This window comes from Gracilimonas mengyeensis (genome assembly GCF_900182705.1).
GTDB lineage: Bacteria > Bacteroidota > Rhodothermia > Balneolales > Balneolaceae > Gracilimonas > Gracilimonas mengyeensis.
This window is the reverse complement of the sequence record NZ_FXTP01000006.1, coordinates 1-57,671: the sequence shown is the minus strand read 5'-3', so window position 1 is coordinate 57,671 and position 57,671 is coordinate 1. Positions and strand designations below refer to the sequence as shown.

The following is a 57,671-nucleotide window of genomic DNA, read 5'->3' as shown; positions in this document are numbered from 1 at the left end:
ATTGCCTTCAAAACCATCTCTCAGCATTTCGGGGGCATGTCCGGATAGCCATCTCCCAAAATCCTTTTCTTCCAAAATGACGGGCATGGATTGATGCAAAGGTTCAACCAAAGCGTTAGCGGGCATGGTTATGACAGCAAAGGAGCGTGTGGTTTTCCCATTTTCATCTTTTGTGATGGTGCACAGACCTGCAAAGCTCATTACATCTTGTTTAATCACCCGGAGCAGAAAAGGAAGCGGATCTTTCACACTTTTCTTCCATTTATAAAATCCGCTGGCAGGAATAATACACGGCGAAACAGAAACCAATTTTTTCAGTTCGTCATCCTTCAAAACCTCTTCCTGTGCAACCGATTGCAAATCGTCTCCTGATTGCCTTTTTAAACCCCATATGGCGCTTACTACTTTTCGCTCTTCTTCATCTTTTATCACAATGGGCATAGGAGATCCGCCAATCACATTATAATTGGCTTCAAATAAACTCTCCGATTCGGATGAGGCTTCAAATGTTTCTTCAATCACTGTTTTTTCTGCTTCCAAAACATATCTTTCCATAATAAATCACTCCTTTTTGGGATAATTATTGACTGACCGATAGCACATCAACAACAAGATTAACTATAAATTATTATACATTTAGCTGTTTCTTGCCAAAAATCACTATTAAAACAAACAAGCCATCATGATCAATCCAATTTATAACGGCAAAGAGCAACGCCTGCGTGCCCTATTCCGGATCCTGCTGTTCATCTTTGCGTTTATTGCCTCTATGGGCGTTTCAACGCTTATACCTTTTGTATGGCTAAGTTACCTGGTACGTTCCCTGCTAATTTTGGGATTGTTTTATGTGATGTTTCGTTTTGGCGATCGCCGTCCCTGGCACTATGCCGGTTTGTCCATCAACCGCCGCTGGATTAACGAATGCCTGGCAGGAGTTCTGATTGCCGGAGGAGTGATGGGGCTGATTTTTATCACAGAGTGGCTTACTGGTGGACTTGAAATAAACCGCTTTGCCTGGCAGCGTGGCAGCGAATCCCTTTGGTTGATTCCCATCATCGTATTTTTTGTACAGATGGCATCGGTAGGCTTTTACGAGGAAGTATTATCCCGGGGATACTGGCTTCCAAATATGACTGAAGGCTTTACTTTGGGAAGTATCAGTCCGCAAAAAGCATCTATTATTGCCATTGTGTTGAGCTCGGCCATTTTTGGCGTGGCTCATGGCAGCAACCCCAATGCTTCAATGACTGCGGTTGTCAATATTATGCTGGCCGGGGTGATGTTAGCGATTCCATTCATCATCACCGGAAGGTTGGCACTTTCCATTGGAATTCATTTCTCCTGGAATTTTTTCCAGGGCGGTATTTTCGGATTCCGGGTGAGTGGGATGGAAGTAAACGGCTCTCTTATTGAAATACGTCAGCTGGGACCAGAGTGGTGGACCGGCGGCTCATTTGGTCCCGAAGCGGGTTTGATCGGAATCTTCGGAATCTTGCTTATTCTTGGAATAACCCTGCTTTATCTTAAAATGACCGACGTGCCTCTCACCTATGCTGAATTGTTCTCCAAACCTTTTGAGGAGTTGAAGGATCACGAGAACACTGAGATTGTTTGATGGAGGCTTTTAAGATCTCAACATCTCAGTGTTGCATCAAGGCTGAGATATCGGTAGATAGCAACATGGAAATAAATTATAAACCACCTAAACTTTGGCCCGCTCCATCACCCGGCTCTAATGATGAAAACATTGCCTGCCAGTTCCGGCTGAGCCGAAGGATGGAGTGTTCTTTTTCATCATTCTGCAGAACCTATCCAGCTAATTTCCTCAACCACTCTTTCCAGTGACTCTTAGAGTGCTAACTTTGGCTTGTTGGTAATCATTTTCTGGCTAAGGTTCTTCAGCAGTAGCTTCATAATGATCTCTTAGTAACTCATCAGATTAGATCCACAGGGAAAACCATATGCCTTATCCCCTTATTTCCTCTTTCCCCTAAACCAACTTCATACGCTGTACTACTTGCAACATAATCACATCGTAAACGGCGTGGGCGGTCATGGCGGCAATTAGTCCAGCTTCGGAGAATATCACCCCAAGAAAAAAGCTGAGGCCGAACATCATCACTCCAAATAGCCAGTGACCCAGTGATGTAAAACGAAAGTAGCCATGAATACCTACAAATATGATGGAGGTGACAGTATTGCCCAATAAAGGTTGGATAGCTCCCCGAAACAGAATTTCTTCCCCAGCCCCTGCAAAAAAAGAAAGGTGCAGATGGTCAGTCAGGCTGAAGTTGGATTGTGAAAGCACGCGGATGATATAAAAATCGGAAAGTACGTCCGATACCGGTGGACGTTGCATGATAAAGATAATTACCGCTGCGGCAGCCCCTCCTGCTATCACCCCCACTAAAAGCTGAACCGGTAATGAAAAGCCAGAGGCAAATATTTGACCAAAGGATTCATCCCTCCAAAAATAGAAAATGCCCAAGGCCACTGATATGTACAAGAAGGCTGAGACAACCGAAAGTAACAACAAGCGTCCACTGGAAATGGATTCATCTCCGGAATAATCTGTCTCTGAATGTTCAGTTCTATGCTCTTTCAATTGAAAAGGAATTTTAATGCGGTAATTAATCTCAAAATTATGAAATTAGTGTGTAACATATTTTTTACATCACGTAAAGAACTTTTGACTATCAACTAATTCTTAATTCTTATGTCAAAACAAGAAATACTTTCGTGGACTTCCATCGGTTTCTCCTTTTCCGTGGTGTTTTTTTATGTACTGTTCGTTTTTGGCTGGCCGGATTTTTTGCCCGACTATTCAGACCATTTCACCAAAATATTCTTCAACGTGTTTTGGATTGCCATGGCCGTTGAACTCATTATTGGCCTTACCGAAAGTAAAAACCGTCCCAATAAAGATGAACGGGATGATAAAATTGAAGCATACGGCCACAAGTATGCCTATTCGTTTTTGATGGTAGCCATTGTTTTTATGCTCGCCCAAATATTTCTCTCCAGGATTTTTGGACATGAGGGCAGCCAGTATGTACTATTTGGCCAACCCAATATGATTTTTCATGCCTTGTTTTTGATCTTGTTTACGTCCAGCATCATCAAACGGGGCACGATGCTTTATCACTACCGAAAGAGCTTTTAACATGGAAGAAGGAAGCATACATAATCAAATCCGGAAACTACGTTTTATGCACGGAGAGATGACCCAACAAGAGCTGGCCGATAAAGTGGGCGTTACCCGCCAGACCATTAACGCTATTGAAGCTGCCAAGTATTCCCCTTCGCTAGAGCTGGCCTTTAAAATTGCCCATGCTTTTGATAAGCCACTGGAAGAGGTTTTTACTTATGAAATTTAGTGTGATGATTTAAAAAATATGATGCAAGATCCCGGATATCTCTCCTTCATAGTCGATTACCGTTATTTGAATCATGATTTAAAGGATTTTGAGGATCACCATGATTTTAATGGGAGGCCTAAAATACCCGGGTTCTCATATCCTGGGCTTGGGCGGTTGAATCTATTTGTACCTCAAAATTGATAATACCGAGCACCAGCTCATCATCGGTAATTACATCTACTTCCCATTTACCTTCCATCATATTGGTTTTGTAGGTGTAACCGCGATAGCCGCCATCTCGTCCGCCGGTTATTTCGTACCCGATTTCATCTATCACTTCCCATTGGTTGGTATGCGGGCTATACCATTTCCACCGGTGCAACACTGATTCTTTTAATTCGGAGGGAGCAAAAATTGAGGTAAATACATAAACCCGCGTTCCCGGAGTGTGATGAAAATCTTTGTCGTTATCTCTCCATATTTTGTACCAGGGATTTTGCTCGTAGGTAACAACATATTCGTTGTTCTCAGTGTTTTTTTCAACGTTGTGTGCCACCAGTCCAACATCAAGGGCAAGAGGTACGGGGGGTATCAGGTTAAAATAGTAAAAACTGTTGATGAGCAGGTAAATACCCAGTATCAATCCCGACATTTTACCCATGTGAATTTCTTGCCGGGTTGAGGGGCTTACATTGTAGATGTAAATGATCAGTGCCAGGGTGAGACCTAAACTTATGGCCCCGGAGACCATAAAGATGAAGGTGTTCATGCTTTTCACCAACATAGGAATGAAAAAAGTGAAGAAGGTGAAATTCACAAAAAAGTAGGCACTGAACTGCAGGTACTTATTGGAAATCCTTTTTTTAAGCAGCTCATTGGCAAACAGTAACAGCACCAGGATGAGGAAAAAGAAAAAAGTTTTTGAAAAGGATACACTGCGGGAAAAATAGATTACATAGGCGCTACACAATCCCCCTAAGAAAAACTGAATAGCCAGCGGCAGATAATCCTGATACTTTTCTAAAAATGTTTCCGTCCATTTTCCATCATCAGCAAGATTATACAGGTACAGGCTGATGCTGAGTGAGGTTAGGTAGGTGCATAAAATAATCTGATCATAGAGGCGATCAATACGTCCAAGCGTGAGTGAATCCCACAAAAAACCACACATAAAAAAGACCACCGGCAAATACCGCTGGTTGGCGCGCACATAAGCCCTGAACCTATTTATCATGGATAACGACCTGCATCAACTAATTGGAATGGAATCAAAATAAGCCCTTCGAAGATAGCACAGGAGGAGCAGATTTAGAAATGGGATCAATCGAAAGCACAAGATTAAATGTCGTATTACAAACCTACGTTACAATACCTATTTTTAAATTTTGAAGTAACTCAAATCTCAAGATTCAAAACCAAAAGCTAAACCACACTTCCCACCTCTATAACCTCTTCCCCCAATTCCTCTGCTTTTTTCTTTACAGCTTCAGCTTCATTTTCAGAAACCACGGCAATCAATCCAACACCCAGGTTAAAAGTTGCCTGCATGTCTTCTTCGGGTACGTTTCCTATTTCCTGCATCAAATTATAAACCGGTGGACGTTTCCATCCTTCCCAATCGATATCCAGTTTCAGTCCTTCGGGTAAAATACGTTTGGTGTTGCCTACAATACCACCGCCGGTGATGTGAGAGAAGCCATGAACACCATCCATATCTTTCAACTCAGTGATCAGGGATAAATAGGATTTGTGCACTTTTAACAGTTCATCCCCTACGGTACTTCCCAGCTCCTCTACGTAATTTTCTACATTATATTTGCTGAAAAGCACTTTCCGGGCCAGAGAATATCCGTTGGTATGGAGGCCTGAACTTTTGAATCCAAGCAAAACATCTCCTTTTTGGATGTCGGATCCATTAATCACTTTTTTCTGATCTACTATCCCTACGATGGTGCCCGCCAAATCAAACTCTCCTTCATCGTAAATGTCGGGCATCTCGGCAGTTTCACCTCCAATCAGGGCAACGCCATTTTCTTTACAAGCTTTGGCAAATCCTTTTACCACATCTACCCCAACATGCTGCTCCAGTTTACCGGTTGAAAAGTAATCCAGGAAAAACAGGGGCTTGGCACCGCATACGGCAATATCATTTACGCAATGATTTACTAAATCCTGTCCAACGGTATCATATTTACCGGCTTTAAAAGCTACAATCAGTTTGGTGCCAACGCCATCAACGGAGCTCACAAACACTGGATTTTCAAAGGAACCCAGATCGGGTTTAAAAAATCCTCCGAAGCCACCGATGTTCGTCAGTACTTCGGGTCCATGGGTATCTTGTACCACGCCTTTGATGGATTCCACCATTTCTTCTCCGGCTTTGATGTCTACGCCAGAGTCTTTGTAGGTCATTGGTTTCTTGTCACTCATTCGATCGTTGATTTCGTTGATTGCACTGATTGTTGGTTAAAGACTTGTTCCCAACGTCTTCGTTGGGAATACATGTGGGAAGCACACGGTTCCTGTTTTTTTGAATGAATTTAGTTTAAGTAATACAATTTAAACTTTGGTGTCATTTACCCACCCCTTAATCCCCTCCAAGGAGGGGAAACTCCTTTAAAAAATTGATACTAAATTTAACATTAGCTACTCGATGACTTTCCATCTGTTACTAGCCTAATATGCGCCAAGTGATGATTGGAATGCCAGGCGTATAGGGCTGCAACTTCATCTATGGTATATGATTTTTCAGATTCAGGATGATAAAAAGTACGTTGCCACTGATCTTCATCCAGACTTTCGAAAATACGAACCATATACTCATGAATGTATTCCAGGAATTCGAGGGTGAATTCTAATGGAAGTCCAATTTTTCCTGTAGCAACTGCCCAAGCTGACTGGTCATAAGGTCTAATAGTTGGATGATCTTCAGCTAAAGCTGACTTCAAACGAATAACCGTATTCATATGGCTATCGGCTAAATGTTCAATCACTTCTCTTACGGTCCAGCCATCTTTACGGTAAGGAGTTAAAAGAATATCATCTGAACAGCCTTCAATTTCATCCCGGATACGTCCTGGAAGTAAGGCTATATCATCAATCCACTGTTCACGGTCTTCCGGAGAATGGTCTGGTGAGTATGAAAGTTTGCCTATGGGAAATTGTTTATTCATAACACTCAAATATAGAAGGTTTAAAAGAGTGTTTTGAGAAATTTTTCTCCGGGTTTTCCACAGGTAGTATTCGAACAGTATGAGATTTATAAGTTTTAGTTGTAGTAGTAGAGACTGTGGATAAGTGGATAACTTTTTTATCCCAAGGGATATGGAAAACTATCTAAGGAATGTGAATAAAATTGTGGAATATTTGATGATAAAAATCAGTGGTTTATAAATATTCTTAAAAAGTTATACACAGCTTTATATATTTTGAACATAAATTCAAGCAAAGGGTGATTAACATCAAAAGTTATTCTTTTGAAATGTTGATAGACCAAAATAATTGTTGAAACCTGTGTACAACTTTTGGGCTTTTAAGTTATCCAATAGTTTTAGGCAGGTAATCCACATAGTAATCCACATATTCACATTGTATGAAAGCAGTAGTTCAGCGCGTAGAATCTTCTTCCGTAACCATCGATAATGAAGTAACAGGAGCCATTGAAAAGGGGCTTTTGGTGCTTATTGGTATTCATCAGGATGATACCAAAGAGCAGATGGAATGGATCTGTAATAAGATAGCTAAACTCCGCATTTTTGAAGATGAAGAAGGCAAAATGAATAACTCGGTGCAGGATGTTGGCGGGGGAATTCTTCTCGTTTCACAATTCACCTTGTATGCCAATGCGGATAAAGGGACCCGCCCCAGTTTCATAGAAGCCGCCCGTCCTGAAAAAGCCGAGCCCATGTATGACGAAATGGTGGAATGGTTTAAAGCCAATACGGATTTACATATCCAAACCGGAGAGTTCGGTGCCATGATGAGCGTGGAACTGGTCAATGATGGACCAGTGACGATCATCCTGGAAAAATAGTCCTAACAAAAAATGAAAGTATTTGAGGCGAAGTCATCTCGCGGCGTATGCCCGAAATCTAACTATTGTACAGGATTATTACGTTTTATTACTGACAACATTTAGATCCCTGCCTGCGCAGGGATGACCATAAGAGAAACTGATCTTAAATGATTCAAAATAAACCAACCACCTGATAATGGCTGTAATCTTCATTTTTATTGATGGCGTTGGCCTTGGGCAGTCTGCACCTGAAAATCCCTTCTCGCAAAACCGTTATTCCTCTTTTGAAGTTTTGACGGATGGTTTTTTTAATCAGGAAGCCAAAGCAATTGCAAATAGCGATCAATTGTTTAAACCCATTGATGCCAACTTGGGCGTGGAAGGCCTTCCCCAAAGCGGAACCGGACAAACGGCGCTCTTTACCGGGAGAAATGCTTCTAAAGAAATTGGCAAGCACTTCGGGCCGTTTCCCCATTCGGGCATCAAACCTTTTCTAAAGAAAGAGAGCATTTTTCATGCAGCGCAGGAGGCTGGGAAAAGGCCGTACTTCATGAATGCGTATCCGCCGGTGTTTTTCAATCACGCCAAAAAAAGAAACCGCTGGAGCTGCACCACGCTTATGACCAAAAGTGCCAGCATGAAACTGAATTCTACCGAAGATGTACTGGATGAAACGGCCCTAACCGCAGAGATTGTCCAAAATGCGTGGCGGGAAAAGTTAGGAATCGACATCCCAAAAATTACTCCCACCGATGCCGGTCTGCGACTTTTAGATGTGGCTGAGGATTATGATCTGCTGCTTTATGAATATTATCTGACGGATAAAGCCGGTCATAGCCAGAAAAAAGATCAGGCCGAACGGGTATTAAAACCATTGGATGAGTTCCTGATGCACATCATCAAACACAAAAAAAGCAGCGATACCCTAGTGATTACCAGTGATCACGGAAACCTCGAAGATCTATCCACCAAAACCCATACTCGTAATAAAGTTCCTTTATTTGTATTGGGCGAATCAGCCCAGAAATTTCAGCAGGTAGAAAGCCTGACCGATGTAAAAGACGGGATAATGGGAGTTTTATAGGCTTTTGAGAATACAGAATCGTCAGACCACTGAGGCAGGGAAAATCAAGTGTAGACATTTATATTGAGTGGTCGGACGATAACGATAATTCATCCGACGACTAAAGTTCGTCTGATGAATAGCATCACATCACAAAAGCCCTTCTCTTTCCGCCAGCTCAAACATGGTTTGATGCAGGTTGTTTTTATCCAGCTCTCCGCGGCGGACCAGTTCATCCACCTCTATCCCATTTAGCATTAGGATACAACCCATTTCGGTAAGCACGGCATCGAAATTTCGTGGATCGGCGGCACTTAGCTTTTTAATGTCAATGCCGTCGGGACTAATTTTTTTGTTTACCAGGATGTAGAACAAGTCGCCCCGTTCGTCTCCAAATGAATATTCTTCCAGTCCGGTCTCTTTCTTTTTAAGCATGGCGTTCTAAAAAATCTCTGGCTTTTACAATTTCGGTGATTTCGTTGGTTTCGCGATCCACAATGCGCACCTGGAACAAACTGATAATAGCTTGTTCATTCAGCGTTTCAATGACCTCGGAAATGGTTTCACATTCTTCGGTTTCACTTACCAAGTCGTTGATCCCCTGCACAATATAGCGGTAATCTTCCTTACTTTTCTTTTTTTTGGGTGATGAGGTTTCCTCGGTGGGTTCATCAAAATATTCCCGGATAGCCTCTTCGGTCACGTACCAACTCACACCGAGTTTGCGTCCACGCAACCGTCCTTCGCGGAGGTAGGTGCGCAGGGTCATTTTGGAAATTCCAAGGATATCATGCAGATCATCCACCGTATACAGCGTTAAATCTCCTATCTTCTTCGGCATCTTGATGAAATATGGTTATATCTTTATCTGAAATTAATGAGCCGTAAACTACAAATAAATTATGATTAGTTGCTATTAGTTATAGGTAATAAATTAGATTTGGTCGAGGCACCTGTTCTGCCGTATATTAGTGCCAGTTACTTAAAAATCAGCCCGGCAAAACTGTCAGGGCTTTTTATTTGGCCTCTCTTTTAGCAAGTAACTTTTCAGAATTTTAATTCCCGAATCTCCCCAATTCTGATATTTTAGATTGAATATTAATTCATCCCCACGCTATGCAATCTGCATCCGGACAGCCATCCATTGAGATTTTTGAACTCACCATCATGGAGCCGATGGTTACCTTCACGGATTTGTGGATTACCGCCGTCTGCCTGTATGCTTTTTATAAGCTGAAGAAGTTGAACAAAAAGGGAAAAGTGCATCAATATATGCGCTGGTACTTTTCCATAATGGCGGTAGCTACTTTTTTAGGCGGTGTGTTGGGACATGCTTTTCAATATGCGGTGGGACTGGAATGGAAACTGCCGGGCTGGCTCATAAGTATGCTTGCGGTGATGGCTGTGGAACGGGCTTCGATAATGCATGCGCAGCCAGTGATTAATGATAAATTTGGCAAGTTTCTGGAAGTAGCCAACGTGGTGGAACTGCTTACGTTTGCCGTCATCACGTTTACCACCCTCAATTTCTTTTTCATCCAGGTACACTCCGCCTATGGTTTAGGGTTGATTGTACTTCCGCTGCACTTCCTGGTGTACTGGCGAACCCGAAACGAGGGCAGCCGCATCTTTTTCTTAACAGTGATTTTTGCTACCCTGGCTGCTTTCTTCTATACCAGTGAAATAGGATTACACAAATGGTTCAACCACTTAGATCTGGCCCATACCGTAATGGCGATCAGCATGTATTGCTTCTACCGCGGAGCCCGACAGCTGGAAGTGCTAAAACCGGAGGACATCAAAGAAGACAAAGGCGCTTTTGGGGATGCAGTGAAGGAAGCGATTAAAGGAACGGCCTGGTGGAAAAAGCTGGTGGGGTAAGGAATATCGAATATTGAACAAGGAATATTGAATGTTGAAGTAATTGAGAATGATGAATTTTGAGTTGTCCTACAAACTTCTACTAAACCGGATAATACTGGAATAATTTTTTCAGGGAGTTCCCCGCTTGGGCGGGGATTAAGGGGTGGTAAATGGTGCCAAGGGATAGATGTTTACTTTTAGAGCTCGTATCCCACGTCCGCGATGGGAATGCCTGTCAGGACCTCCCGGTCCGAGAGCTTGTATTCACCGGATTTGCGATAGATCGATGGACCGAGATACGATTAGCGATTTTTGGTTTGTTACTACTTTGTTAGCCATTAAACCATTTTTCCGACCTCTTTTGTTTTCTCCTTCTCAAGGAGAAAAACTCCTAAAGGGCATAAAATCTTCAATCTGCAATTTGTAATCTTTAATCCTTCTTAAATCTCTCAAAATCTCACCCAAGCAAAAATCCTACTTCCGCCGGTTGCTTGAGCAGCCAGCCGGTGAGGCTGTAGCGAGGCACATTTGTGGTGAGCACTTCATGCTCAATCACATCACTTTTAAAAAGCAGTAGCCGTTTGGCAATGGGTTCAACTTTGATCTCCTGATCGTCTTTATAGATGACCAGCTCGCCTCCGTTTCCGGGTTTCCAGTTTTTGTTTAGATAGATAAGCACCGTGATTTGCCGGTTGGACCGTTCCTGGAACTGATCCAGATGCCGGTGATAATGCGAGCCGGCGGGATATTTGGCCAGGTGGAATTCGGAGCCGGGCAGGCTCAGGTAGCAAAAGCGTCGCAGACTTTGATTTAGCTCCTCCATCAACCCAAAAAAAGGAGCCATAGGTTGGTCTCGGGATTCATCCAGCCAGTAGATAAAATCACCGCGGATTTCTGCTTTTACCGTAAAATCCTGCTGTGCGCCAATGCCGGCTTTATTCAATTTATCGGCCTGTTCCAGTTCCGCAAAATATTGCATGATGGATTGGTACAGATCCTCGGAAATAAAATTATCCGCAATAACATAGTCGTTTTCAGCCAGCTCATCCATCCAGGAAAGCCACTGGTCATCCGAATAAAACATGGGGGGATTAAAAATTGGTTTAAGGAAAGCTTATCTCACCAAAGTGAAGCGGAAAAAGATATGGGGAAATATAATATGCCGGAATAGATGCTGAAAATATTTTAGGTCCAAAAGTTACTCGTTCCCAACCACCCGGTTGGGAATGCCTAAGCGGACCACCCGGTCCGAGATTCAATTAGCGATTTTTGTTTTGTTACTACTTTGTGAGTTCTGGCACCATTTTTTGACCTCATTTGTTTTCTCCTTGGCAAGGAGAAAGACTCCTAAAAGGCATATTATCGTTGTATAAGCATAGATTTTTTATAAACGGCAGAAAAAGTCTCTCCTTGCGAAGGAGAGATTTAGAGAGGTCGAAGTAAAGGACTCTAAGTAATTTACTAACTCTGTTCTGCTTTGAAATTTCTTTTCAACCTCCCGGTTCGAGTGCTTGTATTCACCGGATTTGCGATATATCGATAGACCGAAATGCGATTGGCGATTTTTATACAAAAAAGCGCCAGTAGAAAAATACCAGGGCAAAGGCCGTAAGAAACATCAACCCGAGCCAACTAAGTACCTGTAGCCAGACGGCCGGTTTGTGTTCATCGGGAAAGTATTTGGACATAATCAGCCGGTAATTAATGAATGCCAGTGCGGGAGCGGTGAGGAAAGAGAGCGAAGTAGCCAAATCAATAATATAGGTAAACTGGCTGCCGGTGAGATACAATACCAGCATCGAAATGATGGAGATAATAATCATGAGTCCACGATAGGAAAGGACTCCGGAGGTGCTGGCATTTGAATTCCTCAACACGGTAATAATTTCCTGACTTACCCTCGGGTATGAGTCGGTAACAGTAAGCGTGGTGCTGAACATGGTGGTAAAAGCACAGATAATGATAATCCAGTGGGCCCACTCGCCAAGCGTTTGGGTGTAGAGATCGATGAGCTGTTGAGCAAAGGCTGCTCCTGAAGAAGAAAAACTTACACCGGATCCAAACATCACCAAAGCACCCAATCCCAAAAACAAGAGCGCCAAAATGGTAGCGCCCACATAACCAATGTTGAAATCCAGCAAGCTGTCTTTGAGGGAGGCCTTATGTTGGGTCTGCTTTTCACGCTCCAGGGTCCAGAGGGAATTCCAGGCGGCAGCGTCAATAGGGATCGGCATCCATCCCATCAGCGCAATCAAAAAGGTGATACCGGCTACATCCCACACCGATGGAGCGGCTGGTAATTCCGGAGTGGAACCATCGAAGAAAGCCATCAGGAAAGCGGCTATGGTGGAAAGGCTTAGCACTACCATCACTACTTTTATCAGAGAATCAAGGGCGTTATAGCCTCCCCGGTAGAGCACTCCAATGCATAGCATCAGGATGATAATACTCCACACCAGCAAAGGCAGTTCAATGCCGGTAAGCTCCACAGCCAAGCTGGCAGTGACAATGGTGACGGCCGCCTGTATGGCAAACATGGTGCCCACGGTAAATATGATATAAATCCACAGGGCCCAGTTGCCCAGTTTTTTATAGCCGGCAATCAGACTTTCGCCGGTAGCCGCTGCGTAACGCGGACCGTATTCCAAGAAAGGATATTTCATGAGGCTGGCCAGCACCACGGCCCAAACCAGCGTAAATCCATAATCGGCCCCGGCGCGGGTTGATTGCACCAGATGGGATACTCCGATGGCTGCAGCGGCTAAAATGAGTCCGGGCCCAAAAGCATATTTAAAAGTTGAGGTAATTTTCTGTGACTCCATGTCCCCTAAGTAGTTTGATCAATTACGGCGGATTATACATAAAATTTTGCATCCTCTTGAACCAATCGCTGATTTCGATGATTATACTGATTGTTGGTTGCTGTCATTTTTCCTCGTACTCGTTCGTACTCGTTCCTACGCTCTGCGTTGGAACGCTATGTCTGGCACTCGTTACCAAGCTCCCCCGAGTGATTCGTGGATCAAGCAGTCCCGGAAGCTCCAGATTCCAGTAAAGATTATAGAGCAAATACAATTTCTCTCCCCTCCCTGTAAAATCACTGAAGTGATTTTTCTGTCCCTCCCAGCGGGACACAGGTTCTTTGGGTTGGTAGCTTTCTTGCCTAATTTCAGTAATACAGTCTGGTAGCAACCTCAATGTGTTCGCAGACCGGTCAGGTTTTGATTCTGTTTCAAATGTTCAACGCGCGTTTAAATAAAACCTGACAGGTCTTTACCCTTAATATGACACTAATGCTCGTTCCATCGCACTACTTGGTACTCGTTCCGGCTGCTCTGCCTCACTAAAAATCACCCCAAGAACTTTTTAAAAGCATTTTTCATTTTGAACTGCTACCATACCTGCCGTTATTGTTAGCGGTATAAACACTCAAATAAAAATGTACGTTAGTTATGAAAGTATTCTTTACGGCGCTCTTATCGTTGCTTTTTGGGATGATGAATATGACCCAAGCCCAGGTACAACCCGACCCCGTTCCCCTCAGTTATTATTTACCGGATGATGTCCGATACGATGCCGACATCCCCACACCCAAAGAAATTTTAGGAGCTGAGCTGGGTGAATGGCATGTTCGCCACGACCAGCTGGTGAACTACATGTACGCCGTAGCCGAAGCTTCAGACCGGGTGACCATCACCGAATACGCACGAACCTATGAAAACCGTCCGTTGCTGATGCTCACCATCACTTCTCCTAAAAATCATCGCAACATTGAGGAGATTAAAGAAGAGCATTTGAAGCTTACCGATGCCGAGGCTTCTGAGGATCTGGATCTTTCATCCATGCCGGTAGTAGTGACTATGAGTTACAGCGTACACGGCAACGAGCCCAGTGGTTCCAATGCCTCGCTGGCTGTGGTTTATTATTTGGCGGCTGCGCAAGGTTCAGAAATCAACGACATACTGGAGAATACAATCATCAATGTGGATCCAAGTATCAACCCGGATGGCTTGAACCGTTTTGCGCATTGGGCCAATACCAACCGAAGTAAAAACGTGCTGGTAACCGATCCCCAAAGCCGGGAGTTTGATGAAAACTGGCCGGGCGGACGTACCAATCACTATTGGTTTGACCTGAATCGCGACTGGCTGCTGATGCAGCATCCCGAGAGCAAGGGGCGCGTAGCTAAATTCCATGAGTGGGTACCGCAGATTCTTACCGATCATCATGAAATGGGAACCAACTCCACCTTTTTCTTTCAGCCGGGCATTCCGCAGCGAACCCATCCCCTTACCCCGCAGCGTAACCAGAATCTGACCGGCGCCATTGCCGAATATCACGCAGATGCTTTGGACGACATTCAATCACTGTACTACTCCCAGGAAAGCTTTGATGACTTTTATTACGGAAAAGGCTCTACCTACCCGGATGTAAATGGTTCTATTGGAATCTTGTTTGAGCAGGGTAGCTCGCGAGGTCATGCACAGGAGAGCATTCACGGCGTGTTGAAGTTTCCTTTCACCATTCGAAACCAATTTGCCACTTCGCTTTCTACCCTGAAAGCCGCCCAAGGCCTGCGAGAAGAACTGCTGGCCAACACCCGGGAGTTTTACCAGGAATCTGCTGAGGAGGCAAGTAATGCCCCTATTTCTGCCTATGTGTTTGGGGAAGAAGCCGATCAGGCCCGTACCAAGCATATGGCCGAGATGTTCGTCCGAAACCAAATCAACGTGTATGAGCTGGACCAGGATTACGAGGACTTCAAAGCCGGCAAGGCGTATGTGGTTCCTACCGATCAAAAACAGTACAAATTAATTACCGCCTTATTTGAACGTCGTACTGAATTTTCCGACAGCCTGTTTTATGATGTCTCGGCTTGGACGATGCCTTATGCCTTCAATTTGCCCTTTGCTGAACTTAGTCGCGACTTCAATGACAACATGGTCGGTGACGCATTTAGCCTGGAAGATTTAGAAGAACCCGGGCAGCTTATTGGTGATGAAGCTCAATATGCCTACGCTTTTGAGTGGGATGAATATTATGCTCCCCGGGCATTGTATCGTTTGTTGTCGCAAGGGGTGAAAGCCAAAGTGGCTTCACGGACTTTCAAGTCAGTTATTACAGACGGTGCTAAAGACTTTGATTACGGAACCATCGTCATCCCGATGGGCATTCAACAAGATCAGGAAAAAGTACATGAGCTGGTACAAACCATCACAGAAGAAGATGGTATTACCGTGTATGAATTGCCCACCGGCTTAACCCCTGAAGGCATTGATTTGGGAAGTAATAACTTTGAGATGCTGGAAAATCCACGAATCGCTTTTATTGGAGGCCCCGGAACCAGCTCGTATGAAGTAGGCGAAAGCTGGCACCTGCTGGACCAGCGTTACCACATGCCGGTATCAATTCTGAAATCAGGAGAACTGGATGATATGGACCTGAGCCGTTACAACGTGATTGCCACTAGCGCCTACAGTATTTCTGATGACGCTGCTGAAAACATCCGAAATTGGGTGCAAAATGGCGGTACGCTGATTACCTATCGCAATGCGGTTCGATGGGCAAAAAGTTTTGGCCTGGCCAACATCGAGTTTGTAGAAGAAGAGGATGAAGAAAATGGGGAAGAAACCGAAGTTCGTCCTTACGTGAAATCTGGTCCCGACCGTGGTGCACAGTACATTGGGGGTACCATTTTTAACGCCAAACTGGATCTGACGCATCCGCTGGGATATGGTTTTAACAGTGAAGACATAACCGTTTTCCGCAACACCACCTTGTTCATAGAAAAAGGCGAGAACCCCTATTCCACTCCCTTGTATTATAGCGATGAGCCTTTAGCCAGTGGCTACATTTCGGATGAAAATCACGAAACCATTAAAGGGACGGCGGCCGTTGTGGTAAGCCGTTTGGGAAGTGGGCGCGTAATCGCTATGACCGACAACCCCAATTTCCGCGCTTTTTGGTACGGGACCAACAAACTGTTTGCCAATGCCATCTTCTTTGGGCATACCATCAGTGGAAGCACGGCGAATTGAATATCGAATAAGGAAAATTGAATATTCGACTCAGAACGTTTTATTAAAGAAGCGTTCTGAGTTTTCTTGTTGAGAGGTAGACTAACGTGAGTTCGACATAAGAATAACACAAAAAAACAGGCCGGTCATCGCGAGGAGCCCATTTATGTGTATAAGATATTATGTCTACCGACGAAGCGATCTCCCTATCAACGCTCAGAGGCATTATTCGGGAGATTGCCACGGTATTTGCTCCCATACGGTCGCTGAATACCTCGCAATGACCGGTTTTATATCGAACTCACGTTAGACTAAATTTTTTATATGGAACTTTGAACAAAACTGGAATACATTCTGCATTGGATGTTCAACATTCCTTGTTCGATGTTCTAATCCTTCGGTGGCAATCCCAACAGCTCCCGAAAATCAAATGCATCCTCAGGCTGTTTTTTTAGATTGTTGATGAGAAGAATAGCTCTGTCGATACGTTTTTGGCTGCTCTTGACCTGCGAGACGTAATGAATAATGTATCGCTGCCTGCCGGGCGTTAGCATCTCAAAACGACGTTCGCCCTCATCATCCTGCTCCAGCAGTGCTTCCAGCTCCTCGGGCACCTCCATGCCGTACTTGCTGTGATCCAGCGTTATGGTTACTTCCACTTCATCGCCTTTATCAATCCCAAACGCTTTCATTCTCTTTTTGTTGATGGTGATATAGGCGGCACCACCACCCAGGGCAACCATTCCGCCATGAAAAGCCTTATGTCCGTTCACCGAACACATCAGCCGCGTGCCGATGCCTCCCACTTTATCCACGATATCAGCCGGAACGGTGACGTGATGGAGTTTAAGTCTGGGCAGATAATCCAGGTAGGATGAAAAAGTAATGGGTTCCATATGAAAGAGTTGCTGATAGGGTTAAGATAGGTTCACAATATATCCGCATAAGTTAACGTGAGTTCGAGATAAGAATGATGTAAAAATAGTCTGGTCATCTCGAGGAGCCCCTTTTTTAGGTTTAGCTGTTTTTCTTCCGACAAAGCGACCTCCCGAACAAAGCACAGAGGCTTTATCTGGGAGATTGCCTCGGTATTTGCTCCCTTTCGGTCGCTGAATACCTCGCAATGACGAGATTTATATCGAACTGACGTTAAAACAAACTGGTCTGTTCCTGGTCTTCTTTTTGTGCTTGTTCTATGGTAGGCTCATCCGCAGGGGTGAAGGTGCGGAGCATCTCGGGCAAAAATCGTTTTTCGTAGATACGGCGGGCAATGCCATGCAGTGCTTTCTCTCCTCTTGGGGTGATGCGCACAAAGCCGCTGTCGTCCTCGTCCAGGAAACCAAAGGTGCGCAAGTCGTTTACAATAAGGTAAGCCAGCTTTTCGGTAACGCCGGATTTCTTTTCAATGTACTCGCGGTGTGGCGGCTCATCTTCACTTTGATACACCAGGCCCAGTACATTCAGTTCTACGTCGGTGATTGGAAATCCTTCGCTGCCCTTGGTGAGCATCTTATCCCACGTTGATTGGGAATAGTGTAGCCCGAACCACCATTTGGCTTCCTTCAATAAGTCACCACTTACCGCACAGGCAAAATACTGCCCGGCCGGTGCTTTTTTAGGTTCTCCGCGGGAGCGAAACATATGCACCATGGTTGCCAAATCCAGCTCATGTATGTTGGGCGGATACTTAAAATAAAAGTCACTTCGCTTTTGCATGGCTTCCGGTGAGTGTTTGTCGTTGACGAACGCTTATAAAGCTACAAAAAAATTAAGAAAGGCGTTTACCACATCATCCCGGAATTTGCCGGTATATTTTAAAGGCTTCAATCTTTTTGCCATTAATTTTGCCGTTGAATTCATACCTTCCAAATCACAGGATAAGAATAATGAAACCTGCTAATCATCACCCCAAAAAGGCGAAATTATGTACAAGAAACACCGCGAGAAATTATTTTCACTATTTGATGAAGGGCAAAGCGGCGTTGTGTTTATGCAAGGCTCTGAAATTTTTTACCGGGATGAAACCGATTATGAGTACCCGTTTCGGCAGGAATCCAATTTTTGGTATCTCACCGGGGTGAATGAACCGGATTGTGCATTGATCCTGGATTTGAAAACCGAGGAATATCATCTTTTTGTACCCAAGAGAGATGCCCAGTATGCAGTGTGGCACGGCTATGTGAAATCAAAAGATACCTACCAGCAGCAGTATGAGCCCGATCACCTGCATTATGATAATGAGATTTTGCATGTGCTGAACAACATCAGTCCAGAAAAGGTGTATTGCCTAAGCGAGGTTGATGCCGAATTGGTAGAAGACCTGGACCGCAGTTTTGAGGTGGATATTGAAAGCCTGCAGGATGCGCTCACCTACTGCCGGGTGCTCAAAACCGATGACGAGCTGAAGCTGATGCGCAAGGCGGCCGAGGTAAACAACAAAGCCCACCGGCGCGCCATGGAAATCATCAAACCGGGGATGTTTGAGTATGAAGTGAAAGCTGCTTTTACCAAGGTTCAGTATGAGCATGGACTGCAGCAGGATGCCTATAATGGAATCTTTGCCAGTGGAAAAAACGGTGCGATTCTGCACTATGTAGAAAATACCAGCAAGATTAAGGATGGCGACCTGTTTTTACTGGATGCCGGCCACGAGTACAAAGGCTATGCATCCGACTACACCCGCACTTATCCGGCCAATGGTAAATTCACCGATATTCAGGCCGGTGTGTATGATGCCGTGTTGAATGCGCTGAATACCTGCATTGAACAGGTTGATCCCGGCGTTAAAATGGAAGACCTCCACATGAACGCCGCCCGTATTATGATGGAGGGCTTGAAAGAGCTGGATTTGGTAAAAGGGTCTGTGGATGATATGATGGAGAACGATATTTTTGCCCTCTTTTTCCCGCACGGACTTGGACACTTTCTCGGCCTCGATACCCACGATGTTGGAGGATATCCCAAAGGCGTAGAGCGTATTGACCGGCCCGGTATCAAATTTCTGCGAGTGCGCCGTGATCTGCAGCCCGGTATGGTGATTACTATCGAGCCTGGTATCTATTTCATTCCAGCCTTGCTAATTCCTGCTATTGAAGATGATACCCAATCCAAGTTCCTGAATGCAGATAAGCTGACTAAGCTCTTTGAGTTCGGTGGAATTCGCATTGAGGATAATGTGGTGGTTACGGATGATGGTTGCGAAAACCTGACCGATGTACCAAAATCACGCGAGGATATTGAAAAACTGATGGCTGGCTAAACTAGCCCGGCAAGGTTTATTGGTCTCAGCGGAGGGTTTAAAACCCTGTACTTTTAGTGCAGCACTTTAGTATTGCGAAGAAATCTAATGCTAAAATCATGGAGTCATTCTGAGGGTACTCCCGAAGAAACTCAGCCAGAAAATGTTCACCAACCTGCCACGAGCAACAATGCTTTAGCCACTGGAAGTATAGTATAGGAAATTGTTTAAAGATGCTCTGCTACATGCAGGATCCATCGGGGGTACCCTCTGGATGACCGTAGTGGAGGAGAGAGTGGAACTTTAAGTCCCCAACTAAATCCTAATACTTACAGGACAGGGTGGTTTATTTTTTTATCCAGTTTGCCCATGCAGAGGGTGCTCCCCGTTGATCGGTATTTTTGCCCGGTTTCACGATAACGTCCTCACGGTCCGTTTCGGGAAACAGGAACAGTGCACCCAGCAGTATTTCATGTTCAGGGATGCCGAGATACTGCATCATTTTTGGCTTACGAAAACACCCGCCCGAAGACCAGTAATTGGCAATACCCCGTGAGGTTGCGGCCAATAACAGGTTCTGGATGGCTGCCCCGGTAGCCGCAATATGCTCCATGTTTTTTATGTTGGGATAATATTTTCTGTCGAGCTTACTTGATCCCTCAGGAAGCCAGGTCGTTAAAATCAGACCATCAGCCACAGCCAGCATTTGCTTGATGCCATCGCTACATTTTATAGGACGATCCTCGTTGAAGTCTTTCAGTAAGCTGCGACAAGTGGTGCACTCAAGTGCATGAAAACGCCAGGGTTCGGCTCCTTCAAGTTCTTTAGAACGCAGGTTTTCTTCACTGGTATAATGAAAAGGGGCACGACCGGCCAGTGCGATCAGTTCTTCCATAGTCTGACGAAATTCTTTGCCTTTTGTGATAGGTAAGGGGTTTCCGGCATCACCCTTCATTTTATGGGTCCGCCGGTTTCGGATAGCTTCTTCGGTTCTCATAGGATTTTATAGTTGAACACTTTTTGATATCAAAACAAAGATAAGGAAGTAACAGGGAATGAATAAGAGCCGAATTCAAAACTCAACATTCATAATTCAAAATTCCCTACCCAATCATATAATTCTTGGCCACCTGTTTATACTCCTTCACTTCCTGCTGCACCCAGGATTCGTCTTTGCCAAATTCCTGAGCCATAAGCCGGCCCACCTCTTCCGCCATTTCTATACTGGCCTTCGCATCCAGAAGTAAAGCCCGGGTTCGGCGGGCAAGAAAGTCTTCAATGGTTTGCGCCATCTCATTTCGAACGGCCCAGATAACCTCTCCTTTCAAATAAGGTAAGTCGGGATGTATTTTTTCTGCTAATTCAGGTTGTTCATCCAACAGGTGCTTGAGGGCCACGCGATCTGAACCGTAGACGTACAAATGATCATCGCGGTCCACATTCTTTAACCAGCCATGAATACGTAACTCTTTGGTAGGACATTCCTCTACTTCCAGTCCGGCTACCATCGCCGCACGGTCCATGGTGTCTTCAGCCATCTTGCGATAGGTCGTCCATTTACCCCCGGTGATAGTGACCAGACCCGATTCAGAAACCTGTAGATGATGGCTGCGCGAAATCTCCGAGGTTTTGGAAGATTCCGGCGGTTTTACCAGCGGACGTAATCCTGCAAACACGCTCTTCACATCCTTACGGGTAGGATTTTTAGTGAGATATTGGGCCGCATGACGTAGTACGAAATCAATTTCCTCTTCTTGTGCCACCGGTTCCAGGGTGGGCTTTTCGATGGGCGTATCGGTGGTGCCCACGATCACTTTATTGTGCCAGGGTACGGCAAAGAGTACACGGCCGTCGTCGGTATGCGGTACCATGATGGCGGATTCGCCCGGCAGGAATTCTTTATCCAGCACGAGGTGAATGCCTTGGGCGCACTGAATGAGGCGCTCATGATCTGCCTCATCCATATCCAGAATTTCATCGGTAAAGATACCGGTGGCATTTATGACCACCCGGGCGTTGATTTCATGGCTTTTGCCGTTCAGCATGTCGCGGGCTTTCACGCCGTCAATCAGCCCATTATTGTTTTTACTAAGCCCGGTCACTTTCATATAATTTAACGGTACGCCACCTTGATCGTGGATGGTTTGAGCCAGGTTGACGGAAAGCCGGGAATCATCAAACTGCCCGTCGTAGTAAATCACCCCGCCCCGCAAATCCTTGGACTCCAGCGTAGGAATTTTTTCTAGCGTTTCTTTTTTAGAGAGATTCTTGGATTTATTGATGCCCAGCTTGCCGGCCAATGCATCATACACTTTCAATCCTACTCCATAAAAAGGCCCGTTCCACCACTCGTAGCTCGGCACTATAAAGGATTGATGGCTAACCAAATGCGGTGCATTCTGAATCAACAGACCACGTTCATGCAAAGCTTCAATGACCAGCGAAACGTCGCCCTGTTGCAAATATCGGACCCCGCCATGCACCAGTTTGGTGCTGCGGCTGGAAGTACCCTTAGCAAAATCATGCATCTCCAGGAGCAGGGTTTTATAGCCACGGGATGCCGCATCCACCCCAACGCCCAGGCCGGTGGCCCCGCCGCCAATTACCACCACATCCCAGTAGTCATTAAAGTTTTCAACCTGCTCTAAAAATTCGGATCGGTTCATGGCAAAGGCATTTTGGTTTGTGATAATTTATGATCTGAGCTCATTTCGTGGCATACCTATCCCGACGTATTTGTCGGTGAGGCCCGAAATCTAATGGTTTATTAAGACTTTACCGTAGATTTACTGGCCAGAATAAGATTCCTGCCTGTGCAGGAATGACCGCTATTGACTTTAGGGTATACAGAAAAATTTAGGTCTAACTCAAAACTCAACCCTAAAAACTAAAAACTCCTAATCCAGGGGAAAGTATTTTTCTGACGCTGCGGTAATGGCTTTTACTTCGTCTTCACTAAGCTCAAAGTCCATGGCCCCAGCGTTGTCTTTCACTTGTTGCTGGTTGCGTGCGCCCACCAATACAGTACCCATGGCAGGCTGACGTGTCGTCCAGTTAATCACTAACTGCGCAAAAGTGGCATCGTATTTTTCAGCAATAGGTTTGATCTCTTCCAGCAACTGGTTGGCCTTTCGGATGTTTTCGTCGGTGTAGAACTTACTGTTTTTTCGGCCGTCGTCATCTGGAAACTCATGGCCGGGCTCAATCTTACCCGTCAGCAAACCTCTTTGTAATGGACTGTAAGGCAAAATATGCATCCCCTTTTCTTTAGCCTGCGGGATTACATCCTTTTCATTTCCACGCTTGATGAGGCTGTAAGGCACTTGGTTGGTGGCCAAATCAACGGTTTTCAGGGCTTCATCAACCAAATCCGTAGAGTAATTACATACGCCGGCCGCCCGAATTTTACCTTCATCCATCAGCTCCTGCACGGCTTTCATAGTTTCCGAAACCGGGGTGGTGCTGTCTGGCCAGTGAATTTGGTACAAGTCAATGTAATCGGTTTGCAGGCGGCGGAGGCTATCCTCACATTCTTTCTTGACCCGCTCTTTAGACGCCCATTTGTACACCTTCAACGGGTTCCCGTCATTATCCTCGGTTTCGAAATAAAAATCCCCGTCCTCACTTTCCCAGTTCAGGCCATACTTGGTCAAGATCTGGTATTTTTCCCGGGGGATGTCTTTGAGGGCCTCGCCTACCAGCTCTTCACCCTGTCCAAAGCCGTAGACCGGTGCCGTATCAATGGTGGTGATGCCCTGCTCGTAAGCCGTCTGCACGGCCTTTATGGCATCCTGTTTGTCGGCACCGCCCCACATCCAGCCGCCAATAGCCCAGGCGCCAAATGCAATGGGGGTTACTTCTACCTCAGAGTGTCCAAGTTTCTTGTATTTCATGGTATTGTATATTCGGTTTTATTTTGTTGATTCCGAAAGGGTTAACAAAATACACTTCCAAAAAATTCTGGAAAGCTCCAGGTGTTTTCCATGAAATACTGCTGATATCAGGCCAAAGTTCCCTGCTATTTATAAAGGATGGAGCCAAAGCTTACCCCACTTTCGCGTTCACTTTCATCCCAGATATCGTAGCTAAGTATTTCTCCGCGGGAATCAGGCAGGGTTTTCAAAAAAGAGTACAGCGGCGGGTATCCGCAAATGCGGTATGGGTCATATTTTTGACTCATCAGTTGCAATATACGATCGGAGTTGCCTGCAGCCCCAAAATCCAGGAAGGATTCGTCGAAATTTCGTACCTCTTCGAATAGCTCTTTGGCCGGTTTATCATCTCCGAACTTTTTGCCCACATGCGCCAGGTCGCCACTGATGAGGAAGAAAGTTTCGTCATCTTGGCCGTAAAGCTCGTTCAGCAGACCAGCAAAATTCTCTACCTGCTTTCCCTGGAAGCCATCGGCCTTATAAAACAGCTCATCCAGGCTGCCTACTACAATGGGGATGATTTCGAAATCATGATTCCAAAGGTGGTTTAGAAATACCAGGTGCAGCTCAATGCTGTGCTCTACCCGGTGGGCCCGGTCCTGAAAGGTTACGCCATAATGCTCGGCATCCTCCCCGATTTGCTCTTTAAGTTTTTTGATGGCTTCCTGGTCAGCCTTTACCGTGCCATTTACCATTTCAAAATCCTTTTGGGAGATAACGAAGGGCCGTTCTTCGTAAATATCCGGATAGAGACCTGAATAATGAGAAGTAGCCAGAATCACCACGCGTTTTGGGGTGATGTTTTGGATGGACGAAAAAGCCTTCACATAGCTGTTCATCCCCACGCGGATATCGATGTGTGGGGCGTACAGTGCTTTGGCTGAATCTACCGGGGCGGTGGTAGCCAGCTTTCCAAAAGCCTCATCAAAAAAGTGGGTCATTTCCTCTTCATCATCGGGATAAGAAAAGCCGGCGGTGTTGGATTTGTGAACACCAGAGGATTCATATTCTTCCTCGGTTTTGCGGGCGTGTTCTTTAAAATAAGGCGAGTGCAGCAGAGCGTTTTCATCCAAAAACTGCACGTATTCCAGGATTTGCTCTTTGGTGACGCCATTGCCGGTAAATTCCATCAGGTCTTCTACGCTGCGCTGACCATCAAACAGAGAAAAAATAGACTGAGCAGATTGAGGTACCGCAAAGTTGCCAGTGGCATAGCCGTATTGATCCTGAAAATAGAGGTAGTTCTGACCGTTCTGTTTTATTGGGATGATCTGCACGTTAAACCGAAGCGGTGGTATGGGGTCGGTGTAGGAGTTGAAAATATTAGATGACATAAAGATTTAAGAGAGCTGATTTAAATGATGTCTTGGTGAGCTTATTTATTAATCACTTACGTATGCATTACTACATCTACAACGATCATTAAATTCAAATTAAGACTAAAAAATGAATATAAAATCTATAATAAAACTATTTTTCATTTTATTAATTGCTGCTCTGATGGGGGGTATCGGTCAAGCACAAACTATTTATCAGACAGATCGAAAGGGGTTAATAGCAACAGACATTCAATCGGGGAAGTCTAAACAGCTGATGCACCAAAATATGGATTATCCAATAGGACTTTGGGTAGATACTCAGGAAGCTCAACTTTATTGGGCTGATCTGTTTGCAGAAACGATAATGACTGCATCAACGGATACCACGCAGCCTGACATGCGTTCTATCATTAATTCGGTAGAAACGGGCTTGGGCTGGCCAACTGATGTAGTGGTAAACCCGGAAACGGAAACCATTTATTTCACCGTTCGGGAGGGCTCAGAAAGTGAAAAGGAAAGCGCCTTAATTTCAATGAATTATGAAGGGCAAGTAATTGACACCTTGCTAAATGAGGATGATGGCCTGGACTGGCCTAATGCCCTGGTTATGGATAATGTAAATAACATTATTTACGTGGCAGATGCTTATGAAGGCGTATTTAGAGTGAACCCTTACAACGAAGAGATTTCCGGCCCACTTGGCACCGGCACCGACGAAGCCAGGGGAATTGCGCTGGATCAACAAAGTGGAAAGCTATACATCGTGACAACAAATGATGAGATCCAAAGAATGAATCTGGACGGAAGCGGAATGGAAGTGCTGATCGATTCCGGTTTTGAAGAAGGCCAGAGAATAAAGCTGGATGTGGAAGCGGGTAAAATGTATTGGACCAGTGAAGGCGATATTTATGATGATGAGGTGCCTGGAAAAATTCAGCGGGCAAACCTTGATGGAAGTCAGGTTGAAGATGTTTTTACCGAAGCAGTAGATGCATTCAACGGCCTGTTTCTGGATACTTCTAATAATGAAATGTACGTCATAAGGAGGTATACCAATGCGATCCTGAAGATGAATATGGATGGCACTGACGTGACTACGCTGTATGATGGACAAAACAGCGGTTTAATTGATCCGGGGAAAATGGTCTATAATGAAAATACAGACGAGTTGATTTGGATCCGGGATGAAGATGATATTTATGGTCAACCGTATAAGGTTGTTAAAACCGCAGCAGATGGCAGCGGGGAATTAGAAGTATTATTCAGTAATGAGGATGAAATAAATTCCATTGAGATCGATGAGGAAAATGAACGTCTTTTCTGGGCTATCTCCGAAGGCTATGAAGCTCAGATTTATATGGGTGAACTTGATGGAAGTAATCCGCAAATGCTGACCTCGATTAGTTCTTCAAGTACCACGCGTATTCCTGATATCGAGTATAAAAATGCCACGGATGAAGTGTTCTGGCTGGTCGACGGAAGAGAGCGAATTGAAGGAATTCACAAAATGACCATAGATAGTGACAGCAGTACCAGAATCAGCAGTACGCAATATCTCACGGATCTGGCTTACTCTGCTACTAACGACAGCCTGTATGCTTATGGCTACGATAATATCATAAAATTGGCTATAGATGGTTCCGGTGAGGAAGCGGTGATTACCGAAGGCGGACGTCCGGGAGATCTGGCTATTTATGAAGACCGATTGTATTGGGGATTTAATGGCGGGATTTTCAGTTCCGATCTGGCAGGAAATGATTCTGTTATGGTGAGTAATAATGATGTTGGTGAAAACCGTTCATTTGTATTTGGACCTGAAATGATCTTTACCAGTACAAAAGATGAGCCTACCGCCGTATCTATGCCTAACCGCATCAGCTTAGAACAAAACTACCCAAACCCGTTCAACCCAAGTACGAATATCAGTTTTTCACTGCCTAAGACTTCAAACATTAGCCTGAAGGTATATAATATGCTTGGGCAGGAAGTGGCTACGATCTTTGAAGGGCGAGTTGGACATGGAGAACATAGCTTCAAATTTGATGCCGGAAATCTGGCTAGCGGAGTGTATTTATACCGTTTAGAAGCCGGAGAATTTAGCCAGGCCAAGAAATTCACGCTCATCAAATAAACGGCTGTTTGCACCACATATAAGATCGGAAAAGTCTTGCCCTTGCTAAAAAAGTAAGGGGCAGGCTTTTTCAACTTCTACGGTAATTGCTCCTGCCTTCAGGCCGGTGAAAAAAGACAAGAAAAATAAAGCTTTGCCCCAATGGATGAATGAAATGACCTATTCTTCAAAGCTTTTGCTGTATGGCCTTTTACCCTGCGTTTCGCCAACCCTCTACAAACATATGGACGTTTATGCCATCAAAATTCGGGTTCGTTATAAAAGAGATTTGCTTTCATCGGCCTGAAGGCCGGAGCAATTTATTTCTCATCTCGAACTGACGCTAATTTAAAAGCCAAACTAATCCCATCGTACACCCAGGGAATGATTGTATCTGTCAACAAAGGTTTCGTGATTAGAATGAATTGGAAGGATAAAAAAAGCAAGAACAGTGTCCCTCTTTGGAGAGGGCATGCGGAATGAGCTTGCTCATGGAGCGAGGGAGAGGGAAGCCATGGATTCGTACCGAGCCTTAAATCACGAGATAGCCACTGGCACTACCCTCTCTGGTTTTTCATCAGCACAGGGCTGTTGAAAAACCGGTCTCTCCAAAGAGACACAGAATATGGAGCGATGGCACATGAAGTACTACAGATTCTTTAACGTTTAGGAGGCTACTGCATAAATAATATTAATCCCCTTGCTCTTCCCTCATCTTCTGGCACTCGCAATTTACGCCGTATTTTTTGCACAAGGGATGATCCGGTGCTTCGGAAATTCGGGCTTTACAAGGACCGCGGCCATGATGAATCATCAGGTGCGATAAATCGGTCCAGCTTTCACGGGGAAACAGGGCCATCAAGTCCTTTTCAATTTTGTTGGTATTTTTCTTCTCTTTAGTCAGCCCAAAGCGATTGGAAAAACGTTTCACGTGGGTATCTACTACCACGCCTACATTGATGCCAAAGGCATTGCCCAACACTACATTGGCGGTCTTTCTTGCAGCTCCCCTGAGTTTAAGGAGATCTTTCATATTCTTCGGCACCTCGCCGTCAAACTCTTCTACTATTATCCGCGATGATTCTTTAAGAGCCTTGGCTTTATTCTTATAAAAACCTGTTGAGCGAACCAATTCTTGAAGCTCCTTCAGCGGTGCATCTTTCATGAGTTCCGGCGTGGGATAGGTTTCAAACAAAGCCGGAGTGGTTTTATTAACCCGCACATCGGTACACTGCGCACTCAAAATGGTGGCTATTAACAGTTCAAAAGGATTGCGGTGGTTAAGCTCACAATGCGGATTGGGATAATGCTGGTAGAGCTCATTCAGGATTTCCAGCGCCCGCTCTTTTTGTTTCTTTGATTTTTTAGGAAGCTTGGGAAGGTCGTCTTTTGCTTTCGCCATTTCAGTGATCAGTTAGCAGTAAACAGTTATCTTTGGCTCAGAAGGTATGATTTTGTAGATAGATACGCAGGTGGTATTTAGGAGAACCTCAGTTCGAGATAAAAATGATACAAAAATAGGCTGGTCAACGCGAGGAGCCCATTTGCGTACATAAGATAGTATGTCTACCGACGAAGCGATCTTCCTAATAACGCTCAGAGGCATTATCCGGGAGATTGCCACGGTATTTGCTCCCATACGGTCGCTGAATACCTCACAATGACGGGTTTTTATATCGAACTCACGTTAAGATAGTAAAAGTGAGAGCAGAGCTTCCGGCCTTTAAACCCGGGAATGAAATAAATAAAAAAAGGACGCGCCTTGAACCGGCACATCCTTTTTTTGGACCTCAAATCTAAATTCGTGGTTACTTCAGTAAAATCATTTTCATTGTGGAAGAGAAGTTTTCAGCGGTGAGGCGATAAATATACACGCCACTCGATAAATTCCGGGCATCAAATGATATCTGATGCTGTCCGGCAGCCTGACGATCACCATTCACCAAAGTGGCCACTTCCCGGCCCAGCATATCAAACACTTTAAGCTTCACCCGGCTGTTTTCAGCGAGCTCATAACTAATGACCGTAGTGGGGTTGAACGGGTTGGGGTAATTTTGTTGCAGGCTAAAGGTTCGGGGTGTTTCCGGTTTTTCTTTCGTACTGTTGATGATCTCCCAATTATCTCTGCCGGGCGTTCCTCCCAGCTGATCAGAGGCGCCCCAGCTTTCAGCCAAGGCATTATCCAGCTCATACGAAAGCAAAGCCAGCGTGTAGCCCTCTCCATCGGCAGCGGTGGGCCAGGGCTCGTCATCGGTGTATTCCACACGATCAATGAGCACTCCATTGGAATTGAAGATCCGAACCTGATCACCTCCACCTCCAAGGCCAAAATCAACTTCAAGATCTACCATCGGTACATTGGGATGTATACTTCGAAAAGCAGCCGTGTCATCAGAAAGCACAAGATATCCCTGGGCGGCAATAATCACCCCGTCAGGGATCACAAATGCGTGCTCGTCGTCCTCATCCCGAAAGGTCCATCCGGAGAGGTCAATATCAACCGAAGAATAGTTGAACAGCTCCACCCAGTCCCCGGTGTTTATATCATCGCTGGAGTTGTAGTTGATTTCATTGATGACAATTTCATCGTTTTCTACAGCGCCAAAGGTGGCTTCTATCTCAATGGAGGTGGAGCCGAGAGCAACAGAAATTTCTTTGTCAGCACCCGCAGTTTCTCCGTTTATCATCCAGCTGGTGAGCTCGTAACCCGGTTCGGGATGGGCTTGCAGGGTGATGCTTGTGTTTTCAAAATACACCCCGGTCCAATCTCCGACCACCGTATTTGGGGTGATGGAATTCAATTGCACGGTACCATTTGAAGTCTGGGCAAGCTGCACAACCAAAGTATCGATTTGCAGGGTATCCCGGATTTCAGTGTAGATGAAGCGGGGATAATTCACTACATATTCTTCGGTGATGTCGCGGGTGTACTCCATATCGTAATTGGTTGGACCGCCGATATCAAACCAGCCATCACTCCATCTTAGAGTGTCGCGGGGCATTTCAGGGTTGATGGCGGTGTCGATGGAGTCAATCACTCCAAGCATGTACGAAGGCTCAAAGGCGGTGTTCATCATATCGGCTAAACGATTAAGAAACATCTCCCGGTAGGTTTCGTTTTCCATCATCCGACCAATAATCCAAAAGCCGGCAGGCTCTTCGCTCAGATATCTCGTAAAAACCCGCTCGTATTCATCCCAGTCATCGCCGAGATTTTTCCACCAGTCAAAATCATGAGAGATATAGCGCCATTTCCCTCCCGCTTCCCGTGGACGCCAGTAGCGCAGGTTATTGGGATCGCCGTGAGAGGTATATACCTGGTATACCCAATGATCGGTAAAACTTTGGAGATCAATCAAAGAGTCGGCTATCGCAAAAAACTCTTCCCCTTGCAAGGATTCATCCTGAAATAAATCCAGCAGCGCATCATAAGACTCATAGTTGCCGTCTTTGACTTCGCTGTAATCCTTAATCATATCAATATCGTCGTAGCCAAAACGGGATTCTACAAAATCATCGTTTTTACGCTCTTGCAGATTATACACGCCCCAATACTGCCCGTTTAAATACAATACCACCGGCTGGTAAGCTTGCATGGCATTATGATGATTCCAGTCTTGGTTAATGGTGTACATCAGCTCGTTTAGCAGTCGCGAACGTTCTTCGGCCCCGGCGCGCAACCCAAAACCATCGTACTCGGTGTAATCATTTTCCGGAAAGAGGTCGTAGTCCAGTTCGTCAATTCCATAGCTGGAGTTGTTATTAATGATGAATGATTTTTTAGGGAAACCGCGGCTAAAGTTACCGCCGATACTCGCTCCCCCATCAAACTCAAATTCTACCGAGCCGGATCGATTCAGATATTCGATATGAACCGGACGTTCCCATTCTTCCCAGAAATTGGCACCAAAGAATGGGAAGTTTTCTCCCGCCTCGGCGGAATCTCCAATTACATACATTCCCTCCTCTTCGCCGAACAGGCTGTCGGGATCCATGACAAACGTGACTACAGGAATGGTATGTGAGTCTCCAAATAAATAGGTGTTTGTGCTTATCGGGCTGATTGCTTTGCCCGGTTCAATAGCTATGGCACGTAGTACGGCTGAGGAATCAATGGTAATGGGGCCCTCATAAAGCGTAGAACTAGTTGTAGGGATACCTCCGCCTATCGTGTATCTAATCTGTGCATCCTCAGAAGGAGCTTCAATACCAATTACCAGCGAAGATGAATAGAATCCGGATTCCAGAGTAAAAGAAGGTGCTTCGGCCTGTTGTTGGAGCTCACTTCCTGAGTTGGTAGCTAAGGGTGTGGGATTTAGATACGTGAAAGCACCACTGCCGTCCGGGTTCCTTCCCCAGGCTATGTCTTCTTCGAGTTCGGGAAATGCAACGGAATCAATACGGGTGACTCCGTCATCATCCGTTAAAATAACGTATTCACCGCTGGCACTAAGCTTGGTGTCCACATGCAGGGCTCCCTGTTCCGGATCTCCATCAAACCAAAGTACCAGGTATTCGCCGGGACCAATGGTAGTTTGATTGCTTTGATCGGAAGGTATCTGCCATTTCAGGGGCTCTTCGGGATCATCGGTTACATACATCCCGCCAAAGTTTACAGAGACTTCGCCGGCGTTAAAAATTTCAACCCAGTCGTCAGCTTCGCCTTGCTCATCGGTCAGGGAAGAACCGTTAGAAGCAACAATTTCATTAATCTTGATTTGTGCGTGTGCAGGCAGAGCAGACACGGCAAAGCCCAACAGTACCAGTAGAATGGAGTGTTTCATCAGAAAAATTTTAGTTGTTTATACCCAAGTATCAGTAAAAATAGACAGTCACCAAAGGTAGTCGTAATTCAAGATAAATTATAATTGGACCGGTATAGATCTTGATCTATCGGATTTACAGTAGTTGTTATCGGCAACAGGTCCGTTTGCTAAAGGGGAAACCACCAATCTGTTTCGATAAGAGTTATGTAAGTGAATTCTTTTAAGGATAAGCAGCGGGATGTTCAGGGCTTCGGGTAATATTTCAATGTTCTATTCCGTATCTTTGGCGCTCAACGAATTTTGAATTGTAAACATCATACTCACATGTCGAATCTGGACAACCTGGATAAAATTGTTTCGCTGGCCAAAGCGCGGGGCTTCATCTTTCAATCTTCTGAAATTTACGGTGGCCTTAGTGCCGTGTATGATTACGGTCCGCTGGGCGTGGAATTGAAACGTAATATCCGCGATGCTTGGTGGAAAGAGATGACTCGTCGCCACGACAATATTGTTGGGGTTGATGCGGCTATCTTTATGCATCCTAAAGTGTGGGAAGCCAGTGGTCACGTAGGCGGTTTCAACGATCCCATGATTGACGACAAACAGTCCAAGAAACGCTACCGTGCCGACATGCTGATTGAGCAGTACATTGAAAAACTGCGCAGCGACGACAAACACGAAGAAGCCAATGCCATCCAGGAAAAGCTGGATACCTGTGGTTCTCGCAAAAGCCTGACGGAAGACTTGTACGAAATCATCATGGAAAATGAAATCCGTGCTCCTGAATCCGGCGCCTTTGACTGGACTGAAGTACGGCAGTTTAACTTGATGTTTAAGACCCAATTCGGAGCTACAGGCAGCGAGGATGATGGGGTATATCTCCGTCCGGAAACCGCTCAGGGTATTTTTGTGAACTACAAAAACGTATTAGATACGGCCCGGGTAACGGTTCCCTTTGGAATTGCCCAAACCGGTAAGGCTTTCCGTAATGAGGTGGTGGCCCGACAGTTTGTATTCCGTATGCGTGAGTTTGAGCAGATGGAAATGCAATATTTTGTGAAGCCCGGCACCGACGAGGATGAGTACGAAAAATGGCTGGAAAAACGCCTTGAGTGGCATAAATTTATGGGGATCCGCGAGGAGAACCTCCGCACTGCGCCCCACCCGGAAGACAAGCTGGCCCACTACGCACGTGCAGCAGCCGATATTCAATACAAGTATCCCATTGGCTGGCAGGAAGTGGAAGGCATCCACAACCGAACCGATTTTGACCTGACTCAGCATCAGGAATTCTCCGGCAAAAAGCTGGATTACTACGATCAGAAAAACCAGGAGCGATTTACTCCTTATGTGATTGAAACCTCCGTAGGCCTCGATCGACTTACCTTGATGGTACTCTGCGATGCGTACCGCGAAGAAGAAGTAGATGGCGACACCCGCACCGTTTTGAAGATGAATCCAAAGCTGGCCCCAACACAGGTCGGTATCTTCCCGCTCATCAAAAAAGACAAACTGCAGGATCTCGCACACAAGATCGAAAAAGAACTGCTTGAGGAGTTTTCTGTGCTGTATGATGAGTCTGGTTCCATCGGTAAACGCTATCGCCGCCAGGATGAAGCCGGAACGCCATTTTGTATCACCGTGGATTTTGACGGTGTGGAATCTGAAGGCGAAGACACGGTAACCATCCGCTACCGCGATGATATGAGTCAGGACCGAGTGCCTGTTTCTCGTCTCTCCGAAGTCATCCGCGACGGCATGAAAGACTGGACACCAGAGGATTAATTAGATTTGGATGCTATCAGACGGACCGGGAGGTCTGCCAAAGCATTCCTCCCGATTCGTTCGGGAGAGGTTGGGAACGAGGGAGTGGTTAAAAAATCCTGCCAATCAAGAAAATCGAGACCAATCCTGGTTCAAATAGGAAAAAGTGAGTCAAGGACTCTTTCAATGTTTGAAAGCATTTAGCCATCAATGAGGACTACCCTCCTTTGTTTTTCAGCAGCATGGAGGCTGCTTGCAAACCGGTCTCATCTTCACATTCCCGGAGGAACACAAGGTTCGGGACTTTAGCTAATTAAAGGCCAGTGAGAATTTTAAGCGTAGGTACTCCATTCAAAATCCCGCAGGGATTACCGAATTTAGCCACGGAGTTTTCGCGAAGCGATGCCGAAGGCAACTCCGTGGAACAGAAGATCAAAAAGGGAAAAGTCCTGTAAGGACGAACCCATTGTTGGCGAATTTGATATAAATGAGATTGAAGTGCAGCTATGGGGCATCCCTCTGGGATTTTTGCTATGCATTCAACTCCAAACCACGGAGTAAACTCCGTGGCTACTGTCGACCGTCCCTCTCGGGACTTATATTTTTCCCCATATCTCACATAAAGCTGATTTATTCAATCTTTCACCTCGCTCCACACGCTCTGCGTTGGAGCGATAAGATTGTCACCATTCATCCGTTCTAAACGGCACAGCAGGTAGGCCTTCCTCATTATACAGCGAAACATCCGGGTTATCGGCCCAGGCATAGCGAACGGCTACGGGATTTTCCACTTTATCCGACCAGACCACAATGTCGTCTCCATCAATTTTGGCCTTGGCCCAGTGGAATTTCTCATCGGCACCTGCAATGGCAAATCCGAGGACTTCATCGGTGCCTTTGGTGATCAGCCCGGAACCGGTGTGGTTAAGGCTGATGCGAATTTTATCGCCCTCAACTACATGTCCACGGTACATCGGCCCGGAATACACCATTTGCTCGCCATAAGCCACTTTTTGAGCTGCTTTCCAGAGCCGGGCACCTACGTCATGCTTGTTGCGGGGATGGATGTCGTTGGCATCGCCAATATCAATAATAGTAGCCATACCGGTGTTGGCGAGCGTTAGTGTCTGCGTTTGTGCTTCGCGGAGGCGGGCCCAGTCGCTATCATTGGGCTGCTCACGTTTTTGCATATAATTGGCCAGCTGTACATACAGAAAAGGAAAATCTCCCTGATGCCAGCTTGCCCGCCATTCTTCGATCATAGCCTCAAAAAGCTCATTGTAATATTGATGCACACCGGCATTGCTTTCCCCTTGATACCAGATCGCGCCTTTGATAGAATAACCGGCCAAGGGGTGAATCATGGCGTTATATAAAAAGCCCGGAGTCCATTCGTAGCGAGATACCTGTGGCATGGGCGGCTCAATGGAATTGGAATATTTCCATTCACCGGTAAGCGGCATTTCTTCTCCATTTATGGTGATGGACATGTTATTATTACCACCGATATTCACCTGATTATTCCAAGAGTTTACGGCTCGAAAAGCAATGTGATTGGTTCCAGTTTTGAGTAGCCCGGGATCCACATCAAAAGTCTCATTGGCATTCTGCCAGCTTTTCTGTCCTACTTGCTCCCCGTTTATGTAGAAGAAAGACTCTTGTGATATATCCCCGGTAAAAAGACTCACGGATTCAACATCAGCTGCATCCACAGCAAAAGTTCTGCGCAGCCAGGCTACATCTGAAAGAGGCTCAGTGGTGGGCAGGCTTACGGTCTCCCAATCGTCATCATTGTATTCGGGTTTATGCACGCTGGCTTCAATCCCTGCTTGCGGGTTACCTACCAACTCAAACTTGCGCTCGTTTCGCGCTGTATTCTCTGCAATTTCCTGCTCCCAATCTAAAGCGGGATCCAGCACATCTTTTGCCGCTTGCTTGTAGCCATCCACATCCAGAAGGCGCAAAGCTGGAGTCCACGCTTCGGCCGGAGTGCCGCCCCAGTTGCTTTCCACGATACCTACCGGTACATCTTTATCAGCATGATTCAGCTTGGCGAAATACCAGGCTACAGCAGAGAAATTTCCAGCATTATCGGGATGAGCTTTTTTCCACTCCCCGCCGGGGAATTTATGTTTTGGGGATGGTGCGGTGGCTTGAGGAATTTCAAAAAAACGGATTTCCGGGAAATCGCCACTATTAGCTATTTCCTCTTCCCAGTTTTCAACCATCCAGCTGAGTTTCCATTCCATATTGGATTGACCACCAGCTACCCACACATCACCAAAATACACATCATTTAGCGTGACGGTCTTTCCGCTTTTTATGGTGATGGTATGCGGCCCACCCGCCGGCTGATCGGGCAGATAAGCTTCCCATTGTCCGTCTTGGTCGGCAACGGTTATTCGGTTGATATCACCCAGTTGCAAACTGACCTCGGCTCCGGGATCAGCCCATCCCCAGAAACGAACATCGGTATCCCGTTGTAGCACCATATGATCACTGAAAATTTTAGGAAGGCTGAGGTCTTGTGCAAATAGAGAAGAGACACTCATCATTAAGATAAAAGTGAGGGAAATAAGTTTAGACATGAGAGGCTTGATTTTAAGGCTGGTACTAAAATTTATTCAAATAAGTTGAATAAATTTTAAACAAAAGTACAGTACGATTAAGCTGATATTCTTAATTCAATACACTTAGACAAGCTTACAGCCAGGAAAAAAAGATATAAAAGACTTTATTGATTTGTTTTTGATTGGGTGAACTGGCCTCCTTTAAATACCCGCATCAAATAAAACAGGCACGGCAGGATAATACATGAGCCAATTACCAGTGCCCAAACCAGCTGTGTGAGGGTAGCGTCCGGGGCAGCGGTATTATAGAAAGTGAGGTCTTCAAAACCGTCTGTGCGGTTGATGATAGACGGATATTGCACCCAAAACCAGGCCAGCAGAATGGCCACCACCTGTCCGGCGGCAAATATGCGGGATAAAATCACTTTGTAATGCTGCAAGCTCCACCAAATGGCCGGCAGTAAAAGCGTAGCCAGAGCAGCCATCAGAATGGCAAACCAGGAATCAAGGAACATGCTAAGTAAAGTCAAGCCTTCAAAGTGGGCCGAGGCAAATACGAGAATGCCTATGAAGACGGCGGCGATATTGAGATTTCGGGCGGTTTTGGTAAATGCCGATCGTTGCTTTTCTTGGGAGGTTTCACCGATCAGATAGATAGCAGCCAGAAAGGTGAAGAGGGTGACGGTGAATAATCCAACACTAAAAGAAAACAAGTTAAGCCACGGGGTGATAAATCCTTCCACAAAATGTTCGGGTTCGGGATTGATTTTACCCAAGGTGGCTGCCCCTGCAATCACTCCCAAAAACAAGGGAGTGAACACACTCGAAATTTTAAATACAGCGTTGTAAATATCGTTGGTTTCATCCTTAATGGCATCATAGTGCATGTAGGTGAAGGCGGTGCCGCGCAGCACGATACCCACCAGCATAAGCAACAGGGGAATGTGAAGGTGTACCGACATGGCCGCATACACTTTCGGAAAAGCCATGAATAAAATTACCACCACTAAAACCAGCCACACGTGATTAGCCTCCCAGACAGGGCCGATGGCATGAGCAATGGTTTCCCGGTCGCCTTTGCCGGAGAGAATTTCCAGCACGCCGGCGCCAAAATCAGCTCCGCCAAAAAGCACATAGAATACGATGGATAATCCGAGGAAGAATATGACAATCTCAATCAGCATCGGTTTCGGCTTTGAGGTTTGCGGTTTGGTAGCGGTCGGATAGCGTGATGACTTGCCGGTACATCAGCCAGCTTACAATCACCGTAAGCAGCAGATAGAGCGCAATGATGAGGTATAGCGGATATTGCAGTCCGGGCATAGAAGAGAGCGCATCTTCCGTCTTCATGATTTCATAGATGATCCAGGGTTGCCGGCCCACTTCTGTGACAGTCCAGCCGGCTTCCACGGCAATAAAGCCAAGCGGCGTACAAATACCCACTAGCCAGAGAAACCAGCGACGAAACAACAGGTGTTTTTTCTTCCAGTAGAAAAAGAGGTAGAGCAATCCCACAAACATCATCAAAAACCCGGCACCCACCATAATTTGAAAGGCGATGTGGGTGACCAGCACCGGCGGCCATTCATCTTCAGGGAATTCTTCCAGTCCGATCACTTCGGCGTTCAGGTCTCCGTGGGCGAGGAAACTGAGCATTCCGGGAATGCGGATAGCAAAATGTACTTCCCGGTTTTCTTCATCCGGGATACCACCAATGATCAGGTCGGCACCACGCTCGGTTTCAAAGTGGCTTTCCAGGGCAGCAAGTTTGGCAGGTTGACGTTCAGCTACATCCTTGGCGGAATAATCACCACTGATGGGTTGCAGGATGGCGGCAACAGCGCCTATGGCTAGGGCAATTTTAAGAGCTTTCCGGTGAAATAAATTATTACGGTCTTTGAGGAGCAATAAGGCATGCAAGCCCGCCACCCCAAAACCGGTGGCTACAAAGGCAGCGATGGTCATATGAATGGCCTGTGAGGCCCAGGCATCGTTAAACATGGCAGCTACGGGGTCAATATTGATGGCCTCTCCGTTCACCCAGTCGAAACCGGCCGGGCTGTTCATCCAGGCATTGGCAGCCACTACAAAAATGCCCGAAGCAACCCCGGAAATCCCTACCACTAAACCGGTGCCCCAGTGCACCCAGGGTTTGAGTTTATCCCATCCGTAGAGAAAAAGTCCGAGTGCAATGGCTTCTACAAAAAAGGCAGTCCCTTCCCAGGAAAAAGGCATCCCGAAAATAGGTCCGGCGTGTTCCATGAAGGTCGGCCAGAGCAGGCCCAACTCAAACGAAAGCACAGTGCCTGATACCGCGCCGGTGGCAAAAAAGATGGCAACGCCCTTTGACCATGCCTTGGCTAAATCCTGGTACACCTGCTCGCCCGTTTTTATCCATTTGTATTCTGCGATGGCCATCAGGAAAGGCATGGCCATCCCGATGCAGGCAAAAATGATGTGAAAGCCCAGCGAAATGGCCATTTGCAGCCGGGCGGCAAGTAGATCTTCCATAACAATTTTATGTTGTTAAACCGACACTCTTATATCAAGGTAACCAAATTCTTTTATATGAAGAATAAATGAAGAAGAGGTTTTTAAGGAAGATTGAAGATTAAAAAATGGGGAAGGTTTTTACTTTGAGGTGCTATGAGAAATATTGTAGCCCCAAAAAAGCATCTCTGCACAATGCATTCGGCAGGAGATGGGCAGGACTCACCGGCCGAAATGGAATTGGATAGAACAAACCCGAGAAATTCGTCTGACCACTGATGGGGCAAAATGGAACCATATGCTCGTAAGATTGTGCAGGTGCATACCGCTGAAATCACACAGAAGTGGTCCGACGATTGACAAAGGCAGGAAGTTGGGAGGCCGGAAAAACAGGATTGCCGGTGTTCAATCGTCGGACGAGGACGTGCGCTGGATAGCGAAAACGCCACAAAAGCATCCACGGTGCCGATGTTTCTGCAGCTCTTTCATTGTGTTCGTCCCAGCGCCTCAGAATAAAAAACTGCCAAAAATGGAAGATTTGAGATGAAGAAATTGGAATTCTCCAATTTAAAAGTATAGATATTTGCTGTCTCGAATTATTATCAGCGTTTGATTACATTAACTACATGTTCATCGAAAGTTACATATCAAAAAACTCCAAACAATTCAGGCATCTATGTAAGTCTCACCAAGTGAGGCTGAAAACCCCAAATGGGGTTTTACATGAATAACTCCCGGTGGAATCCACAGCGTGGATACAACCGAGGGATGAGATGCAGGATACTGCAGAACCCTGAACAGGGTTCAACCCAAAAGCCGCAAGGTTTCACCCCATTCGGGGTTTGCCTATTTGTTTCAATGGTACCCTGAGCTTTGGCTCAGGGCTATCTCATTCTGTTACCAGAATGGTTGGACACCTGTCGGTGTCTCCGGCACTATACTCATTTTGATTCGCATAACTACCGGTTAACTTACAGCCCTAAAAATGGTTAAAGGGATTTCTAAAAAGGAAAACCTAACCGATAAATGCGTTGCAAAAGAGTGCACTTTAGGCCTTTTTAGGGTGAGCCGAAAGGTGCTATTTAGGTGAGAAACGGGGTGATGGATAGGGTTTTCCCTGTATCATTTTCTTTTGGGATAAGTTCTTACAGTTTTATCCCCACTCAAACCTCAAAAAAACAGCCCACAAAAACCTTCGCAGTGCTTCTGTTAATTTTATTACCTTTTCGGGCGTACAAATCAATCAAATCAAATCATCACCATGAGCGGGAAGAAACTTTGGGAAAAGGGAATTGAAACCGATGCCTTCATCGAAAAATTTACGGTAGGCAAAGACCGGGAACTGGATTTGCAGCTGGCCAAGTATGACGTGCAGGGAACCATCGCCCATATCACTATGCTGGAATCGGTGGGTTTGCTGGAAAAAGAAGAGCTTGAAAAGCTGACGGCGGAGCTGAACCGCATCCTGGAAGAAGTCATTGAACCGGGCGAGTTTGAAATTGAAGAAGGCGTGGAAGACGTACACTCCCAAGTTGAACTGATGCTAACCCGCGAACTGGGGAATGTGGGCAAGAAAGTACACTCCGGTCGCTCCCGCAACGACCAGGTGTTGGTGGATGTACGATTGTTTTTACGTGACCAGATCAAAGAGATAAAGGAATTGACGTCAAAGCTTTTTGATACGCTGATGGACAAAAGTGAAGCCACTAAAGAGATTTTGCTCCCCGGTTACACGCATACTCAGGCGGCTATGCCCTCCAGTTTTGGAATGTGGTTCGGAGCCTACGCTGAAAGCTTGACGGATGATGTAGTCTTGCTGAAATCCGCCTATGACATTATCAATAGAAACCCACTGGGTTCTGCGGCGGGCTACGGCTCCTCTTTTCCGCTGAACCGAACCATGACCACCGAGCTGCTGGGTTTTGAAGGGATGAATGTGAATTCGGTGTATGCACAAATGGGTCGGGGTAAAACCGAGCAGACGCTTTCGTTTGCCATGGCCTCGCTTGCAGGCACCCTTAATAAACTGGCTGCGGATGTGTGCCTGTATAACAGCCAGAATTTTCAATTTCTGAAACTGCCCGATGAGCTGACGACTGGATCCAGCATCATGCCGCATAAAAAAAACCCCGATGTGTTTGAACTAATACGGGCCAAAACAAACCGGTTACGCTCCCTTCCCAACGAAATCATGATGGCAACAGCCAACCTCACTTCCGGTTATCATCGGGACTTTCAGCTGCTGAAAGAAATGTTGTTTCCAGCCATCGAGGAACTAAAAAACTGTCTTTTCATCACCGAATATGCTGCCAGTCAGATGGATGTAAACGAAGAAGTGATGGATGATCCCAAGTATAAACTGACATTCTCTGTGGAGGCGGTGAATAAATTGGTAGTGGATGGTGTACCGTTTCGGGATGCGTACCTGCAGGTGGCCCAACAAATTGAACAGGATACTTTTGTACCGCCCAAGCAGTTAGACCATACGCACGAAGGCAGCATTGGAAATCTGGGTAACGAGCAGATTAAACAGCGAATGGATGCGCTACTGAATGTTTTTAAATAGGTAATTTAAAATTCAGCATTCATAATTCAACATTTCCAATACCTTGGTTTGCAGCTTAATTCCTGAAGGTATTCTTCTCAATCAACTCGCGGGCGCTGTTCAAGGCGGAATCCGTGATTTCCGATCCACTCATCAGGCTGGCAATTTCGCGGATGTGCTCTTCCTCTGAAAGCGGAATGATGTGGCTGACCGTTCGGTCGCCTTCTTCTGCTTTAGCTACTTTATAATGCTTGTGGGCTTGGCTGGCAATCTGGGGCTGATGTGTGATAGCCACAATCTGACAATGCTTAGAGAGTCTGCGCATGGAGACACCCACCTTCTCAGAAATCTCCCCACTGATACCGGTATCGATTTCGTCAAAAATCATCACCGGCAAACTTTGCTCTTTAGCGAGGATGGATTTTAGGGCCAGCATTACCCGGCTGATTTCCCCGCCGGATGCAATTTTAGCCAATGGCTTCGGCTCTTCCCCTTTGTTGGTAGAGATAAACAGACGCACATCATCGCAGCCATTTTCGGTACACTCAATGGTCTTGCCGTCTACTTCAATCCAGCCTTTGTTGGAAAGCATCCAGTCTACGCGAACATCTAGTTTGGAGTGAGGAATACCCAGTTCCGCCAGTTCCTGCTGAATCTGTTCGGCCAGTTTCTCCCCGATCTTTTCTCTGGTTTGATGGAGGGAAATGGCATGTTCTTTCAGCACTTCAGACTGAGCTTCAATAGCACCTTCCATCTTTTCAATCTCAAGATCAAAATTGTCGGCGATGGATAATTCGCGCTGTATATCATGGAGATATTGGATGAGATCCGGCAAATCCCGCTGGTATTTTTTCTGGAGGCGGTTCAGCTCGGATTGTCGTTTACGCAAATCCTCTAGCCGTTGTGGGTTAAACTCAATACTGTTTCGGTAGCGCTCTGCAAAGGCGATGGCTTCATTCACACTTACCCGCGCGGCGTTTATCTCCTGCAGGTAGTTTTCAAATTCGGGTTCGATGCGGGCCAGGTCTTCCAAATTCAGTTTCAGGAAATTAAGCAGTTGAATGATGTTGGCGTCATCGGCATCGCCCATCTCGGAGATAGCCGCTGCTTTTTGATCCAGCACTTCGGCATTATCCAGCAGGTTCATCTCCCCTTCCAGTTCGTCCAGGTCGATTTCCCCAAGACGCGCCTCTTCAAGTTCTTTTACCTGGAAACGATATAATTCTGTTTTTTCCTGAAGCTCGTGCTCTTTCTTTTTAAGGGCCTTAAGCTCCTTTTTGAGTTCTCCCATCTTTTTGTATTCGGTCTGATAACTTTTCAGGATGGGATCAATTTCCCCAAAGCCGTCAATCACCCCAAGGTGATTTTCTTCTTTCAACAGCAGCTGATGATCGTGTTGTCCGTGGAGGTCGACCAGCAAATCCCCGGCTTGTTTTAGCACGCCAATGTTAACCGGTGTATCGTTGATGAAAGCGCGGCTGCCGGTGCTGCGAATTTCCCGGCGCAGGATCACATATTCGCCTGTTTCCACTTCATTGGCTTCCAGCAATTCCCGCAGTTCTTCATCATCTCCCACACGGATGGTGGCTTCAGAAATAGCTTTATCGGCCCCGCGACGGATCACATCGGTGTCGGCCCGCTCTCCCAAAATCATATTCAATGCTCCAATGATAATCGACTTCCCGGCGCCCGTCTGCCCGGTCATAATATTCAACCCCTCCTCAAAAGCCACCTCCAGCTCATCGATGAGGGCAAAATCTTTGATGTACAACTGTTTAATCATGGAAATTGTGAATTATGAGTTTTGGATTATGAATTGCTATGCTGGGTGGTTTTGACGATCGAAGTCAAAATATTAATAATTTGGTTGATGTCCTCTAAGATAGAATCCAAATTTACCTGAGTGAGTTCACTATGTTTCAACAATCGCAACCAATACCGGGTTTCCCTGGCTTCCTTCGAAGAGATCGACATTTTGCACAAGAAATCTTTCCTGGAATATCCTGCTAATGCTTCTTCAACGTTTGAGCCTATACTGGTTCCACAGCGTAATAATTGTTTGGAAATGACATACTCTTTTTCCTCTACCAATTGAGTATATAACTTGATGATCACTAAAGCGAAATCAAAACTTTTTGTTTGGATGATATTTTCTCTTTTCATGGCCCCACTAATTTAAAATTCAACATTCAAAATTTAGAATTACCTACACAAGTAAGAGCCCCCAAAACCCAATTCCTTACAGAATAAATGGGGCCGATAAGTAGGAATAAACGATGTACCTTTAGTGATAGAAATCATAAAAGACAGAAAAGGGGGTATTAGATGGAAATACCAATTAACCATTTTGATAGAAGCAAACCATTCTATCCATTAGTTATGAGTTATTTGCTTCAATATCATGGGTTGAAAGAACTAGCGGTGAGAGGAGTATTAGGTAGAAGAAATATTACAGATACCGTATTCGAAAAAGCATTTCCTGAATTACAGGAGGCATCTTCTGAAGAGAAAGGGAAGATTCAGAATAATTTAAAGACTTTACTGGGACCTTTAGACTTGAAGACATCGCATGGTGATAGAATTAAGGTTGAAGCCGATCAAGTTGCTAAAGAAATAAAAAGTAACTTTAACTATTTGTTACCTCATGTGATACGGTCTACAGGTAGTTTAATTATCCTTGCTCATGAAAATACTAAAGGAAAAAGTTATAGAGATAAGGGGCCTCTTTGGGAATTTCTGAGACATTGTAGAAATGCTGCAACACATAATGGTTTATTTGATTTCAGAGGTTCTGAACCCAAAAGACTTGCTCAATGGAAAAATTTAACTATTACATCCGATTTACAAGATCATCCTCTTTTTAAGAATGATAAAGGACATGGATTTCTTTATCCGGGTGATCCAATCAGATTACTTTGGGATATAGAACAGACTTATCCTGATATGTCAGTTTGAATGTTTATGATAGATAAGACATCTCGTATGATTAATTTAAAATTCAACATTCAAAATTTAGAATTACTAAAAGCCCAAAAACCCAAATCCTTACAAAAACTCTGGAGAGCTTAAAAAGAAGAAACAATCTCCGTACCTTTAGGCCATGGAAAAGAAAGCCGGAAAAGACCGACAGTCTACGATTTACGAACATACCGTGCCCGACGGGCAGCATACCGATATCCGTTTGGATAAATACATAACCTCCTTTGTGGAAAATGCCTCACGGACCAAAGTGCAGGAAGCCATTAACGACGGCTATGTAACCGTGAACGGGAAACAGGAAAAGAACTCCTACATCATGCAGCCGGGGGATGAGATTTTTATCGAGCTGCCCAAGCCGCCTCCGCCGGAAGCCAAACCGGAAGAGATGGAGCTGGAGATCGTGTATGAAGACGATGACATCATCATCGTAAATAAAGAAGCCGATATGGTAGTACACCCTGCCTACGGCAACTGGACGGGCACATTGGTGAACGGATTGATGTATCACGTGGACGATCTGGCTGGGGATGAAGAAGATGAAAACCTGCGGCCTGGCATCGTGCACCGGCTGGATAAAGATACCAGTGGTTTACTGGTAGTGGCCAAAAACGACGAGACCCTGGCCAAGCTCAGCGGACTTTTCCAGGAAAAAGATGTGGAACGTACCTACTGGGCCATCGTTTGGGGCACGCCGGAAAAAGAAGGCACGATTGAAGGCGATATCGGTCGCTCCAAAAGAGACCGTAAGCTGATGACCGTGAAGCCTGCCGGAAAAGGAAAATCGGCGGTTACCCATTACAAAGTGCTGGAATATTTTGATTATCTGAGCTTGGTGGAAGTGAAACTGGAAACCGGCCGAACCCACCAAATTCGTGTACATTTTGCGCATATTGGTCATCATGTATTTGGCGACCCTACCTACGGCGGCACTTCGGTACGCTACGGCCCCAACACCGGGTCCCGCAAGGCCATGTTCCATAACCTCATCACCGGTCTGGGCCGGCAAGCCCTGCATGCAAAAACCCTGGGCTTCGAACATCCATCCACCGGCGAAATGGTGCGCTTCGATTCCGAGCTCCCCGATGATTTCCAGCATGTGCTAACGATGTTGCGGGAAAACTGTAAAGAAGAATACTAAAAGAATATCGAATATTGAACATTCAACATTGAATGTTGAACTGTTTTCATTAGAAATACTGATCCAAGAATTTCATCATGCCCACTCAAAAGAAAGACATCAACATAACGGTAGAACTGGACGAAAAGAATGTAGCTTCTAATATCGCTTTTAAGGCGGATGATATGCCTAACGTCGATGCCGTAAATTGCCGCGCCATGTTGCTTTCTTTTTGGGATGCTCAAAACAAGGATACCCTGAAGCTGGACTTGTGGACCCGTGATATGACCGTGGACGAAATGAAGATCTTTTTCCACCAAACACTGGTCACCATGGCAGATACCCTGGAGCGCTCCATCGATGACGAACGCATTGCCGGCGACATGCGTGATTTCTGCCACTATTTTGCTGAGCGGATGGAAATCAAGGAATAAAGAATATTCAATATCGAATAATGAATATTGAATGATTTCAAGCTGATATCCACTAAATACATTCATCTCTGCGCACTATAACAGAGTCATTTGCTAAGAAGCAACACCTAAGACCGTTATAAGCGGAATCTATGCTATCCTGATATACCGCCGGTTTTGCCTGTCCACCAATTGATTAGCCAGCTGCCCTCTTTTTGCTTTTTTGAGTTCATAGTTGTTGATAAGGTTGAATTGTGCTACCCAACAGCGCGTTGTACAAAGAAATAGTTCAACATTAAACAAAATGAATCACAATGAGTACTTACGAAGACCTCGACAAAAATTATATAAACGGGAACTGGAAAGATGGTAGTGGAGACAGTAGCGTAGATGTGCTGAATCCATATACCAAAGAAAATATCTTCAGCTTCAAATCATCGAACGAGTCGGATGTAGATGAAGCCTATTCGGCGGCTAAGGCAGCCCAAAAAGAGTGGGAAAAGAAGACGCCCTCTGAAAAGCGCAATATCTTTGATCGCGCTGCCGAAATTATGAAAGAGCGCAAAGAGGAAATCACCGACTGGATTACGAAAGAGTCGGGCGGTACTAAAGTGAAGGCGGAAACCGAATGGATGATTGCTTTTGAAGCACTCCGGGTATCCGCTAACTATCCCTATGAAGTAAAGGGCGAGATTTTTCCCTCTCTTATCCCAGGAAAAGAAAGCCGGATGTATCGCAAGCCGTTGGGAGTGATTACCATCATCACCCCGTGGAATTTTCCGCTGAATCTCTCCATGCGTTCAATTGCACCGGCACTGGCCACTGGGAACGCTGTAGTAGTGAAACCAGCAGAAGATACGCCCGTCACTGGCGCCACCATCATCGCAAAAATCTTTGAGGAAGCCGGTCTGCCAGAAGGCTTGTTCAACGTGGTACTGGGTAAAGGTTCCGACATTGGGGATTACATTGTGGAGCATCCTACCGGAGAGCTGATTTCGTTTACAGGTTCTACCCCAATCGGAAAGCGTATTGCCAAGAAAGCTGCCGAACAAATGAAGGATGTCAGCCTGGAGTTAGGCGGCAATAATGCTATGATTGTATTGGATGATGCCGATCTTGAAAATGCCGTGGATGCCGCCCTGTTCGGTAAATACATGCACCAGGGCCAAATCTGCATGGCGGCCAATCGAATTCTGGTAGATGAAAAAATCTATGACGATTTCGTGGAGCAATTCACAGAAAAAGCCAAAGCTCTGAAAGTTGGCGATCCAACGGATCCCGAAACGGAAATTGGCCCTATTGTAAATGAAAGTCAGGTTGAAAAAATTATGGACTTGGTGAATGAAGGTATTGAAGCCGGCGCGGAACCATTAACCGAGATCAAGCAGGAAGGAAACCTGATCCATCCTGTTGTACTGGCTAATGTGACGAATGATATGCCGGTAGCACAAAAGGAGATTTTTGGTCCTGTGGCACCCATCATCAAGTTTAGCGGTGACGAAGAAGCCATCAAGCTGGCCAACGACACTTCGCAGGGACTGAGCGGAGCGGTTCACTCCAAGAATACTGAACGTGCTTTAAATGTAGCCAAGTCCATTGAAACCGGAATGATTCACATCAACGACCAGCCGGTGAATGACGATGCCAACGCAGTGTTCGGCGGCGAGAAGCAATCTGGTATTGGACGTTTTAATGGTGACTTCATCAAAGAGGAATTCACCACTACCCAATGGGTAACTGTGCAGCACGAAGAGCGTCCTTACGCTTTTAGCTAAACCGTTTGACTGTACATTGATAATGCAGAAAAGCCCCGTGTAACGCGGGGCTTTTTTAATGCTTTCGATTTTGAACCATGATTTTAAGGATTAATGCGATCCCAAGATTCATATAAACACAGAAGTAATCATTTCGCGGCGAATGCCCGAAATCTAAGTGCTTTACAGGGGGCAACCGTTGATTTATTGGTAGCAATAAGATTCCTGCCTCTCCGACAATAATGTCGGGACAGGTGCGCAGGAATGACCAGTTAAGGTTATTTGAGCCTAAAGAAGTGTCATTTGTTTTTGAACCGGGATTTTAAGGATTGACCAAGATTTACAGGATTAGCGTAAGAAATCCTGTAAATCCTCTGAATCCTGAAAAAATCCTGGTTCTCCCCCTTACCTCGCCTCAAAAAATGCCCGCACCTCATCCGCGCTTTTCGCATTCAGCACACGGTCTTTGCCGTATTTACCTTTTCTGGCAATCCGCACGCCGTATTTGATGTCATCGATGCCTTCCACCGTGTGGGCGTCCGGGTTAATGGAAGTCATGAGTTCCACTTCGCGGGCTTTGTTGCCAAAGCGCCAGTCCAGATCCAGCCGGTGCGGGTTGGCGTTTATTTCGATGGAGGTGTTGTGCTCGGCGGCCAGGGCTACCAGTTCGTTCAGGTCCAGGTCGCTACCGTTGCGTTTCAGGAGTAGCCGACCGGTGGGGTGACCCAAAATTCGGGTATATGGATTTTTGATGGCATTGCGCATACGCTCCATCATCTTCTCCCGGGGCATTTCCAGCGACTGATGCACGCTGGCTACCACAAAGTCGAAGCCTTCCAGTATCTCATCCTCATAATCCAGTGAGCCATCGGCCAGGATGTCGGATTCGATGCCTTTAAAAATCACAAAGTTTTTGCCGTCATGGGCGAATTCTTCATTTAGCTGGTCAATTTCTTCCCACTGCTCTTTGATTTCATCTACCGAAAGTCCGCCGGCATAGGCCGCTGTTTTGGAGTGGTCGGTGATGCCAAGATATTCATAGCCGCGTTCCATGCAGGCTTCGGCCATTTCCCTGATCGAAAACTTGCCATCGCTCCAGGTGCTGTGGGCGTGTATCACCCCGCGAATGTCGTCATCGGTCACCAGGTCAAACTCTTTCTGATCTTCATAAATCTCAAATTCGCCCCGGTCTTCGCGCAGCTCCGGGGGCACAAAATGTAAGTCCAGTTTTTGGTAGATATCGGCTTCGCTTTCAAACTCGATGGGTTGATCGAAGTCGGTATCGCCTTCGTCATTCAGTTTAAAAAGTCCGTATTCGTTCAGGCTCATCCCTCGTTCTCGGGCACGCTGACGCATCACTACATTATGCTCTTTACTGCCGGTGAAATACATCAAAGCGGCTGGGAATTCTTTGGGCTTAACAATCCGCAAGTCCACCTGTCGCCCCTCTTTGGTACGCACCGAGCTTTTGGTATCGCCACGGCCCAGCACCTCGGTAACCCGTTCATGGTTGGTGAACACATTAAACAGTGGCTCAATATGTTCTTCATCGGCTGCAATCAGGATATCGATATCGCCAATGGTTTCGAGTCCGCGGCGGTAGGAACCGGCCACATCAATTTTTTGAACGCCTTCCTGATCCTTCAGGCTGTCATAAATCACGGAAGCAATTTCTTCGGCCTGATCCAGGCGGCAGCGTTCATCAAACTTCTCCATCCACTCAATGGATTTCATGATCTTCTCTGCGGATTTTTTCCCTAATCCAGAGAGCGAAGCCACCGAGCCGTCTTCAATTTTTTCCTTCAGTTCTTCAATGGTGCTGATGCCCAATTCTTTATGAATTTTATAGGCATTTTTAGGTCCCAGGCCGGAGATATTGAGCCATTGCACCAGTCCTTCCGGTACTTTCTCGCGGAAGCTCTCCAGTACGGGCATCTCTCCGGTTTCATCCAGCGCATAAATATCTTCGGCAATCGATTTCCCGATACCCTTAATGTCGGTGAGCGACTTTTCTTTGATGTGCTCGTTGATATCGTCGCCCAGTCCCTCGATGGTTTGGGCGGCACGGTCAAAGGCGATGACTTTAAAACGGTTTTCCCCGGCCAGCTGCATGAGCTGTGAAACTTCCCGGAGTTTGTCTGAAATCTGCTGGTTGGTAAATGCCATGAAATGTGTTGGGTTGGTTTATTTTTTGGGATGATACAGAGACGTGACAACGCAGTCAAAACAGATGGGGCAGTAATTTCGTTTTTGTGAAATATTACATAGTGTAAAATACAAATCGGAGCTTCCTACATTATTTGGGGTAAAACATGCAACAAATCACTACACAAAAACTATGGTCAGAAAGCTGGTTTCCGGAGAAGATCAAAAACAATCAGGTTTACTGGAAAATGATGGGGGATAAACGATTTACAGAACCCTTTTATGAAGATACCATGGGATGCGTAGATACCGATGAAAGGTCACGCATGCAAACATCCCTGGATATTTTTGAAAAGCTCCCGCCCAAACCGGCAGAAGTTTTAAAGCCTTCTGCCTTTATCTTTCATGTATCCCGTTGTGGCTCTACCCTGCTGGCGCAGATGTTAAGTGCCATCTCTGAGAACCTGGTCATTTCCGAAGCCCCGGTGATTGATCAGTTACTGAAATCCAATCTCTCTGAAAAAGTAAAAAACAACTACCTGAAAAACCTGGTGGCCTGGCTTTGCCGAAAACGATTTGGTAATCAAAAACATGCTTTCCTAAAAATGGATGCCTGGCACCTGTTGCATATGGATAGGTTCCGAAAAGTGTTTCCGGAAGCGTCATTTATAGCAATGTACCGCAATCCGAAAGAGGTTTTACAATCTCACCATAGAAAACGAGGGCAGCATATGATTCCAGGTTTTTTTGAGGAATCCATCATGCCAATAGAAGCACGGGATTATGCCAATATGGATCAGCATGCCGGCAAAGTGCTTCAAAAATATATGCAGTCTATCTCGGAGTGGGATAAGGAGATACCACTTACAATGCTGAATTATAGCAGTATACAGGAGAGGTTTTGGGCTGTGTTTACAAAAAAAGTTGCGGTAAGTTGGACCACAGGCCATAAAGAAAAGATGCTTTCCAGAGCGCGGTACTATTCCAAAAATAAAAGACGAGTTTTTGAAGGAGACAGGCCAGAGTGTTCAAATTTTATGTGCCCGAAAAACATAGAAGAACTGCAGGTGTTATATAGAAAATTGAAAGCCAGCACTGCTTAAACATTACTGATAAGAATAAGGAGAGTAAGGGCTTTTTGTTAACAGTTTTGGGTCATCTTTACACAATTCAAACGCAGAGCATGTAATATAGATGGTTGAAATTATCTTTAACGGGAAAATATTCCCGCCAATTTCAGTAGTCAAAAAAGACAGATTAGTTACCTTCTAATCAGTTTTATCTTATTATTAACTAATATTAGTTGTCGGTATTGAATTAGATTTGGTCGAGGCACTCCTTCCGCCGTATATTAAAAGCAGTTATTCAAAAAAACAAGCCCACGGAATAAAATCGGCGGGCTATTTTTATGTCTTGTTGTTAGTGTTTTTCCTTCCTTCTTATCTCACAATTTAGAGTAACACAAGGCTAAGCTCCGCTAATTTTTTCTTCCATTTCCCGGGCAAGTTTCAGTGAAGTATCCGTTCCCATTTCTTTAAGTGATGCAATAATCTGCCGTTGTTCTTCTTCATTGTGACGTTCTTCTGGTGTTTCTTCGGTGTCGATGATTCCTTCCTTTTCGAAAAGCTGTTGTAGCCACTCGTTCACTTCCAGATCTACGACCAAATGCACACGGTCTGTATCTCCATGATTAGCTACCGAATGCGGTGCATTGAAATTGGCAAACCAGCACTCTCCCACCGTCATCGGGATGTTCTCCCCTTCCACACAAAATTCAACTTTCGGATTGGTGAGTATGGGAACGTGCAGGCGTACGGCACCGTCAAAATAGCCAAGCCCAAAATCCTGATGTTCTTTGATTTCAGAGCCTGGTGTAAGCCTAAGCAGGCGAACGGATTGTTTAGGCGTTTTAAAATGACTGAGTACTTCTTGCAAATATGGAGCTTTATCCAGGTATTCGGTGTCTTCAAAAACAGTATTGCTTTCATCACCGGCAGATAAGGTATGATTTTTGTCTACTGCCGCCCGTAACGGAATACCACTCCAGTTACCGGAATAGTACTGGGTGTTAAAATGCATTTCCCAGTCAGGCAACAAGTTCTGAAAATCATGTAGTAAAGACTTTGAATCAAAATGAAGAGAAAGTTTGTGAATGTTTTTCATAGATAGTATTACCTGTAATTGGTTTTATGGATGTTAGTTTTGATATACCCAAAAAACAAAGTTTCAATTTAATAAGAGGTGATATTAATAGATTAATTTTTTAATTAATACCTGCCTAATTATCGTTTAAATCAGTTTTATAACATAACATTATAAAAAAGTAAGGTTGTTTTGTTGGATTGATGAATTTATATACATTGAGATCACAGAAATGGGGTAACCAATAAAATCAAAATCTAATCTATGTTTATATTAAATATAACAAACAACTATGTATCCGATCTTGAATTCGGAGATGAAACTATAAAAGCCGACGGGGGCAAATACACTACAGACCGGATTTCCGGACAGCATACCATAACCACAGACGGTCTTACCATATTTAATATCCTGGATCTTGCAAAGAACAAAATACCGGGATACACACTGGGTGAGACCTGGGGTATTCTTATGCGTTATCAAACCAAAGAAATCTATGCCCGCTACGAAGGGGATGGAGAGTTTGATATCACTTTTGACCAATACGGGGATGTGATCGTACATCCTGTAAATGGGAGTGCACTTGAAATAAGTCTGCCGGGTTTAACTTTGGCGCGGAAAGATCCCGCAAAAAGTAACGAGTAAGCATTTAGGTTTCGGACATATTACTTAGGGGTAAGTAAGGCAATTTAGAAAAGGGTAAAACAGATCAATAAAACCTGTAGGTACAAATATTATAAACTTAAGAAATAACTATAGCTATGGATTACTACATTAGTTCAATAATGGGATGGGGACCATCATGGGCTCCGAGAAACTGGGCCTTATGTGCCGGTCAGCTTTTAGCAATATCTACAAACACGGCCGTATTTTCGCTAATCGGAACCACATATGGAGGAGACGGAAGAACAAGTTTTAAGCTACCTGACTTACGCGGAAGAGCACCCGTTGGTGCCGGACAGGGAACAGGAACCTCCTTTCATCCGCTTGGATCTATACAAGGGCAGGAAACCCAGACATTGACTGTACTGGAAATGCCTAATCACACCCATACTGTAAACAGCAATAATCTCAGCTCTACGATCAGTGCAAGTACGTCTAACGGTTCCAGCAATACGCCGGCTGCTTCCAACGTGATGGCAAAAGGTTTTGTAGCGGCTTCTGGTCCTGGAACAGGTTCAGCTACTGAAATTTATACGGATGCATCCAATGCTGATACAACGTTGCATGGCGGGCCGGTTACGGGAAATATCCAGCTTGGAAGTACAGGCGGAAGTCAGCCTTTCTCTATTGTACAGCCTATTCAAGCTATTCAATTCATTTTCTGTTTGGTAGGCATTTTCCCATCCAGAAACTAATCATCTAATTAACATTGAAAAGCTTTGGGAGATTCTTCCAAAGCTTTTTTTAGTCTATGTTTTTCAATACTGATAATAACACGATAAAAATTGGGTTTCTGAACCCACATTCGAGCTACTACCCATATTATGCCCAACATTTATTGACGGGATTTTTCCTGGGGATGGGTAAAGACCCGGGCAGCCAGAAAGAAATACAATTTGTGCCGCATTACACCGATACGGGAAGTTCCTCCAAGACAAAAGAAGGGGTGAAAAAACTCCTTAATTTTGACCGGGTTGATATGATTTCCGGTTTAATCAGCTATTCGGTACTGCCTGAAATTGTGCCCTTGCTGGAATCGAGAGAAAAGCTGGGTTTTTTCTTTGATTCCGGAGAGTACATCCCTTATTTCGACTATTTAAGTCCCAATACATTTTTCTCATCCAATCAATTGTGGCAGTCGGAATATGCCTTGGGGCAATGGGCTCGTAAAGAATACGGGGAAGGCGGCTTGATCGTAATGCCGCTATTGGAATCAGGCTATCATTTACACAGTGCTTTCCAAACGGGCTTCACAATGGGTGGCGGTGGACAGATTTTACTTTCTGTGTTGCCATTTGATCAACAAAATCCACACAACCTGGATATGGATAAAGTATTCAGGGAGATTAAAAAGAAAGCGCCCCCTTTTGTGCATGCCATATTTACGGGAGATGGCGGAACCGAGTTTTTTAAACGCTGGGTAGACGAAGGTCTCAACAAGCAAATCCCTTTGATTGTAGCTGAAAACATGATTTACGATGAATGGCTGCAGGATGTCGCTGGGCTGGATATAGAGTGCTACTCAAGTTTGTTATATGATCCGGCCAAATCCAGCATGCAAAACCGGATGTTTAAAAATCAGTTTCAACAAACTACCGGCCAACAGGTAAATATTTTTGCACTGCTGGGATATGAAGGTGGGCTGGCATTCAAAGAATTGTATGGGGAGCTCAAAAAGAGAAACTGGGCCAAGGTAAAATCGCTTCTGCAAACCGAACATATAAAAGGTCCGAGGGGTGAGCGAAACTTTTACCCGGATTCAGGCTTTGTGCTGCCTGAAGTGAATATTTCAAAAGTTAAGGTCGGAAGAGCTAAGGTAGATAAACAGGTTATAGGACAAGGTAAAAGACTGGCTTATAACAATCTGATTTTTGATGATATCAGGAAATCTATCCCCTCAGGATGGCAAAACCCATTGTTTTGTGTCTGATATAATTCTAATGGTAAAATACTCTAATATTTAAGTATTATAACGTTCAAAGAAAAACAATGCAGTAAGGCCAAAGCAAGGGTACATGCAAACTGCAATTTATAAAAAAGCCAATAATTAAAACCGAATACGGTGCATTTGCGCAATTACCGGTCAGCTAACGTTTAGATGACATTACTCAGGATAATAAACCTGAAGGGTAAGAAGGTAATGGGGCATAAAAAGATAATAGAGCCAAGCCAACCGTAGGAGTTACTACTCAGAAAACTTAAAAACCGAAGCTATGAGCATGATCAAGCGATACCTGTTTATACCATTTATAACCATTTTTTTTGCAACGGGTGTGTATGCCCAAACTACAATTAGCGGGGCTAATGGAAATTATCCCACGGGGGGTAGTATTGATGCGGACGGGAATATTTATGTAGCTCAGTATGATGCCGGAGGAAGTCACTATGATGTAGTAAAATACACAGCCGCAAGTGGATATACCACCTCTTCCGTTATTTACAACGGGCTTTATTTCAATGGAGAATATCCTACCGATATTGAAGTGGCTTCCAACGGAGATGTTTATGTATTAGATGGCATAGATGAGCCTTCCAGTACCGGGGCCATTCTCAGGCTGGATGCCTCCAATAGCTACAGCTCTTCCACTGTTCCTCTTTTGGGTAGCTATCCCGTGGCCTTAGGCATAGATGCAAATGACGACATCTATGTTTCTGAATTCAACGGAAGCGATAACTACCGGGTCGTTAAATATGATGTATCGGCGGGATATTCTTCCTCTGTTATATACAACGGATTAGGCTTAGATACTCCCTATCCAAGAGGATTAACAGCAGATCCTGATGGCAATGTGTATGTGCTCACTTCATTTGGGTTTAATGGTGCAAATGGAACGATCCTCAAGCTCACTGCTCCTGGATACGGCTCTTCTACTGTGGACCAGGGTGAGTATTATACCGGCCTTGCTGCAAACGGCAATGGCGATGTATTTGCCACTGCTTATAATGCTGGATCCGATAATTACGAAATCGTTAAGTATACTGGTGGAGCAGGAACTCCTTCATCAGTAGTTACGGGACTCTCCTACTCCGGATCTTCTTATCCAACGGGGCTTGGCTCAAACCTTGCTTTGGGGGATTTAGTCATTCCCGATCCATTTGGGGGTACCAACGGAAGATTGCTATATTTAGATCAAGCCGATCCTTCAACTTTTGATTCCAACGGTGACTTAGCTGCTGCCGTCGGTGTTACCGAACCGGTAGGCCTCCCCTCTACAGCCACTTCATCTGCCGGAGCGGTGAACGTATTTGACTTTAATATCAGTGATGGCGGTGGTGATGGGTTTCCGATTAATGTTACTTCCATTGATGTGAATGTTTCCGGGACTTCCACAGATACCGAACGCGGTAAAGTCACCTGGCGGTTAAATGGTCCGGATGCATCTAACGTTACCGGCTCTTATGACGCAGGTACTGATAAAATTACCTTCAGCGGCTTAAGCATTTCTATCCCTGAAAGCGGTAATGAAACCTATACCATCAACGCATATTATAATAACAATACCGGGCTTACCGAAGATCGTAACTTTGTACTTTCGGTAGATGGTGATACGGATTTAACCTTGGTAAACGATGGCTCAAAATCTCAAATGGGTCCCACCTCTGCAGTTACTAATGGCAGTGGCAGTACTATTGATATCACCGCAACCCAATTGGCATTTACCACACAACCAGCAGGTTCAACTTCTGGTTCTTCTTTAACCACGCAACCGGTAGTAACGGCTCAGGATGCGGCCGGCAATACAGATGTGGATTTCACCGAAACCATCACATTGACCGAAGCCAGTGCAGGCTCCCTCACCAACAACACACAAGCAGCTACCAGTGGGGTGGCTACTTTTTCCGGGTTAACGTACACTGCCACGGCCGATCAGCAGTCGTTTACTTTGACGGCTAACGATCAGGATGGCGTAGGGAGCAACCTTCCCACTGTGGATGCCAATGCCGTGACCTCAGATGTAATAGCTACAAAATTGGTCTTTAATACCCAACCAGCCCCAACCAGTTTTCAGGCGGATGGAAGCTCAACCTCTTTTACAACGGTTCCTGTAGTTCAGGCCGTAGACGCTAATGATATTGTTGATACGGGCTACAGCACAGGTTTTGTTTTGGCTGAAGTAAACGGGGCAGGCTCCGCCACCCTGACCGGTACCGGAGATGTGGATGGTTCTGCCTCTACGGTGACCTTAGTGCCTGCTTCTGGTGCAGCCACCTTCACCAATCTTGCCATTAACTATTCACTGAATGATGCCAATACAGATGAAAACTTCAACATGCAGGTGGCCTCTGGCGGGTTAACTACAGCAAATAGTACGCAGCTTACTGCTCTGGCAAATGCTGTCCCAACATTTACCACCTTGAGCAGCGCAGTCGCAACCACCAGCGAAGACGCCGAAGTGGAGATTACTTTTGCGGATATTGTTGCTCAGGGCGATGAGGCGGATTCTGATGGAACCGTTGATGCATTTATCGTCAAAGCGGTTTCTTCCGGGACGCTTAAAATTGGAGCGAATGCGGGAGCAGCTACCGCATACAACGCAACCACCAACAATGCGATCGATGGCTCCAATAATGCGTATTGGACGCCTGCGAGTGATGCTAATGGTACGCTCAACACGTTCACCATCACCGCGCAGGATAATCAGGGGGCGGAAAGTTCCCCAGCGGTGCAGGCGCAGGTAAGTGTGAGCGCCGTTAACGACGATCCGGCGATCAGCAGCCTTCCGGCCAGCATCACGGTAAACGAAGACGTAACCAGCAATGTGGACCTTTCGGCGGCGACCTTTTCCGATCCCGACGCGGGCGCCAATAGCATTACCCTGACCCTTACCGCCGGTGCGGGCACGCTGACGGCCTCCAGCGGCGGCGGAGTAACCACAGGAGGTTCCGGAACAGGCACGCTCACGTTGACTGGCACCGCCTCCAACATCGACACCTACCTGAATACCGCTTCGAATATTCAATATACAACCGCAAGCAACGGAAACGGAAGCCCGTATACCTCTATAAACCTCACCGCTAATGACGGAGGCAATACCGGCTCAGGCGGTGGCACGAATGTGAGTCTGGGCAGTGTCAATGTAAACGCCACAGCCACCAACGATACACCTGTATTAACAGGCCTTGATGCCACTCCATCCTTCACCGAAGACGGTGCAGCTGTGACGCTGGACGGGGATGTCACGATCTCCGACGAAGAGCTGGATGCGCTGAACGGGGCTAGTGGCAACTACGCGGGTGCCTCCCTGACCATTGCAAGAAACGGCGGGGCCAATGGGTTTGACCGCCTGTCGGTGGCAAGTGGCGGAAACCTCACGGTAGCCGGCGGTCCGAACGGCGGGGGCACGGTAACGGCCGGTGGCAACGTGATCGGGACGATTGCCAACACGGGCAACGGGCAGCTGCAGCT

The 57,671-nt window shown here is 45.5% G+C and carries 44 protein-coding genes (1 of these 44 running past the window's edge); 20 read left to right on the top strand and 24 right to left on the bottom strand.

All coding sequences use genetic code 11. The features are described 5' to 3' along the window. Positions 1-555: the 5' portion of an SOS response-associated peptidase gene (locus FN815_RS07840; protein ID WP_142454078.1), read on the bottom strand. It extends 114 nt beyond the left edge of the window; the window shows 555 of its 669 coding nt (coding positions 1-555); the start codon lies at positions 553-555; its stop codon lies beyond the left edge, outside the window. Positions 556-682: 127 nt separating this feature from the next. On the opposite strand from FN815_RS07840, the gene FN815_RS07835 reads away from it, so the two are divergent. Then, positions 683-1,615, top strand: coding sequence for a CPBP family intramembrane glutamic endopeptidase (locus FN815_RS07835; protein WP_142454077.1), 933 nt, complete (start codon positions 683-685; stop codon positions 1,613-1,615). 375 nt (positions 1,616-1,990) lie between these two features. On the opposite strand, the gene FN815_RS07830 is transcribed toward FN815_RS07835, so the two are convergent. After that, a complete protein-coding gene (locus tag FN815_RS07830) occupies positions 1,991-2,605 on the bottom strand; it encodes a CPBP family intramembrane glutamic endopeptidase (RefSeq protein WP_142454076.1) in 615 nt (204 codons plus the stop codon). Between the two features lie 111 nt (positions 2,606-2,716). Between FN815_RS07830 and FN815_RS07825 the strand changes: the two genes are divergently transcribed. Beyond that, positions 2,717-3,163 carry a hypothetical protein gene (locus FN815_RS07825; protein WP_142454075.1) on the top strand — a complete coding sequence of 149 codons (447 nt, stop codon included), beginning with the start codon at positions 2,717-2,719 and terminating at the stop codon, positions 3,161-3,163. 1 nt (position 3,164) lies between these two features. After that, on the top strand, positions 3,165-3,377 hold the full coding sequence (locus FN815_RS07820) for a helix-turn-helix transcriptional regulator (RefSeq protein WP_142454074.1): 213 nt from the start codon (positions 3,165-3,167) through the stop codon (positions 3,375-3,377). A gap of 118 nt (positions 3,378-3,495) precedes the next feature. On the opposite strand, the gene FN815_RS07815 is transcribed toward FN815_RS07820, so the two are convergent. From FN815_RS07815 to FN815_RS07805, 3 genes are all read right to left on the bottom strand, one after another. Beyond that, positions 3,496-4,593, bottom strand: a complete 1,098-nt coding sequence (locus FN815_RS07815; protein ID WP_142454073.1) for a DUF2914 domain-containing protein — start codon at positions 4,591-4,593, stop codon at positions 3,496-3,498. Between the two features lie 188 nt (positions 4,594-4,781). After that, positions 4,782-5,771 carry a phosphoribosylformylglycinamidine cyclo-ligase gene (purM, locus tag FN815_RS07810; RefSeq protein ID WP_142454246.1) on the bottom strand — a complete coding sequence of 330 codons (990 nt, stop codon included), beginning with the start codon at positions 5,769-5,771 and terminating at the stop codon, positions 4,782-4,784. Between the two features lie 230 nt (positions 5,772-6,001). Continuing rightward, positions 6,002-6,532, bottom strand: a complete 531-nt coding sequence (locus FN815_RS07805; RefSeq protein ID WP_142454072.1) for a YfiT family bacillithiol transferase — start codon at positions 6,530-6,532, stop codon at positions 6,002-6,004. A gap of 419 nt (positions 6,533-6,951) precedes the next feature. On the opposite strand from FN815_RS07805, the gene dtd reads away from it, so the two are divergent. Together dtd and FN815_RS07795 are read left to right on the top strand one after the other, a co-directional pair. Beyond that, complete coding sequence (dtd, locus tag FN815_RS07800; RefSeq protein ID WP_142454071.1) at positions 6,952-7,392, top strand: D-aminoacyl-tRNA deacylase; 441 nt, start codon at positions 6,952-6,954, stop codon at positions 7,390-7,392. Positions 7,393-7,570: 178 nt separating this feature from the next. Continuing rightward, positions 7,571-8,458: an alkaline phosphatase family protein gene (locus tag FN815_RS07795; protein WP_142454070.1), complete on the top strand. Its 888-nt coding sequence runs from the start codon at positions 7,571-7,573 to the stop codon at positions 8,456-8,458. A 129-nt stretch (positions 8,459-8,587) separates the two neighbouring features. Here the strand turns inward: FN815_RS07795 and FN815_RS07790 are convergent, their stop codons facing one another. Further along, positions 8,588-8,872 (bottom strand): hypothetical protein, encoded by a 285-nt coding sequence (locus tag FN815_RS07790; protein WP_142454069.1) that lies wholly within the window; start codon positions 8,870-8,872, stop codon positions 8,588-8,590. Then, the gene (locus tag FN815_RS07785; RefSeq protein ID WP_142454068.1) at positions 8,865-9,278 is read right to left on the bottom strand and encodes a helix-turn-helix domain-containing protein; all 414 of its coding nucleotides are present in this window, start codon (positions 9,276-9,278) and stop codon (positions 8,865-8,867) included. The genes FN815_RS07790 and FN815_RS07785 overlap by 8 nt, the downstream gene beginning before the upstream one ends. A gap of 275 nt (positions 9,279-9,553) precedes the next feature. Here FN815_RS07785 and FN815_RS07780 point away from each other — a divergent pair, with 275 nt between their 5' ends. After that, on the top strand, positions 9,554-10,318 hold the full coding sequence (locus FN815_RS07780; RefSeq protein WP_142454067.1) for a DUF6962 family protein: 765 nt from the start codon (positions 9,554-9,556) through the stop codon (positions 10,316-10,318). A gap of 439 nt (positions 10,319-10,757) precedes the next feature. Here the strand turns inward: FN815_RS07780 and FN815_RS07775 are convergent, their stop codons facing one another. Both FN815_RS07775 and FN815_RS07770 read right to left on the bottom strand, forming a co-directional pair. Beyond that, positions 10,758-11,384 carry a 2OG-Fe(II) oxygenase gene (locus FN815_RS07775; protein ID WP_221930277.1) on the bottom strand — a complete coding sequence of 209 codons (627 nt, stop codon included), beginning with the start codon at positions 11,382-11,384 and terminating at the stop codon, positions 10,758-10,760. Positions 11,385-11,865: 481 nt separating this feature from the next. Next, positions 11,866-13,122, bottom strand: coding sequence for an Nramp family divalent metal transporter (locus FN815_RS07770; RefSeq protein WP_142454066.1), 1,257 nt, complete (start codon positions 13,120-13,122; stop codon positions 11,866-11,868). Positions 13,123-13,752: 630 nt separating this feature from the next. Between FN815_RS07770 and FN815_RS07765 the strand changes: the two genes are divergently transcribed. Next, on the top strand, positions 13,753-16,338 hold the full coding sequence (locus tag FN815_RS07765) for a M14 family metallopeptidase (protein WP_142454065.1): 2,586 nt from the start codon (positions 13,753-13,755) through the stop codon (positions 16,336-16,338). 368 nt (positions 16,339-16,706) lie between these two features. On the opposite strand, the gene FN815_RS07760 is transcribed toward FN815_RS07765, so the two are convergent. Next, positions 16,707-17,213 (bottom strand): YdeI/OmpD-associated family protein, encoded by a 507-nt coding sequence (locus FN815_RS07760; RefSeq protein WP_142454064.1) that lies wholly within the window; start codon positions 17,211-17,213, stop codon positions 16,707-16,709. A gap of 253 nt (positions 17,214-17,466) precedes the next feature. Continuing rightward, positions 17,467-18,033, bottom strand: a complete 567-nt coding sequence (locus FN815_RS07755) for a hypothetical protein (RefSeq protein WP_142454063.1) — start codon at positions 18,031-18,033, stop codon at positions 17,467-17,469. 208 nt (positions 18,034-18,241) lie between these two features. Here FN815_RS07755 and FN815_RS07750 point away from each other — a divergent pair, with 208 nt between their 5' ends. Further along, entirely contained in the window at positions 18,242-19,576 is a 1,335-nt protein-coding gene (locus FN815_RS07750; protein ID WP_185957215.1) for an aminopeptidase P family protein, read from the top strand. A gap of 325 nt (positions 19,577-19,901) precedes the next feature. Here FN815_RS07750 and FN815_RS07745 read toward each other — a convergent pair whose 3' ends face one another. The 4 genes from FN815_RS07745 to amrB form a co-directional block, all read right to left on the bottom strand. Beyond that, a complete protein-coding gene (locus FN815_RS07745) occupies positions 19,902-20,552 on the bottom strand; it encodes a nitroreductase family protein (RefSeq protein ID WP_142454061.1) in 651 nt (216 codons plus the stop codon). A gap of 106 nt (positions 20,553-20,658) precedes the next feature. Beyond that, the gene (locus FN815_RS07740) at positions 20,659-22,221 is read right to left on the bottom strand and encodes a glycerol-3-phosphate dehydrogenase/oxidase (RefSeq protein WP_142454060.1); all 1,563 of its coding nucleotides are present in this window, start codon (positions 22,219-22,221) and stop codon (positions 20,659-20,661) included. Between the two features lie 231 nt (positions 22,222-22,452). Continuing rightward, the gene (locus tag FN815_RS07735; RefSeq protein WP_142454059.1) at positions 22,453-23,448 is read right to left on the bottom strand and encodes an aldo/keto reductase; all 996 of its coding nucleotides are present in this window, start codon (positions 23,446-23,448) and stop codon (positions 22,453-22,455) included. A gap of 125 nt (positions 23,449-23,573) precedes the next feature. Further along, positions 23,574-24,821 (bottom strand): AmmeMemoRadiSam system protein B, encoded by a 1,248-nt coding sequence (gene amrB, locus FN815_RS07730; RefSeq protein WP_142454058.1) that lies wholly within the window; start codon positions 24,819-24,821, stop codon positions 23,574-23,576. A gap of 271 nt (positions 24,822-25,092) precedes the next feature. Between amrB and FN815_RS07725 the strand changes: the two genes are divergently transcribed. Continuing rightward, on the top strand, positions 25,093-26,937 hold the full coding sequence (locus FN815_RS07725; protein ID WP_185957214.1) for a T9SS type A sorting domain-containing protein: 1,845 nt from the start codon (positions 25,093-25,095) through the stop codon (positions 26,935-26,937). Positions 26,938-27,607: 670 nt separating this feature from the next. Here FN815_RS07725 and nth read toward each other — a convergent pair. Beyond that, positions 27,608-28,318, bottom strand: coding sequence for an endonuclease III (gene nth, locus FN815_RS07720; protein WP_142454056.1), 711 nt, complete (start codon positions 28,316-28,318; stop codon positions 27,608-27,610). A 406-nt stretch (positions 28,319-28,724) separates the two neighbouring features. Then, complete coding sequence (locus FN815_RS07715; protein WP_142454055.1) at positions 28,725-31,700, bottom strand: lamin tail domain-containing protein; 2,976 nt, start codon at positions 31,698-31,700, stop codon at positions 28,725-28,727. A 306-nt stretch (positions 31,701-32,006) separates the two neighbouring features. Here FN815_RS07715 and FN815_RS07710 point away from each other — a divergent pair, with 306 nt between their 5' ends. Continuing rightward, positions 32,007-33,467, top strand: a complete 1,461-nt coding sequence (locus FN815_RS07710) for a glycine--tRNA ligase (RefSeq protein ID WP_142454054.1) — start codon at positions 32,007-32,009, stop codon at positions 33,465-33,467. Positions 33,468-34,129: 662 nt separating this feature from the next. Here FN815_RS07710 and FN815_RS07705 read toward each other — a convergent pair. The 3 genes from FN815_RS07705 to FN815_RS07695 all read right to left on the bottom strand — a co-directional run bounded on the left by FN815_RS07705 (position 34,130) and on the right by FN815_RS07695 (position 38,527). Then, positions 34,130-36,034 carry a sialate O-acetylesterase gene (locus FN815_RS07705; protein ID WP_142454053.1) on the bottom strand — a complete coding sequence of 635 codons (1,905 nt, stop codon included), beginning with the start codon at positions 36,032-36,034 and terminating at the stop codon, positions 34,130-34,132. Positions 36,035-36,180: 146 nt separating this feature from the next. Then, positions 36,181-37,200, bottom strand: coding sequence for a cytochrome d ubiquinol oxidase subunit II (locus tag FN815_RS07700; protein WP_142454052.1), 1,020 nt, complete (start codon positions 37,198-37,200; stop codon positions 36,181-36,183). After that, positions 37,190-38,527, bottom strand: coding sequence for a cytochrome ubiquinol oxidase subunit I (locus tag FN815_RS07695; RefSeq protein ID WP_142454051.1), 1,338 nt, complete (start codon positions 38,525-38,527; stop codon positions 37,190-37,192). The genes FN815_RS07700 and FN815_RS07695 overlap by 11 nt, the downstream gene beginning before the upstream one ends. Positions 38,528-39,767: 1,240 nt before the next feature. Between FN815_RS07695 and argH the strand changes: the two genes are divergently transcribed. Then, the gene (gene argH / locus FN815_RS07690) at positions 39,768-41,072 is read left to right on the top strand and encodes an argininosuccinate lyase (RefSeq protein WP_142454050.1); all 1,305 of its coding nucleotides are present in this window, start codon (positions 39,768-39,770) and stop codon (positions 41,070-41,072) included. Positions 41,073-41,127: 55 nt separating this feature from the next. Here argH and recN read toward each other — a convergent pair whose 3' ends face one another. Both recN and FN815_RS07680 read right to left on the bottom strand, forming a co-directional pair. Beyond that, the gene (recN, locus tag FN815_RS07685; protein WP_142454049.1) at positions 41,128-42,834 is read right to left on the bottom strand and encodes a DNA repair protein RecN; all 1,707 of its coding nucleotides are present in this window, start codon (positions 42,832-42,834) and stop codon (positions 41,128-41,130) included. Positions 42,835-42,860: 26 nt separating this feature from the next. Then, positions 42,861-43,214: a four helix bundle protein gene (locus tag FN815_RS07680; RefSeq protein WP_142454048.1), complete on the bottom strand. Its 354-nt coding sequence runs from the start codon at positions 43,212-43,214 to the stop codon at positions 42,861-42,863. A 162-nt stretch (positions 43,215-43,376) separates the two neighbouring features. Between FN815_RS07680 and FN815_RS07675 the strand changes: the two genes are divergently transcribed. The 4 genes from FN815_RS07675 to FN815_RS07660 all read left to right on the top strand — a co-directional run bounded on the left by FN815_RS07675 (position 43,377) and on the right by FN815_RS07660 (position 47,335). Further along, on the top strand, positions 43,377-44,006 hold the full coding sequence (locus FN815_RS07675) for a hypothetical protein (RefSeq protein WP_142454047.1): 630 nt from the start codon (positions 43,377-43,379) through the stop codon (positions 44,004-44,006). A 145-nt stretch (positions 44,007-44,151) separates the two neighbouring features. Then, on the top strand, positions 44,152-45,168 hold the full coding sequence (locus FN815_RS07670) for an RluA family pseudouridine synthase (protein WP_142454046.1): 1,017 nt from the start codon (positions 44,152-44,154) through the stop codon (positions 45,166-45,168). 77 nt (positions 45,169-45,245) lie between these two features. Next, positions 45,246-45,581 (top strand): gliding motility protein GldC, encoded by a 336-nt coding sequence (gldC, locus tag FN815_RS07665; RefSeq protein ID WP_142454045.1) that lies wholly within the window; start codon positions 45,246-45,248, stop codon positions 45,579-45,581. Positions 45,582-45,874: 293 nt separating this feature from the next. Then, on the top strand, positions 45,875-47,335 hold the full coding sequence (locus FN815_RS07660) for an aldehyde dehydrogenase family protein (RefSeq protein ID WP_142454044.1): 1,461 nt from the start codon (positions 45,875-45,877) through the stop codon (positions 47,333-47,335). 384 nt (positions 47,336-47,719) lie between these two features. Here the strand turns inward: FN815_RS07660 and polX are convergent, their stop codons facing one another. Beyond that, positions 47,720-49,480, bottom strand: coding sequence for a DNA polymerase/3'-5' exonuclease PolX (gene polX / locus FN815_RS07655; protein ID WP_142454043.1), 1,761 nt, complete (start codon positions 49,478-49,480; stop codon positions 47,720-47,722). 146 nt (positions 49,481-49,626) lie between these two features. On the opposite strand from polX, the gene FN815_RS07650 reads away from it, so the two are divergent. Beyond that, positions 49,627-50,562: a sulfotransferase gene (locus FN815_RS07650; protein WP_142454042.1), complete on the top strand. Its 936-nt coding sequence runs from the start codon at positions 49,627-49,629 to the stop codon at positions 50,560-50,562. Positions 50,563-50,926: 364 nt separating this feature from the next. Here FN815_RS07650 and FN815_RS07645 read toward each other — a convergent pair whose 3' ends face one another. Beyond that, positions 50,927-51,622: an aspartyl/asparaginyl beta-hydroxylase domain-containing protein gene (locus FN815_RS07645; RefSeq protein WP_142454041.1), complete on the bottom strand. Its 696-nt coding sequence runs from the start codon at positions 51,620-51,622 to the stop codon at positions 50,927-50,929. 243 nt (positions 51,623-51,865) lie between these two features. On the opposite strand from FN815_RS07645, the gene FN815_RS07640 reads away from it, so the two are divergent. From FN815_RS07640 to FN815_RS07625, 4 genes are all read left to right on the top strand, one after another. After that, positions 51,866-52,246, top strand: coding sequence for a hypothetical protein (locus FN815_RS07640; protein WP_142454040.1), 381 nt, complete (start codon positions 51,866-51,868; stop codon positions 52,244-52,246). A 116-nt stretch (positions 52,247-52,362) separates the two neighbouring features. Beyond that, positions 52,363-52,959 carry a phage tail protein gene (locus tag FN815_RS07635; RefSeq protein WP_142454039.1) on the top strand — a complete coding sequence of 199 codons (597 nt, stop codon included), beginning with the start codon at positions 52,363-52,365 and terminating at the stop codon, positions 52,957-52,959. Positions 52,960-53,015: 56 nt separating this feature from the next. Beyond that, a complete protein-coding gene (locus FN815_RS07630) occupies positions 53,016-54,194 on the top strand; it encodes an ABC transporter substrate-binding protein (RefSeq protein ID WP_142454038.1) in 1,179 nt (392 codons plus the stop codon). Between the two features lie 283 nt (positions 54,195-54,477). Beyond that, a partial coding sequence (locus tag FN815_RS07625; RefSeq protein WP_221930276.1) for a beta strand repeat-containing protein occupies positions 54,478-57,671 on the top strand: 3,194 nt, incomplete at its 3' end.

Coding starts and splice junctions, on each gene's coding strand:
- FN815_RS07835 (WP_142454077.1), top strand. CDS start 683: ATGATCAATCCAATTTATAACGGCAAAGAGCAACGCCTGCGTGCCCTA.
- FN815_RS07825 (WP_142454075.1), top strand. CDS start 2,717: ATGTCAAAACAAGAAATACTTTCGTGGACTTCCATCGGTTTCTCCTTT.
- FN815_RS07820 (WP_142454074.1), top strand. CDS start 3,165: ATGGAAGAAGGAAGCATACATAATCAAATCCGGAAACTACGTTTTATG.
- FN815_RS07815 (WP_142454073.1), bottom strand. CDS start 4,593: ATGATAAATAGGTTCAGGGCTTATGTGCGCGCCAACCAGCGGTATTTG.
- purM (WP_142454246.1), bottom strand. CDS start 5,771: ATGACCTACAAAGACTCTGGCGTAGACATCAAAGCCGGAGAAGAAATG.
- FN815_RS07805 (WP_142454072.1), bottom strand. CDS start 6,532: ATGAATAAACAATTTCCCATAGGCAAACTTTCATACTCACCAGACCAT.
- dtd (WP_142454071.1), top strand. CDS start 6,952: ATGAAAGCAGTAGTTCAGCGCGTAGAATCTTCTTCCGTAACCATCGAT.
- FN815_RS07795 (WP_142454070.1), top strand. CDS start 7,571: ATGGCTGTAATCTTCATTTTTATTGATGGCGTTGGCCTTGGGCAGTCT.
- FN815_RS07790 (WP_142454069.1), bottom strand. CDS start 8,872: ATGCTTAAAAAGAAAGAGACCGGACTGGAAGAATATTCATTTGGAGAC.
- FN815_RS07785 (WP_142454068.1), bottom strand. CDS start 9,278: ATGCCGAAGAAGATAGGAGATTTAACGCTGTATACGGTGGATGATCTG.
- FN815_RS07780 (WP_142454067.1), top strand. CDS start 9,554: ATGCAATCTGCATCCGGACAGCCATCCATTGAGATTTTTGAACTCACC.
- FN815_RS07775 (WP_221930277.1), bottom strand. CDS start 11,384: ATGTTTTATTCGGATGACCAGTGGCTTTCCTGGATGGATGAGCTGGCT.
- FN815_RS07770 (WP_142454066.1), bottom strand. CDS start 13,122: ATGGAGTCACAGAAAATTACCTCAACTTTTAAATATGCTTTTGGGCCC.
- FN815_RS07765 (WP_142454065.1), top strand. CDS start 13,753: ATGAAAGTATTCTTTACGGCGCTCTTATCGTTGCTTTTTGGGATGATG.
- FN815_RS07760 (WP_142454064.1), bottom strand. CDS start 17,213: ATGGAACCCATTACTTTTTCATCCTACCTGGATTATCTGCCCAGACTT.
- FN815_RS07755 (WP_142454063.1), bottom strand. CDS start 18,033: ATGCAAAAGCGAAGTGACTTTTATTTTAAGTATCCGCCCAACATACAT.
- FN815_RS07750 (WP_185957215.1), top strand. CDS start 18,242: ATGTACAAGAAACACCGCGAGAAATTATTTTCACTATTTGATGAAGGG.
- FN815_RS07745 (WP_142454061.1), bottom strand. CDS start 20,552: ATGAGAACCGAAGAAGCTATCCGAAACCGGCGGACCCATAAAATGAAG.
- FN815_RS07740 (WP_142454060.1), bottom strand. CDS start 22,221: ATGAACCGATCCGAATTTTTAGAGCAGGTTGAAAACTTTAATGACTAC.
- FN815_RS07735 (WP_142454059.1), bottom strand. CDS start 23,448: ATGAAATACAAGAAACTTGGACACTCTGAGGTAGAAGTAACCCCCATT.
- amrB (WP_142454058.1), bottom strand. CDS start 24,821: ATGTCATCTAATATTTTCAACTCCTACACCGACCCCATACCACCGCTT.
- FN815_RS07725 (WP_185957214.1), top strand. CDS start 25,093: ATGGATTATCCAATAGGACTTTGGGTAGATACTCAGGAAGCTCAACTT.
- nth (WP_142454056.1), bottom strand. CDS start 28,318: ATGGCGAAAGCAAAAGACGACCTTCCCAAGCTTCCTAAAAAATCAAAG.
- FN815_RS07715 (WP_142454055.1), bottom strand. CDS start 31,700: ATGAAACACTCCATTCTACTGGTACTGTTGGGCTTTGCCGTGTCTGCT.
- FN815_RS07710 (WP_142454054.1), top strand. CDS start 32,007: ATGTCGAATCTGGACAACCTGGATAAAATTGTTTCGCTGGCCAAAGCG.
- FN815_RS07705 (WP_142454053.1), bottom strand. CDS start 36,034: ATGTCTAAACTTATTTCCCTCACTTTTATCTTAATGATGAGTGTCTCT.
- FN815_RS07700 (WP_142454052.1), bottom strand. CDS start 37,200: ATGCTGATTGAGATTGTCATATTCTTCCTCGGATTATCCATCGTATTC.
- FN815_RS07695 (WP_142454051.1), bottom strand. CDS start 38,527: ATGGAAGATCTACTTGCCGCCCGGCTGCAAATGGCCATTTCGCTGGGC.
- argH (WP_142454050.1), top strand. CDS start 39,768: ATGAGCGGGAAGAAACTTTGGGAAAAGGGAATTGAAACCGATGCCTTC.
- recN (WP_142454049.1), bottom strand. CDS start 42,834: ATGATTAAACAGTTGTACATCAAAGATTTTGCCCTCATCGATGAGCTG.
- FN815_RS07680 (WP_142454048.1), bottom strand. CDS start 43,214: ATGAAAAGAGAAAATATCATCCAAACAAAAAGTTTTGATTTCGCTTTA.
- FN815_RS07675 (WP_142454047.1), top strand. CDS start 43,377: ATGGAAATACCAATTAACCATTTTGATAGAAGCAAACCATTCTATCCA.
- FN815_RS07670 (WP_142454046.1), top strand. CDS start 44,152: ATGGAAAAGAAAGCCGGAAAAGACCGACAGTCTACGATTTACGAACAT.
- gldC (WP_142454045.1), top strand. CDS start 45,246: ATGCCCACTCAAAAGAAAGACATCAACATAACGGTAGAACTGGACGAA.
- FN815_RS07660 (WP_142454044.1), top strand. CDS start 45,875: ATGAGTACTTACGAAGACCTCGACAAAAATTATATAAACGGGAACTGG.
- polX (WP_142454043.1), bottom strand. CDS start 49,480: ATGGCATTTACCAACCAGCAGATTTCAGACAAACTCCGGGAAGTTTCA.
- FN815_RS07650 (WP_142454042.1), top strand. CDS start 49,627: ATGCAACAAATCACTACACAAAAACTATGGTCAGAAAGCTGGTTTCCG.
- FN815_RS07645 (WP_142454041.1), bottom strand. CDS start 51,622: ATGAAAAACATTCACAAACTTTCTCTTCATTTTGATTCAAAGTCTTTA.
- FN815_RS07640 (WP_142454040.1), top strand. CDS start 51,866: ATGTTTATATTAAATATAACAAACAACTATGTATCCGATCTTGAATTC.
- FN815_RS07635 (WP_142454039.1), top strand. CDS start 52,363: ATGGATTACTACATTAGTTCAATAATGGGATGGGGACCATCATGGGCT.
- FN815_RS07630 (WP_142454038.1), top strand. CDS start 53,016: ATGTTTTTCAATACTGATAATAACACGATAAAAATTGGGTTTCTGAAC.